This window comes from Pseudomonas sp. GL-R-19 (genome assembly GCF_019956375.1).
GTDB lineage: Bacteria > Pseudomonadota > Gammaproteobacteria > Pseudomonadales > Pseudomonadaceae > Aquipseudomonas.
This window is the reverse complement of record NZ_JAHBDJ010000017.1, coordinates 1-55,572: the sequence shown is the minus strand read 5'-3', so window position 1 is coordinate 55,572 and position 55,572 is coordinate 1. Positions and strand designations below refer to the sequence as shown.

Below are 55,572 nucleotides of genomic sequence, written 5' to 3'. Positions count from 1 at the left end.
ACCGCGATCACGATTTGCTTGTATGGCACGGTGGTCACGTCGCCGGCGGCGAACACGCCCGGCACCGAGGTTTCACCGCGAGCATCGACGATGATCTCGCCACGGGGTGACAACTCAATGGTGCCTTTGAGCCAATCGGTGTTGGGCAGCAGACCGATCTGCACAAAGATCCCTTCCAGTTCCACACTGCGCAATTCGTCGCTCTGACGATCCTTGTAACGCAGACCATTGACCTTCTGACCGTCGCCGGTGACTTCAGTGGTTTGAGCACTGGTGATCACGGTGACGTTCGGCAGGCTGTGCAACTTGCGCTGCAATACCGCATCGGCACGCAACTGCACATCGAATTCCAGCAACGTGACATGGGACACGATACCGGCCAGGTCGATGGCCGCTTCGACGCCGGAGTTACCGCCGCCAATCACCGCAACACGCTTGCCCTTGAACAGCGGACCGTCGCAGTGCGGGCAGTACGCCACGCCTTTGTTGCGGTATTGCTGCTCGCCCGGCACGTTCATTTCACGCCACCGTGCACCGGTGGCCAGAATCACGGTTTTGGCTTTTAACGATGCGCCACTGGCGAAGTGGACTTCATGCAGTTCGCCGTTTTTGCCAGGAATCAGCTGGTCGGCGCGCTGCAGGTTCATGATGTCGACGTCGTACTGCTTGACGTGTTCTTCCAGGGCCACGGCCAGTTTCGGCCCTTCGGTTTCCTGCACCGAAATGAAATTTTCGATGGCCATGGTGTCCAGCACCTGCCCACCAAAACGTTCCGCCGCGACACCGGTGCGAATGCCTTTACGGGCCGCGTAGATTGCCGCCGAGGCACCGGCCGGGCCACCACCGACCACCAGCACATCAAAGGCTTGCCTGGCGCTGATTTTCTCGGCTTGGCGTTCGATGCCGCTGGTGTCGATTTTGGCGAGGATTTCTTCCAGGCCCATACGGCCCTGACCGAAATTCTCGCCATTGAGGTAGATGCTTGGCACCGCCATGATCTGGCGCTCATCGACTTCGGCCTGGAACAGCGCGCCGTCGATCGCGACGTGGCGAATGTTCGGGTTCAGTACTGCCATCAGGTTCAGCGCCTGGACCACGTCCGGGCAGTTCTGGCAGGACAGCGAGAAGTAGGTCTCGAAGCTGAATTCGCCTTTGAGCGAGCGGATCTGTTCGATCACTTCGGCACTGGCTTTTGACGGGTGACCGCCGACTTGCAGCAAGGCCAGTACCAAGGAGGTGAATTCATGGCCCATCGGGATGCCGGCGAAACGCAGACTGATATCGGCCCCAGGGCGATTGATCGAGAACGATGGTTTGCGTGCATCATCACCGTTGTCGAGCAAAGTAATATGGGTGGAAAGACCGGCAACGTCTTTCAACAGTTCGAGCATTTCCTGGGATTTCGCACCGTCGTCGAGGGATGCAACGATCTCGATCGGCTGGGTGACCCGTTCCAGGTACGATTTCAACTGGGCTTTAAGATTGGCGTCCAACATACGGGCGATTTCCTTGAATTCTTGAGACAAAAAAACGCCCGAGCGAATCTCGCCCGGGCGTTTTTATTGGGCGGTGCAGCTTACTGGGTAGGTGCGGAGTTCCGCCCTGATGAAGCGATCACAGACTTAGATCTTGCCGACCAGGTCCAGGGACGGCGCCAGAGTGGCCTCGCCTTCTTTCCACTTGGCTGGGCAAACCTGGCCAGGGTGGGCAGCGACGTACTGGGCCGCCTTGATTTTGCGCAGCAGTTCGGAAGCGTCACGGCCTACACCGCCGTCGTTCAGTTCAACGATCTTGATCTGGCCTTCCGGGTTGATCACGAAGGTACCGCGGTCAGCCAGGCCTGCTTCTTCGATCAGCACGTCGAAGTTACGGGAGATAGCGTGGGTCGGGTCGCCGATCATGGTGTACTGGATCTTGCCGATGGCTGGCGAAGTGTTGTGCCAGGCAGCGTGGGCAAAGTGGGTATCGGTGGAAACGCTGTAGATCTCGACGCCCAGCTTCTGGAATGCGTCGTAGTTGTCAGCCAGGTCTTCCAGCTCGGTCGGGCAAACGAAGGTGAAGTCGGCCGGGTAGAAGAACACCACAGACCACTTGCCTTTGAGGTCAGCGTCCGAGACTTTTACGAAGTCGCCATTTTTGAATGCGTCAGCTTTGAACGGTTTAACTTGGCTGTTGATGATAGGCATCGTTGACTCTCCGTCAGGGGTTAAGAAGTTGATGGAGAGAACTTTACCCACTCGACGAACGCAAGGCTCATTGGCAAACCTGATGCTGCTGATTGGCTTTCGCTATTAGCCAGCTGTATTAATAGAAGAAAACGGTATCTAGGGCGACACGGGCTTTTCCGTGAGGCGCGCCATGCCGAGGAACGGACTGGCTTCGATGTAACGCATGGCCGACTTCATGTCCTTCCAGCCCACATAGCTCATCAGCGACTTCAGATCCCAGCCACTTTGATGCGCCCAGGTGGCAAACCCGCGACGCAAGGAGTGGCTGGTGTAAAGCTCGCCGGCGATACCTGCCCGCGCCAGCGCCTGACGCAATAACGGAATCACACTGTTGGCGTGCAATCCCTCCTCACCCAAATGCCCCCAACGGTCGATGCCGCGGAACACCGGTCCACGCACCAGTGCCGCCTCGGTAATCCAGTCGATATAAGCCTGCACCGGACACAAGCGTTGCAAGGCCGGCGTCTGATAGGTCTTGCCGAGGTTGTCGCGATCACTCTTGCTGCGCGGCAAATAGAGGCTGATGCCGGAACCGGCGCTGGCCTGAACGTGTTCAACCTGAAGCCGGCACAACTCGTCACTGCGAAAGCCGCGCCAGAAGCCCAGCAGAATCAACGCCATGTCGCGCCTGGCCCGCAGCAAACCCGGTCGATCGCCTTCGGCCCTGGCGGTTTGCACTTCTAGCTCCAGACAACTGACCACCTGCTCCAGATGCCGAAGCTGCAAGGGTTCGGCTTGTTTTTCCTGGGCCGGGTGCAGCGCGCGAATGCCCTTGAACACCTTACGCACCACCGGCGCCTTGGTGGGATCGGCAAAACCCTGGCTGTTGTGCCACTGCGCCAATGCCGACAAACGCAGTTTCAGCGTGTTGATCGACAACACACCGGCATGGGCCACCAGATAGCGCGCCACGCTGTCGCCGGTGGCCGGCAGAAAACCACCCCATGTCACCTCAAAGTGTTCGATGGCCGCGCGATAGCTGCGACGGGTGTTGTCGCGTGTCGCAGCCTGCAGATAGCGATCCAGATCGCTCATAGGAAATGAACCTGTTTTGACCGACTGTAGGAGCGAGCTCGCTCGCGATGATCGTTAACGATGACGCTGGATGCCTGTATGCACGCAGCGCTCTAAGGTTTTTCGCGAGCAAGCTCGCTCCTACAGGGTTTGTGTACGGAATTAGCGCGAGGAATACTTCGAAACTTCGCTCACATGGGGTAATACCAGTATATCCCGTGTTAATAGCATTCAGTATTTAACTTTATCGATTGAATGGTACAATGTGTATTTACGTGGTATGTACCACATCATCAAAACCCGGGAGATCTCATGGCACGCGGCGGTGTAAATAAAGCGGTGGTTCAAGCCGCTCGGTTGGCGATCCTCGCCCGCGGCGAAAACCCCAGCATCGATGCCGTACGCATCGAGATGGGCAATACCGGCTCGAAAACCACGATCCATCGCTATCTCAAGGAGCTCGATGACAGGTTTGAACCTGTCGAAGCGCCGACGGAGCCGATCGACGACGAACTGATGGCGCTGGTGGCGCGGCTCGCACAACGGCTCAAGGAGCAGGCGCAAGAACCTATCGATCAGGCGCGCACGCAGTACGAAGAACAACGCAAGACGCTGGAACACCAGCTCGGCGAAGCGCAAAAGGCCAACAGCGAACTGCACCAGCAATACGAATTTCAAAGCCTGGCGCTGACTCAGGAATCCGAAGCCCTGCACGAAACCCGCGCCACGCTGCAAACGGAGCAAACCCGCAACGCCGGGCTGAACCAGGCGCTGGCCGATTTCGAATTGCGCTTGAAGGACAAGGACGAGCAGATCCGCTCCCTTGAAGAAAAACACCTGCACACTCGCGACGCGCTGGAGCACTACCGCAATGCGGTCAAGGAACAGCGCGAACAGGAAATGAGTCGCCACGAAGGCCAGGTGCAACAACTACAGATGGAACTGCGTCAGGCCCAACAAAGCGCGCTGGTACGCCAGGATGAAATCACCCAGTTGCACCGCGACAATGAACGCTTGCTGACTGAAAACCGCGGCACATTGCGAGAGCTGAGCCTGCTGCAAGAACAGCTCAAGCAAAGCAATAGCCGTCAGGATCAGTTGCTGGAACAGACCACTCGCGTCGACGGCGAACGCACCCTCCTCCAGGAACGCCTGCGCGTCGCCCTGCTGGAAAGTCAGGCACTCAAACAGAACGTCGATGAGCAGTCGCAGCTCAACAGGTCACTGGAAATGGATTTGGCCAAGACCCGCACGGATCTGGAAGAACGCGTGCGTCTGGCCGCGACCCTTGCGGCAGCGGCAGACGCAGCGAAGGACGATTAACCGGCGAGCGGCGTACGCATGGTGACGAACTCTTCGGCGGCCGTCGGGTGCACGCCGATGGTTTCGTCGAAGTGGCGCTTGGTGGCGCCGGCCTTCAAGGCAATCGCCAGGCCCTGGACGATTTCACCGGCGTCCGGGCCGACCATGTGGCAACCCAACACCTTGTCGGTCCGGGCGTCCACCACCAGTTTCATCAGCGTGCGCTCCTGGCATTCGGTCAGGGTCAGCTTCATCGGCCGGAAGCGGCTTTCGAAGACCTCCACCTCGTGGCCGGCTTCGCGGGCCTCTTCTTCGGTCAAACCGACGGTGCCGATGTTAGGCAGACTGAACACCGCCGTCGGGATCATCTTGTAATCCACCGGACGATACTGCTCGGGCTTGAACAGGCGTCGCGCCACCGCCATGCCCTCAGCCAGCGCAACCGGTGTCAGCTGAACACGACCGATCACATCGCCCAGCGCCAGGATCGACGGTTCGGCTGTCTGATACAGCTCATCGACCTCGACGAAGCCTTTCCTGTCGAGTTTGACCTCCGTGTTTTCCAGCCCGAGATTGTCCAGCATCGGACGACGACCCGTGGCATAGAACACGCAATCGGCTTCCAGTTGGCGACCATCCTTGAGCGTGACTTTCAGGCTGCCGTCGACCTGCTTGTCGATGCGCTCGATGTCCGCGTTGAATTGCAGGTCCATGCCGCGCTTGGTCAACTCTTCCTGCAAATGCTTGCGCACGGAACCGTCGAAGCCGCGCAGGAACAATTCGCCGCGATACAACAGCGTGGTTAGCGCACCCAAGCCGTGGAAGATTCCGGCAAACTCGACCGCAATATAGCCACCGCCCACCACCAACACTCGCTTGGGCAGCTCCTTGAGGAAGAACGCCTGGTTGGAACTGATGGCATGCTCGTGCCCCGGGATCTCCGGAATCTGCGGCCAGCCGCCGGTAGCGATCAGGATATTTTTGGCGGTAAAGCGCTCGCCATTGATCTCGACCTGATGCGGGTCGACGATCTTCGCGTGACCTTCATGCAAGGTCACGCCGCTGTTGACCAACAGGTTGCGATAAATGCCATTGAGGCGATTGATCTCGCGGTCCTTGTTGGCGATCAATGTCGGCCAGTCGAACTGCGCTTCATCCAGGCCCCAGCCAAAACCGGATGCCTGCTCGAAGTCTTCGGCAAAGTGCGCACCATAGACCAGCAATTTTTTCGGCACGCAGCCGACGTTTACACAGGTGCCGCCCAGGTAGCGACTCTCGGCCACAGCCACTTTTGCGCCGAACCCGGCAGCAAACCGCGCCGCCCGCACACCGCCAGAACCGGCACCAATCACATAAAGGTCAAAATCGTAGGCCATTTTCAATCTCCTCGGCAGGTGACCAGCATACCCGCAGACATTTGTGGGGCAAGCACTGCACACGATATGAAGCCGGAAAATGAAAAAGCCACCCGAAGGTGGCTTTTCAATACAAACAGGTTGCCGGCTATCAGTAAGCCTTGCCCGTCTTGTAGAAGTTCTCGAAGCAGAAGTTGGTTGCGTCGATGTAGCCTTCGGCGCCACCGCAGTCGAAACGCTTGCCCTTGAACTTGTAGGCAATCACGCAACCGTCCTGCGCCTGTTTCATCAGGGCGTCAGTGATCTGGATCTCGCCACCTTTGCCAGGGTCGGTTTGTTCGATCAGGCTGAAGATGTCCGGCGTCATGATGTAACGACCGATGATCGCCAGGTTCGACGGGGCATCTTCCGGTTTTGGCTTCTCGACCATGTTGCGCACGCGGTACAGGTCGTCACCAATCAGGTCGCCGGCAATCACACCGTATTTGCTGGTTTCTTGCGGGTCGACTTCCATGATCGCGACGATGGTGCAGCGATACTGCTTGTACAGCTTGACCATCTGCTTCAGTACGCCGTCACCTTCCAGGTTGACGCACAGGTCGTCCGCCAGTACCACGGCGAACGGCTCGTCGCCGATCAGCGGACGACCGGTCAGGATCGCATGGCCCAAACCTTTCATTTCAGTCTGGCGAGTGTAGGAGAACGAGCACTCATCCAACAGGCGGCGGATGCCAACCAGGTATTTTTCCTTGTCGGTGCCCTTGATCTGGTTTTCCAGCTCGTAGCTGATGTCGAAGTGGTCTTCCAGGGCGCGTTTGCCGCGACCGGTGACGATGGAGATTTCGTTCAAGCCAGCGTCCAGTGCTTCTTCAACGCCGTACTGGATCAGTGGCTTGTTCACCACCGGCAGCATTTCTTTGGGCATGGCTTTAGTCGCTGGCAGGAAGCGAGTGCCGTAGCCGGCTGCTGGGAACAAGCATTTCTTGATCATATAAGTCCTTGTAAGGGCTGTGCGTGTACGAGTTTCGGCGCAGTCTAATCAGGCGGCGTGCACCTTACAATGCCTCCGCGCTGGCCAACCGATGCCAACATAGAGAAATAATCTTGCCGATAGTTCCCTGCGCAAGCCCTTATGCATAGCACAGACTTGCACAATTGCACGGCATTCAACCGCCCGCAACGAAGCACCATACGCCCATCGGCACCCGTTGAGTGCGTTTGGCGGTATCATGGCGCGATTGGACCAGACAACGAGGCAAATAGATGTCGGAAGCAAAAAGCGTCAACGGATTCCTGATCAATCAGGTGAAAGACGGTCAATGGTGGGTTGCCAGTGTCACCGGTGAAAATATCGCCGGACCTTTCCCTTCCGAAGCCCTGGCAATCGAAGTGGCCTCGGTGCTGGAGCTTGAGCACCCGGAGCCCAAGCGACGCGTCAAGGACAAGAACTGATCGACGTCCAAGGTGAAAGCCCTGCCATTGCGCAGGGCTTTTTTGTGAGCGCATGCGAAAGTCGTGGCCCTTGGCTATAACCTTTTGCGCATGACGCTGTCTCAGCGTTAGCCCACCCCCCTGACGACGACCACTCCATGAAGAAATTTTTGCCCCTGATTGCAATACTGGTCCTGAGCGGCTGCGCAACGTCGAAAGAAACCTACCTGGGCAACGGAGAAAAAGGCCTGTCGATTGATTGCTCCGGGGAAGTCAATTCCTGGGCTGCGTGCTACGAAAAGGCCGATGCGTCCTGTGCCGGCACCGGCTACAAGATTGTCGGAACCGATGGCACGCCCTCGCTCGATGAGAGCGACAAGACCCTCGGCGCCGACATCGGCAACTACAAGAGCCGCAATGTCGTAGTGATCTGCCAGTAAGGCGCCGCGCCCTACAGATGAATTTCAGCGAATTTGATGCCAAGCCCGCGCAGGGTATCGATCAGATCATCAAGGCGACTGAAAGACTCGACTTCATCATTGTCATCCACCAGGAAATAGCTGCGCCCGGCGCTTTTCTTGAAAAACACGATCCATTCCCCCAGCTCCGCCGGATTCTGAATCACATGAGTGGCAGAGATTAAACCCTCTGCATGACGCTCCCGGACCTGCTCTCGCTTCATGTTCGACTCCAGAAATGACGATGCCGCCAAAGCATGGCTTTGGCGGCATCGGTGCTGATGGTCGACAGTCTATCAGCCGGAAATGCACGCGTTGGCAGCATTCTGTACGTCCATTGGACGCACCGGGACATTGGACATGCTCTCGTGCAGCTTGATGCTGCTGCCACCCGAGCGCTCTTCAATGTCGAATACGGCAGACGGGCCCGAGGAATACTTGAGTGGCACGATGACACGCACCCCATCCTTGTGCGGCTCGATTTGCAAGGCGCCACGACTGTCGGCCAGTTTTTCGCTCAGGCATTGCGCATATTCATGGGGCTTCTTGCCAGAAATCACGTTCATGGTCGGCAGCGACTCGTTGATTTCCGAGACGTTCGCACAACCACTCACCAATACCGCCAGCGAAAGAACCAAAAAACCCCACTTCATACAAAACCTCCGATAAAGAGGGTCGGACAGCGCAGATGCGTTTTTTCTCCGAGACAAACTGCTTTATCGCTCATCAAGCGTGAAATTAGCGTTTTTAATTGTCAAAGTGGCCGGATAATAAGGCCTTCGGGCTGATAAACTGCGCCAATCGCCCATGCTATCGTTTTGATTTTGTAGAAAAAGCCCTTCTGGAGGCGCCTCATGAAATATATCCATCAGCGCGAGCACCTCAATGAAGACGACATCGTCGTCATTCAATGCTCCCAAATGTGCAACATCCGCTTGATGAACGACGCCAACTTCCGCAGCTTCAAGAATGGCGGCCGTCACACCTATCACGGCGGCGCATTCGACACGTTCCCGGCCCGCATCACGGCCCCTAGCACCGGTTTCTGGAACATCACGATCGACACCGTCAACCGCCGCGCTATCAGCGTGACGCGCAAACCCACCCTGACCCACTCGATCAAAATCATTCGCCGTTCCAGCACGAAACTGAGCTGATCAGCGAACCCGAAACACCAGACAGGCAGAGACAACCGTGGCCCAAACGACCAAGTACGTCATCAAATACAAACTCAACGGTGAGCGCCGCTTCGAGTTTGCCCAGCTTGAAAACGGCACCCTGGAAGAAGCCAAAGCGGCGCTGGATGCCATTCATGGACAAGACGACGTCATCAGCGAAATCAGCGTCAGCAAAGCGCTGTAACGCGATCCGGAGCGACAATGGACGTCAGCTCCCACTCGCAATTCGACCGCAAGCAGCGGAGTGCCTGCGTCATCCTTGCCTTGCAGACTGGCGACCTCAACAAAAAGAGGCCCGGCAATGAGCGAGCAATATCTGGACAGGCTGGACTGGCCCCGGCTGGAACAGCAACTTGATCAGGACGGTTGCGCCGTCATCCCGTCACTGTTGAGCCACAAGGCTTGTGATCAGGTCAGCGCCTTGTACCCTCGAACCGAGCCCTTCCGCTCGCACGTGGTGATGGCTCGCCATGGTTTCGGCCGAGGCGAATACAAGTATTTCAGCTACCCGTTACCGGAACTTGTGGCCCGTTTGCGCAGCGCGCTCTACCCGCGCCTGGTACTCATCGCCAATCGCTGGCAGGAACAATTGGGTTTGCCCGACCGTTTTCCCCAAACCCATCAAGCCTTCCTCGAACGCTGTCATGCCGCTGGTCAGAACCGTCCGACACCGTTATTGCTGCAATATGGTCCTCAGGACTACAACTGTTTGCATCAGGATTTATACGGTGAGCATGTTTTCCCACTGCAAGTAGCGATTCTGCTGTCGGAACCCGATGAAGACTTCACCGGTGGCGAGTTTGTCCTGACCGAACAGCGCCCGCGAATGCAGTCACGCCCGATGGTCATCAGCCTGAAGAAAGGCGACGGCTTGATCTTTGCCGTCAACCAGCGGCCGGTCAAAGGCGTTCGCGGTTACTATCGCGTGACCCTGCGTCACGGCGTGAGTCGCCTGCACAGCGGCAATCGGCATACCCTTGGAATCATCTTTCACGATGCGTCATGAGCCCATGAACCCGCTGACTTTCGATCTGTTTGCCAATGCAGAGCCCGAGCAACAGCCCAGGCGCGAGCAGATCGGTGAACAGTCCTACGTACTTAGAGGCTTCGCCCTGCCCTGGCTGGAACGCTTGCTGCCCGCCCTGGAGTCGGTGCTGGTAGCCGCGCCGTTTCGGCAGATGGTCACGCCCGGCGGCTTTACCATGTCGGTCGCCCTGAGCAGTTGTGGCCAATTCGGCTGGACCACTGACCGCAATGGTTATCGGTACACACGAGATGATCCACAGACCGGCCGGCCCTGGCCAATGATGCCCGAGGTGTTTCTGCAACTGGCACAAGCGGCGGCACTGGCAGCGGGTTTCGCCGATTTTGCACCGGATTCCTGCCTGATCAACCGCTACGTCCCCGGAGCAAAAATGTCATTGCATCAGGATAAAGACGAACACTGCTACGCCGCCCCCATCGTTTCGGTATCCCTGGGCTTACCGGCGATGTTCCTGTTCGGTGGTTTTGCACGCGGCGACAAAAGCCAGCGCATCCCCCTGCTGCATGGCGACATCGTGGTCTGGGGTGGCGTGGATCGCCTGCGTTATCACGGCGTATTGCCGATCAAGGACGGCCATCATCCGAAACTGGGCGAGCAACGCATCAACTTCACCTTCCGTACCGCCGGATAAAGACTTCGAATTTGACCGCAAGCGTCGGAGTGTGTGGGAATTGCCCCATGGTTAATGTGCAGGCAACCCCTCAATGGACGTGACGCCATGACTATCCAATCGACCAAGATCTCCATCGAAAACGATCCGCGCTGGGCCGCCGTGGTCGCGCGCGATCCCAAGGCTGACGGTCAGTTTGTCTATGCCGTGAAGACCACAGGCATCTATTGCAACCCCAGCAGCCTCGCGCGCTTGCCCAAGCCGCAGAACGTCGAATTCTTCGATAGCGCCGAACAGGCCCGGGCCGCGGGTTATCGTCCGAGCAAACGCGCGACAAAGGATCAGAGCGAACTCGCCGCGCAACATGCCGCCACCGTAGCCGCCGCTTGCCGCCGGATCGAAGCGGCCGAAACGCTACCTGCGCTGGGCGAATTGGCCGATGCGGCAGGGTTGAGCAGTTTCCATTTCCATCGTGTGTTCAAAGCCGTCACCGGCCTGACGCCCAAGGGTTACGCCGACGCTCATCGTTCACGCAAGGTTCGCGAGCGACTGGCAGACGGCGGCTCGGTGACCGATGCCCTGTATGACGCTGGCTTCAACTCCAACAGCCGTTTCTATGAAGCGGCAGACCAACTGCTCGGGATGAAACCCGGGGATTACCGCGCCGCCGGTCAAAACAACGACATTCGTTTTGCCGTTGGCCAGTGTTCGTTGGGCGCGATTCTGGTGGCGCAGAGTGAGCGCGGGGTCTGCGCAATCCTGCTCGGCGATGATCCGCATCAACTGGTGTGTGATCTGCAAGACAAGTTCCGGCGCGCCAACCTGATTGGTGCCGATCATGAGTTCGAGCAATTGATTGCCAGGGTCGTCGGCTTTATCGAGGCGCCGGCCATTGGCCTTGATTTGCCTCTGGACGTACGCGGCACGGTGTTTCAGGAGCGTGTCTGGCAAGCGCTGCGAGAGATTCCCGTTGGCAGCACTGCCAGCTACGCCGATGTCGCTCAACGCATCGGCTCGCCGAAAGCCGTTCGCGCCGTGGCTCAAGCCTGCGGGGCGAACAGCCTGGCCGTGGCGATCCCGTGCCATCGCGTGGTGCGCAGCGATGGCAACTTGTCGGGCTATCGCTGGGGTGTCGAGCGCAAACGCCAGTTGCTGGAGCGGGAGTCGCAGTGATCAGCGATTCACATCCACCACCACGCGCCCGCGCAACTGCCCGGCCAGCAAGCGCGGCGCGGCGTCGATGGCTTCGCTCAAGCCGATTTCGTGACTGATCAGCGGCAACAGGTTGAAATCCAGATCCCTGGCCAGGCGACTCCAGGCTTCCACCCGTTTGGCTTTGGGCTGGGTCACGCTGTTGATACCGGCCAGGGTCACACCGCGCAAAATGAACGGTGCAACGGATGCCGGAAAGTCCATGCCTTGCGCAAGACCGCATGCCGCGACCGTGCCATTGGCCTTGGTGCTGGCGCAAGCGTTGGCCAGGGTGTGGCTGCCGACCGAGTCGATGACTGCCGCCCAACGCTCCTTGGCCAACGGCTTGCCTGGTTCGGACAGCGTGACCCGGTCGATGATTTCGCCAGCGCCCAGTTGCTTCAGGTAATCATGCTCCGACGTCCGTCCGGTAGACGCGACCACCCGGTAGCCGAGCCTGTTCAGCAACGCGATGGCGAAACTGCCGACGCCACCGTTGGCACCAGTGACCAGGACTTCACCCTGTTCAGGCGTCACGCCATTGTGCTCAAGGGCCAGGATGCACAGCATGGCCGTGTAGCCCGCCGTACCGATGGCCATCGCCTGGGCGGCGGTGAATGCCTTGGGCAGCGGGATCAGCCAGTCACCGTTCAGGCGAGCCTTCTGCGCCAGTCCACCCCAATGCCCTTCACCCACGCCCCAGCCATTAAGCAGGACCTGGTCGCCGACCTTGTAGTCCGGATGCCCGCTGACTTCAACGACACCGGCCAGGTCGATGCCCGGCACCATCGGGAATTTACGCACCACCGGGCTGCTGCCGGTGATCGCCAGGCCATCCTTGAAGTTCAGCGTGCTGTAGGCAACACGCACCGTGACATCGCCTTCGGGTAACTGATCGTCCTGGATCTCTTGCAGCGTGGCCCGGTAACCGCTGTCGTCTTTGTCGATCAAAATACCTTTGAACATTACGGCCTCTCAATGGATTCAGTCTGGTGGTGGTGCAACTGAAATAACACATGGCAGCAGATTGGCGTACTCGACTTTAAGCCAATCTGCCAATTCCATAACGCTTCCCGAGTGATGAATCACTCCTTCGGTGGTGGGGGCTGGAGGCTTGCACCGACGCTGAAAAAAGCCTCACCCGCAGAAATGGCGACTGGCCTTGCGCCAGTCGTTGCGTTACAAATCCTGTTCTACCGTCCCTGCCCTGCTTCAACGTCGGAGAACACAGCACATGAACCAATGGCCAGATACCCGCATTCTTGACCTGCTCGGGATCGAACTGCCGATCATTCAGGGGCCAATGGCCGGTGCCACGAACTCGTCCATGGTGATTGCAGCCTGCAACGCCGGCGGCCTGGGTTCGATGCCGGCGGCGATGCTCAGCACGGATCAACTGCGCGAAGAACTGAAAACCATCCGCCAACACACCCAGCGCCCGATCAACGTCAATTTCTTCTGTCATCAGCCTCCAGCCCCTGATGAACAACGCGCGCAGGACTGGAAAAACCTGCTGCAACCCTACTACCAGGAACTCGGCGCCGATTTCGATGCGCCAACCCCGGTGTCCAACCGGGCACCGTTCGATAACGCGGCCTGCGAAGTGGTCGAAGCGTTTCGCCCTGAAGTGGTGAGCTTTCACTTTGGCCTGCCGGAAAAATCCCTGCTCGACCGGGTGAAAGCCACCGGTGCGAAAGTGCTCTCCTCGGCCACCACCGTCGCAGAAGCCGTGTGGCTGGAGCAGCATGGTTGCGATGCAATCATTGCCATGGGCTACGAGGCCGGAGGCCATCGCGGGATGTTTCTCAGCGATGACCTGAGCAGTCAGGTGGGGACTTTCGCCCTGGTGCCACAAGTCGTCGATGCGGTGAAGGTGCCGGTGATTGCCGCCGGCGGCATCGCTGACGCCCGAGGCGTCGCCGCTGCCTTCATGCTCGGTGCTTCGGCGGTACAGGTGGGTACGGCGTACCTGTTCACGCCTGAAGCCAAGGTCAGCCCGTCCCATCACAAAGCGTTGCGCACCGCCAAAGAAAGCGAGACGGCCGTCACCAACGTGTTCACCGGTCGCCCGGCCCGGGGCATCCTCAATCGGGTGATGCGTGAGCTGGGGCCCATGAGCGCCAAGGCTCCAGCCTTCCCTCTTGCCGGTGGCGCGCTGATGCCATTGCGGGCCAAAGGTGAAGCGGACTTCAGCAACCTCTGGGCCGGTCAGGCCTTTACCCTCGGGGTCGAATTGACCAGCGAGGCACTGACTCGAAAACTGGCTGAGGAAGGATTAGCGAGACTGCTAGGTCGCCCCTGAGCAGCACTCGCACTAAAATTGTATACAGTTTTGTGACAACACATTCCGCTTAAAGGCAATTCGCTATATATTTTTGTACATAACGATTAACCTGCTGCAATTGCCTTTAACGGAGCCGTTTCATGACCATTCGTGCCTCACGTTTTGCCCCTGCCTGCCTGGCGAGCCTTCTCGCCGTATTCGCCTTCGGCTCAGCCCAGGCGGATGAAGTCCAGGTCGCTGTCGCCGCCAACTTCACTGCGCCCATCCAGGCCATCGCCGCTGATTTCGAAAAAGACACCGGGCACAAGCTGGTCACCTCCTTTGGTGCCACCGGCCAGTTCTACACCCAGATCAAAAACGGCGCGCCGTTCGAAGTGTTCCTCTCGGCAGACGACAGCACCCCGCAAAAACTTGAAGCCGAAGGCGATTCCGTCAAGGGCTCGCGCTTCACCTATGCGGTCGGTACCCTGGCACTGTGGTCGGCCAAGGAAGGCTACGTCGATGCCAAGGGCGATGTGCTGAAAAAGAACGAATACCAGCACCTGTCCATCGCCAACCCGAAAGCTGCACCGTATGGCCTGGCGGCGACCCAGGTGTTGGCCAAGGAAGGTCTGACCGACAAGGTCAAAGACAAGATCGTTGAAGGCCAGAACATCACCCAGGCCTACCAGTTCGTCTCCACCGGCAACGCCGAGCTGGGTTTTGTCGCCCTGTCGCAGATCTACAAGGACGGCAAAATCACCAGCGGTTCGGCCTGGATCGTTCCAGCCACCCTGCACGACCCGATCAAACAAGACGCTGTGATTCTCAATAAGGGCAAGGACAACCCGGCCGCCAAGGCATTGGTTGACTACCTCAAGGGGCCGAAAGCGGCCGCTGTCATCAAGTCCTACGGTTACGAAATCTAAATGTCGCTATCGAGTGCCGATTATTCCGCCATTTGGCTGACCCTGAAACTCGCGTCCCTGACGACTGTCATCTTGCTGATTGTCGGCACTCCGATTGCGTTATGGCTCTCGCGCACCCGCTCCTGGTTGCGCGGCCCGGTCGGGGCGATTGTTGCCCTGCCCCTGGTGCTGCCGCCGACAGTGATTGGTTTTTATCTGTTGCTGGCGCTCGGCCCTCACGGGTACATCGGCCAGCTCAGCCAATCACTCGGCCTTGGCACCCTCACCTTCAGTTTTGCGGGGCTGGTCATCGGTTCTGTCCTGTATTCGATGCCGTTCGTGGTCCAGCCGCTGCAAAACGCTTTTTCCGCAATCGGCACGCGTCCGCTCGAAGTGGCCGCGACGCTGCGAGCCAATCCCTGGGACACCTTTTTCAGCGTGACGCTGCCCCTGGCCCGCCCCGGTTTCATTACCGCGGCCATTCTCGGCTTCGCCCACACCGTCGGCGAGTTCGGCGTGGTGCTGATGATCGGCGGCAACATTCCCGAGAAGACCCGCGTGGTCTCGGTGCAGATCTACGATCACGTCGAAGCCATGGAATATGCCCAGGCCCATTGGCTGGCCGGGGTGATGCTGGTGTTCTCGTTTGTCGTCTTGCTGGCGCTGTATTCCAGCCGAAAAACCAAAGCGGGCTGGAGCTGATCGATGATTCAAATGCGCCTGAAACTGGGTTACCCGGGCTTTGCCCTGGACGTCGACCTGCAACTGCCCGGGCGTGGCGTCACTGCGCTTTACGGTCACTCAGGCTCCGGCAAGACCACTTGCCTGCGCTGCATTGCCGGCCTGGAACGGGCCGATCAGGGTTTTATCCAGGTTAACGATGAAGTCTGGCAAGACAGCGAAAACAAGCTCTTCGTCGCGCCGCACAAACGCGCGATCGGCTATGTGTTCCAGGAAGCCAGCCTGTTTCCTCATCTGTCAGTGCTGGCCAACCTGCAGTTCGGCCTCAAGCGCATTCCCAAGTCGCAACGTCGGGTCGATATGGCCCACGCCACCGAGTTGCTGGGCATCAGCCATCTGCTGGACCGGCGCCCACAACACCTTTCGGGTGGTGAGCGACAGCGCGTCGGCATGGCCCGTGCGCTGCTCACCAGCCCGAGATTGCTGTTGATGGACGAGCCTCTGGCCGCGCTGGATGCCCAGCGCAAAAGTGAAATCCTGCCCTACTTGCAACGTCTGCACGACGAACTCGACATCCCGGTGCTGTACGTCAGCCACTCCCAGGATGAAGTCGCGCGGCTGGCCGACCATATCGTGTTGCTTAACAACGGCAAGGCACTGGCCAGCGGCCCGATCGGCCAGACCCTGGCGCGCCTCGACTTGCCGCTGGCGATGGGGGACGACGCTGGTGTGGTAATCGTAGGTCGCGTGAGCGCCTACGACGCCGACTATCAACTGCTCAGCCTGCAATTGCCCGACACCACTCTCAACATTCGTGTGCCTCACACACCGATGGATACGGGTCAGACACTGCGCTGCAAGGTCCAGGCGCGAGATGTGAGCCTGAGCCTGCACAGCGCCGAGCAAAGCAGCATTCTCAATCGCCTGCCGGTCACGGTGGTCAGTGAAATGAATGCCGACAACGCCGCCCATGTGCTGATTCGCCTGGACGCCGCAGGCTCGCCGCTGCTTGCACGGATCACGCGTTATTCCCGCGACCAATTGAACGTCCATTCTGGTCAGCAACTCTGGGCACAAATCAAAGCGGTCGCGGTGCTCGCGTAAATCCGGCGGCACCTGAGCCGACGAATTAACCTGCCTATTTTTTGCACGATCACCAATGGCTTCTATAGTTGATCTGTACACGAATCAGCGGCGGAGACGCCATGGAAGACATTTTCGTCGTGAAGCGCTGCAACAGGATCATCATCCATGGCCGCCGTGCGGGTGAATATGACCACCTGCCACCGGTTGCCGCGGTCTGGTACCGCATCGCCGATACCCGAACCCAAGGCTTCATCGGAGACGGCTACGATGTTGAAGAAGACGCCCAGCGCATTTGCCGGCAGTTGAACGCCAAATCACAAGTGACAGCCCGACAAAGTTGACGGCCTGTTACCATTTTTTAACGGGTCTATACTGAATGGGTTGAAGGATCAGCGACCCCAACGGCAGAAAGCTCGCTCCAGGCGGGCTTTTTGCTAACACACCCAGGTTTCTTGAACGGAGGTGTCACCCATGTCCGAAAAAGAGTCCATCACCACCCTGCTCACCTTGCTGGACTCCCGTCAGGCCCGCTTGGCCGCGGCCTGCAAGGAAATTGCCGACTGGGTCGATCATCAAGGCGGACACCCCACCGCCCTCAGAATCCGTGATCGCCTGAACGACATCGAGAAGGACACGCCGCTGATTCGGCACACGCTGTCGTCGCTCAAACCTGTCGACCCGCCTCTGCCTCGGTTCAGATGATCCGTTACGGATTTGCGGTGCGAGGACAGGCCTGACTGGCCGCACGAACGGTGACGTTGACGTCGCCGCGTGTCTGGCTGCCTGATTGACTTTCATCCGCTTCCACGACCCGGCCTGGTACCGGGATTTTTTGTTGCCCAAAACCAATCGACTCGCGCGAGGGCTCAATCGGGCACGGGCTCCATAATCTCGCGCAGGGACATACGCTTGAACGCCTCGACCAATGCTCGCCCTTCCTCGGGTGCACAAGTGACCGCCAGGCGAATGGTCGCCTCACCCAGGTGCCAGATCAAAAACGCCGATTCCTGAACCTGTTGTTCATCGATATCGGGATATACGCGAAGCATGGCCTGGGCCAGCAGTGCTCCGGCCACCCGACTCTCCTCCAGCTCCAGTCGCAACAACTGCTTGTCGGCCTGCATGCCGGACCAGATGTCACGCATCACCGGTGTCGCCATCACGATCTCGTAATACAGATCGAGCAACTGCGAATAGGCTGCCTGCAAGCCTCGGGCATCCTCGACAGCCTCCATCGCCTGCGTAATGCAACGACGACTTTCAGCGTTGTAGCGTTCGGCCAGCGTGCGGATGACGGAACACTTGTCGGGGAAATACTGATAAAGGGAACCGATCGAGATCCCGGAACGCTCGGCAATTTCACTCATCTTGAGTTGGTCGCAGCCCTTGTCCGCAATCAATTGAGTCGCCACGGTCAAAATCAGCTCTTGACGCTCGCGGCTGCGTTGTTGCGTGGGATTGCGTCGAACCGCTTGCGCAGCAGGCTGTTCGAGGGCTTCAGAGGGCTTTTTGCGCACGAGCGAATTCCCGATCAATAACGTGACGTGTACTCACCTTAGCATCGCCGCTCGCCGCGCCCAATAACGGATGCCACACGTCGGGGACTTCGAGCCGCTGGTTGACGACAAAACATGAGCATCTATCATCTTTTAAACGTGAGTATCACTCACATTAACCGATGGAGATGAACGCGATGAAAACCGATCAACCAATCACACTGGTCCTTGGCGCCACGGGCAAAACCGGGCGGCGAATCACACAACGACTCGAGGCTGCCGGCCTGCCCGTTCGCCGAGGCTCCCGTGACGCGAATCCCCCTTTCGACTGGGAAGATCGGTCAACCTGGGACGCGGTGATAGATGGCGCTCATGCGGTCTACATTTCCTTCCAGCCTGATCTCGCCGTTCCAGGCGCCCTTGAAACCATTCAGGCGTTCACCGACCTGGCAGTGAAAAGCGGAGTCCGCAAACTGGTTTTGTTATCCGGGCGCGGTGAGATCGAAGCGGAACAGGCCGAACGTGTCGTACAAAACAGCGGGATTGACTGGACGATTCTGCGGGCCAGCTGGTTCTGCCAGAATTTCAGCGAGGCGCACTTTCTTGAACCCATTCTGCAAGGCGAACTCGCACTCCCCGTCAGCAATATCGCCGAACCCTTTATCGATGCAGAAGACATCGCCGAATGTGCCGTCGCCGCACTGACCCAACCCGGACACACCAACCAGCTCTATGAATTGACCGGCCCTCGGGCGCTGACCTTTGCCGAAGCCGTAACCGAGATCGCCCGCTCCACCCGTCGCAACATCGAATTCGTGGCTGTACCAGCGGATGCCTATCGACAAGCGTTGGAACAGGAACAACTTCCCCCGGAGTTGATCGATCTGGTGCTGTATCTGTTCACGACTGTGCTCGATGGCCGCAACACGCTCGTGACCGATGGCGTACAACGGGCACTGGATCGGCCGGCGCGCGACTTTAGCGACTACGTACAGCGCACTGGCGCTACGGGCATCTGGGGAAATGGAAGTCCGACGTAAAGCAGTGGCAAGAACCCGCTTCGTCGACTAGGGTATTTTGCGTATCGAACTGCGGCGCCTTTATTGGCAGGAGCCTGATCAAGGAGGTACCCATGTCAACCAATCGTAGTGCTGAGCAAACCTATCGCCAATGGTCCAGCCCGATCCTGTTGGAACTCAAGGAGCGAGAACATCAAATGAACCCGTCAGACCGCCAGGCTTTGGAAAACGTACTGCTGGAAAGAAGGCTGATCGATACCGGCAACCCGACCGGCAGCGATCGCCGCAAGACAGACCCGGCGTCCTGAAAAGCATCAGACAATCACGACCAAGACCGATGTAATGAAGCAGAAACAAACAAGGGTTTGCGCAGCATTCGCTCGCAAACCCTTGGTTTCAGATAATACCGGGCAACGGAATCGATGGCTTTGCCGCTTTAAAACCACCCACTACGCTCGTCTTCCAACTCCTGGCGGCACTGCTTGAGTTGGGCGCTGTAAATCTCCGACTGTTTTTGTACTTTCTGGGCAACCTGCATCAGCCAGGGTTTACTGCGATAAGTATTGCGGCTATAGCCCCCACGCCCCTCATGGTAAGCCAGGTACTGATTGTAGGTGTCCCATTTGGAGATCCCCAGCTGACGCTGGGTGCCAGTGGTGTACCAACCGATAAACATGATCGCGTCGTCGAAGCTGTCACGCGAACCACCGTTGCCAGTATCGCCCCTGTACTCGCCCCACACCGGATCTTGAGCCTGCGCATAACCGTAAGCCGAGCTGACTCGCCCCCAAGGGATCACCCAAAGCAAATAGTCACGAGGCGGCAATGCATCTGCCACATAGCTGCTTTCCTGCTTCATGATCGCCATGGCCACATGCAGAGGCGTCCCATATTCACTCTGCATTTGCAGCGAATCCTCGTACCAATCGGGATACTCACGGTAAATACTGCAGAGATTGCTCTGATCTTTGGGTGGCATAGTCGTGCAACCGGTCAAAAACATAAACAACAAAGCCAACAGCAAAACTTGTCTTTGCTTCATCCAGCACCCTCAAAAAAAATAAGGTTCTTCACGCAATCCCGGGAAACTGTAGGAGCCAGCCATCATCCAAGGTGTGGGCTGGAGCTGATTTAGGTTAGGTCATCGTCCTTAAAAAGATGAAATCTCTTGGAGAAATCACCGATCACTTACGAAGAACTGCTTCGGCATGACGAGGTGATCGCTCAACTGCTCGATCTGGGTTGTAGCAAGTTGAGTGAGCTTCGCCAGTTCAAGCCGGATGCTGCGGGCTTGGTTGTAGCCAGCGACATCGAACATGCTCAACAAATTGCCCAGGCCCTGGACGCCCAAGGGGAAGGTTGCCGCATCGTGACAAACAAAACCCCGGACGCTCAACAGATGATCAATGCGTTCAGACAGAGTTCTAGTGTGCCGTCTCAGAAAAAACGTTTTCTTTAGACTGTGATGTCATCGCCTCTCGTGCATGCTGGATCTTGCGCAAGATGTCTTCACCTTTTGCACTCCAGACGTATCGGCTTGGCTGAGCATTGTGTAACGCTAAAAACGTGGTAATGGAGCTGGCCAACTCACGTGTCGAGCTGAAGCTGCCGTCACGCAAGAAAACGGTGATATCTCGGAAGAAGCGTTCAACCAGGTTCATCCATGAACTGGAGGTCGGGGTGAAGTGCATGTGAAATCGCGGATGTCGCTTGAGCCATTCCTTGACCACCGGATGCTTGTACGTGGCGTAATTGTCCACGATCAAGTGCAGTTACAGGCCCTTGGGTGTTTCCCGGTTGATCTTTTTCAGGAAGGCCAACCACCCCTGATGTCGGTGTTGAGTTTCAATGCTGCTGATCAGTCGGCCTTGTAGATAATCCATCGCCGCAAACAGTGTGAGCGTGCCGTGACGAACATAGTCATGGGTTTGTGTACGGATATGACCGATACCCACCGGCAATCCGGGTTGCGTGCGCTGCAAGGCTTGAACCTGGCTCTTCTCATCGCAACAGAGCACCAGAGCACCAGGGCTTTATCGGGAGGCGCCAGATACAGCCCGATGACGTCCCAGAATTTCTCTTCGAAGTTCGGGTCGTCGGACAGCTTGAAGGTGCGTGTCAGGTGCGGTTTTATGTCGTTGGCGGCCCATATCCGCTGGACGCTGGCCGGTGAAATGCCGGCGACTCGAGCCATGCTTCGACAGCTCCAGCGAGGCTGACCGATACGCGGCTGAGTGACTTGCTCAAGGGTTCGTTTCAACGCTTCAGCCGGCAAGGATGGCTTGCGACCTCGTCCGGGCAGATCCACCAGGCCTTGCAGACGCAGCTCTTGAAAACGCGTGCACCAGCGCGTGACTGACACAACGGAGAGACCGGTCAACTGGGCAATCTCGTTGCGCGAACGGCCTTGAGCCGCCAGTAAAATCACCCGCGCCCGACGACCGTCGCGCTGACTGATCGTGGCCGACCTTATGCGTCGACTCAGTTCAATTTGTTCGTCCTAACTGAGCACGATGTCCTGAGAGTTCATGTGATCACTCCAAGCACTGACTGACCACAGAAACATGGCTAAGGCTAGAAATTCATTTCTGAGACAGGACACTAGGCAAGGGAATCCCACACTTGCACCAGGCCGAACAGATGCACCAGCCCATAGACCAGGCAGACCGCCGAGCTGATCACGATGAAGCGAATACTACGCCCAGTGCCTGCCAGCGTGAACGGTCCCAACAGGCCGCGCAGCAGGTAGACCAGGGTGATCGCGCACAATGCCGGGCGCAGCAGGGGCAAGGGATCGATCACCCCGGCACCGGACAGTGCATACGCCGCCCATGCGGCGAGCACCAGGGCAATCCCCGTCGTGACCACCGCGGGAAACCAGCGACCGGCCTGGGCTGCACGCACAAAGCGGTCGCCAGCGCCAAACAAGCGATACCAGGAAGGCCCTCCCATGATCACCCCGACATGCATCAGGGCCGCCAGCAGGCTGAGCCCGGCGCCGATCACCAGCGCCATGTTGTATTCGTTTGCCATTCCATCGCTCCTTGATGCAAAAAGCGCCACGGTGAGCCCCATAGACGTCGTGGCGCGTCGGCAGGGCCCGCCTTGACCACGTACTCAGCTGGTTGCCGCTTCGGCGCGGGTGCCGACGTCCATCACCTGGTAGCGCACTTGACGACCGCAGACCGCAGCGGCCGCTTCCACCCCGCCAGTCATGGCGCCAAAAATACCATGCCCGGTACGGGTCGATGCGCCGCACAGGTACAGGTTGCGGATTTCAGTCTTGGCCCCTGGCCTGTTGTGCAGGAAGTACTCCGGGGTAAAGGCCAGACCGTAGGACGTGCCCCCTTCGGAGCCGATAAAGCGCGTCACTGAAAAAGGGGTCGAGACTTCCTGATACACGATGTGGTCCGACATTCCCGGAATCACCCGTTCAGCCAGGGCAATCAGCTGGCGGGCGTACCACTCTTTCTTCTCCAGGTACACAGGGTTGGTCCGGTAGCTACCATCCGTCAGTTCGGCCTGGGTCACGCCCCAGCTTTGCGGGGTGGAAGGCACCGCCGACATAAGCTGCAGGTTATAGATGCCTGGCGGGGCGATGGCCGGGTTATCCGGGTCTTTCATCGTTGCGTTACCGATGAACAGATGGGGCTCCTCGGGAAACTCTCCGGCGAACACCTCGCGGTAGGCCTTCTCATAATCGCAGCCAGGGTAGATGCGGTAGTTGGTGTTCTTCAGGCCCATGGCCTTGAGGTCCATGTCGATGCCGAGATAGACCACGCCCATGGCCGGTGACATCTCGAACTGTTCGGCACGACGCACGGTCTGTGGCTTGAGGTGTTCACGGCCAATCAGGCCAAGCAGGGCCTGCTTGATATCGGCGTTGCAGATCACCGCGTCCGCCTTGACCACCCGCTTGCCCAAGTGCTTGTTGCTGAACTCGACGCCCACGGCACGACCGTTCTCGATCAGGATACGTTCGACCTTGGATCGCAGGAGGATCTTGCCGCCCTTTCGCTCGACCACCTCGCCCAACTTGTCGGAGAACATCTGGCCGCCACCCGAGGGGTAATAGGAACCCTGCAGGAAGTGGTTGACCACCGCGGCATGGCCAGCCATGGTCGCGCGGCTCGGCGGCTGGTGATAGACCCCCAGCTGCCCGGTCAGGATGGCCCGAAGGCGTTGATTCTGCGTACAGGTGTCGAGGAACTGCGCCACCGTCGATTTGGCATGCCGCATCAGCATCCAAGAGCGTGGCAGCACCCACAGCGCGGTCAGCGGCCGCGAGTGGATGCCCATGAAATCCCAGACCTGCTGCAGCATCTTGAAGTAGCGGTTGATTCCCGCTCGTTCCTTGGGAAATGCCTCCAGCAGCTTCTCGCGAAAGCGTTCATAGCCACGGGGAACCGCGAACTGGAAGTCGGGAAAACACAGGGTTTCGAACCCCTCCGGGTCCTGTTCGATAAATTTGATTTCACCATCATTGATACCTGCACCCCGCAAAATCCGCGGAATCAGACCGTGCTTGCCACAGTCACCGATGTAGTGCAGGCCGACGTCGAACTCATAGTCCTTGCCCTTGCGGTGGAACACCGTGGCACAGCCGCCCATTTCATAGTGCATGTCGAGCACCAGTACCTGCTTGCCGCGATTGGCCAGGGTCGCGGCAGCCGTCAGGCCACCGATGCCGGCGCCAACTACGATCACGTCAAAGGTGTCGCTTTCGAGGGTCTTGAATCGATCAAAACTTTGCATGGATAAGGTTCCAGTCGCGCATCAGGCATGGGCCAGGTGGTGGTCGCGGGTCGGATCGACCGCCTCGGCCTCACGTATCAGGTGGGGCAGCTTGTTCGGCTTGCGGCTCCAGTGTTCATGGTTCGCCAATGGCGGAATCTGCTGCAGGATCACCGGCCAGTGCTTGACCAGCTCGGCGTTGAGTTCGATGAAATGCCGGTTGCTGTCATCGAGCTGGTTCTCCGGCTGAATCGCTTCCTCCGGACACTCGGGCAGACACAGGCCACAGTCGACGCACTCCTGAGGGTTGATGGCGATAAAGTTGGGCCCCAGGTGGAAAGCATCCGCGGGGCAGATATCGACGCAGCTGGTGTGGCGGCATTGAATGCAGTTGTCAGTCACTACGTAGGTCATGGTGCGTCTCGTAAAAATCTGGTTTGACGGGGAAGTCGCCACTCAGAAGTAGCGGTCGACCAACAAACGCGCCGACAACATCGTCCCGATGAAACCTGCGCCCGGGAATGTCCAGGCCCCGACCTGGTACAGCCCCTTGACCGGGTATTTCTGCGGGAAACGGTTGAACAGGCCGGATTGTCGGGTGTTCTGCTCGAAGCCGTAGATCGCGCCCTCCGGGTTATGGGTGAACTTGGTCATGGTGCGTGGCGAGCCGCTCTCGCAGACCTCTATGTGCCGACTCAGGCCTGGAATGACTCGTTCGGCGTTGGCGATCAGCAGCTCGGTGAGTTCAAGCTTCTTGCGCCTGTAGTCGAGCTTGCCCAGCGAGTGCCACTCGCTGGCGCCCGTCAGCGTGAACAGGCCCAGGCTGGACTTTCCGGCCGGTACCATCGAAGCATCGACGTTGGAGAAGTAGTTGATCGACCAACTGGTGTTGTCGCCATGCAGCTCCCCGCCCTGGATATGCTCGAACTGTTCGCGCTGGGTTTTCTGCGGGGCGAAGAAGTGGATGTACTCCTCGGGGCCCACTCCCAACTCGCTCAGCGGGCAATCGAGCCCCAGGTAGACTTGAAACCCGGACACCGACAACTTGAGCCGGCGCAGTCGCGAGCGGTACCTGGCGTCGAAGTGCTGCTCGCCAGCCAGTGCCACGACCGCATGGGGCGAAATATTGGCCACAACATTGCGCGCCTTGACCCTGCCCGACTTGCGCGTTACCACGCCGCCGATTCGCCCGCGTTCAATCACGATCTGGTTGACCGCTGACTCCAGCTCGACCCGGCCGCCATGTTGCTCGATCACTTCGACCAGGGCATTGGACAATGCCTGGGAGCCGCCCTTGATCGAATAGCCGCCGTTCTCCAGATAGTCGATAAAGGGATAGGAAAAGTACCCGAACGCCAGGTCCTTGGCCGGTAGACCGTAGTAGCTCCATTGCGCCGACAGCACTTCCTTCAAGCGTTCGTTGGAGGTGAAACGCGAGAAGTAGTGATCCACCGTTTCATGGCCATACTTGAGCACCCGCGGATAGATCATGGGCGTCGCCACCAACCTCATCCAGAAAGGTTTGCGCGAATACAGAAAGCCGCACAAGTCCTTGTAGTTGCGCTGAGACTCGGCAAACAGGCGATTGATGTTGTCGACTTCCTCGGGAAAGAAACGGAACAACTCGCGTTTGTAACCTTCCAGGTCTCGGTGTCCAACCGTTATGTCGATGTCCTGAGAGCGATAGCGATACAGGGTCGGGTGATGAAGAAACTCGACTTTGTCCGCCACGCCACAGGCCTCGATGACATTGAACGACTCGGCGCCACGTACCACGCCGTCGAACGAATGCAGCGAAACATCGAAGTTGAAATCCTTGCGCCGAAAATTGCTGGCATAACCGCCGGGTACATTGTGCTTTTCCACCACCAGTACCTTCTGGCCTCGCTGCGCCATAAGGCTGGCACTCGCCAGCGCGCCAAGGCCCGCGCCGACGAAAACGGTATCGTATTCTTGACTCATTACATCTCCAGGCTCTGCGGCCTGATCCAGACAGCTAAATCAGACCGTCAGGCCGCCGTCGATTACGAATGTCTGACCGGTGATGTAGTCGGCCTGGGTCGACAGCAGAAAGCTGGCCAAGGCCGCCACTTCACGCACTTCACCGAAGCGCCTGAGGGGGATGGTGTCGGTGATCGACTTGCGCACCGGGTCGGCGATCTGCTCGACCATCTCCGTGGCAATGAAACCTGGGGCGATGGCGTTGACGTTGATCTTGAACCGCGCCAATTCCAGGGCCATGGTCTTGGTAATGCCGATCATCGCCGCCTTGGTCGCTGAATAACTCAACTGCCCCTTGTTACCCTTGAACCCACTGACGGAGGACATGTGCAAGATCTTGCCGCGACGCTCGGCGGCCATCGCCGGCGCCAGGCATTTACTGAAATACACCGCCGAATCGAGGTTGGTCGCGACCACATCGCGGTAACGCTCGATATCGAACTTCAGCAACAGCTGATCGCCGGTCACCCCCATGTTGTTGATCAAGCCATAGGGCTCGCCGAGGGTCTCCACCAACTGTGCACACACTGCCTCGACCGAACCGTGGTCCCGCCCGTCACAGGCATGCCCATGGGCCCAGCCACCGCTGGCCGCCACTTCCCGCTCCAGTTGCAAAGCCGCGTCGGCCGAGGACTGGTAGGTGAAAGCGACCTGATACCCTTCCCGTGCCAGGGCCGAGACCAGTGCGCGTCCAATGCCACGACTGCCGCCACTGACCAGCACCCATTTGCCGTTTGAAGACTGCTGAACATCCATGATCTACATCCTTTAGCCTGATGGTCCTTGCCGTTGTTACGCGGGCACGACAGGTGTTTGAGCTTCTGCACGATTGAAGAAATCGAAGATTTCCTCGAAGTAGCGGTCCCGATGCTTCTTGTGGTTTTCCAAGTGACGACAGCCCTCGAAACCGACCATATGTAGCGCCTCGCAATCCAGGCTGAGCCCCGCCACGCTGGCAGCCGGGATAAAGCGGTCGTTGAGCCCGTAGAAATAGGCGATCGGTAGATCGCGCACGCCCTGCAACGAGTGATCAATGGCACAGGTCCCCGTGGGGACCGCCAGACGGCTGCCGCTGATCCAGCGCATAGCGAGTCGCAGCGGTCCGCGGGTGAAGTAGCTGCGCACCGAAACCGGCACACTGTCCAGCACCGCCGAGGTAAAGGGCGTGGTATCGCGCGCCAGGGCATGGGACAGGTGATAGCCGCCAAACGAACAGCCCACCAGGTGGATGGGCAGGCCGGGGTTGTCCCGGATCACTCGCCGGGCAATCGCCAGCACATCGTCGGCAAACGCGTGGCCGCCGATGGTGCTGCGGCCGAAGCCTTTGAAGTTGAAGGCGACCACGTGATAACCCTGGTCGAGAAACGCCTGATCCAGTTTGTTCTCGAAAAAGTAATGCATGCCGTACTTGAGGAACGGATGGCACAAGAGCACCACGCCCCGAGGGTGCATGGCGGTGGTGCGCAGGGACGCCCCCTCGAGCCGGCTGCCGTCGCGTGCGACTTCGACAAAGCCTGCCGCACGACTTGGCACGTCGCGCTTCCAGCCTTGTACCTGGCGGAACATTGTCCGGATGAACAGCTTGGAAATGGCGACACCCAGCCAACCGGTCGATTGCTCGTTTTTGCTCATGCTCGCTTCCATTGTCTGGCCTTCATCTCGGCATAACCGAATGCCGCTTCGTAACTGGGACCCGCCACCCAGGCGCTGAGGAACTGCACGCCCTGCACCGGGAAGCCGTGATGGAATACATGGCCGCTGAGATCGGTACCCACCATCGCCCCATAACCCGAACCGTCGGTGTTGTTGGTGAAGCGCACATAGGTGTGGGGCGTGGCAACCTCGGTATGCAGCACATGTCCGCGCAGCCCCGGCACCTGGCTCAACAGACGCTCCACCAGGGTGTCGCTGGCCCGTTGTTTCTTGGCGCGGTATTGCGCTGTGCGGCGCTGCGGCCAATGGGCGATCGAGTCGAGCACGTTGATACACACCACCAGGCCCCCAGCCGGGTCCAGGGCGTGATAGTTGGTGACCTCGATCGGCGACATCTCCCAGAATGCCCGCTCACTGAGCGCCGCCTCATAACCGCTGCGTTCGGCGGCCATGCGCAGCTCGGCGCCTGCCGCCGGATCACCGGCGAACAGCATCGATTCGCTATGCAGCAGGCCAAGTTGCGCCGGTGGCAGGTCGGTCACCAGGTACACCGTGGTGGTCGAGCGTGCCGGTTTCAGCGCGGTGAGTTTCTCCCGAGTGGCCGCCAGCTCCACATCCGCCGCGAACAGTGACTGCACCGCGTAGTGCGGTGAAGCGTTGATGTACACCCGCGAAGAATGGAATACGCCACGATTGGTGCTGACGCCCGTGGCATTGCCTTGCCCATCGGTGAGCACCCCATCGACACCTGTGCTGAGCAGGATCTGCCCACCGGCCTGTTCAATCCGCTGCGCCAGTAGATTGGACAGGTGCTGGGAGGAGCCCATGACATAGGCGTTGCCACGGTTGAGCGTGGCGTACACCACATGCAGGTAGTACAGGTAGCCCAGGTCTTCCGAGTAGCCACCGACGTAGATTCCCGGTGCCGCCAGGATCTCGATCAGGTACGGATCGTCGAACAGCTCGTGCAGCGCCTGACGCACGGTCTTGTGCTTCAGGTTGCGATGCGCGAAACGCAACTGGGCCATGTCCGGCTCAAAGGTGCCGTCCAGCATCTGGAACTGGTAGTAGCCGTTGCGCCCGTAAGTTCGAACGTGCTCGAAGAAGGTCGCGATGGCCTCGGCCTGATGGGGAAAACGCTCGACCAACAGCTGTTGCACACCGTCCGCGTCATTGGCCAGCGGCAGCGCCATGCCGTCCTGGTAGGCGCAGAAGTAGTCCTGGGGATAGACCAGGTCCAGTGTCTCTTCCAGCTCCAGATTACGCAGGATACGGATCAGGTTGCCGCCCTCGGCCATGCCACTGAGCTTATGCAGACTGCAGTCGAACACCGCGTCCTGTTTCGGCCGACTGAACGTGGAGGCATACCCGCCGACAACAATATGCTTGTCGACTACCAGCAAGCGCACCCCGGGGTCACGTTTGACCAGCATGGCCGCACAGGCCAGGCTGGTGATCCCGGCACCGACGAAGATCGCGTCCCAGGACGGCTGGCTCATTGGCGCAGCCCCAACTTGTCGACCCAGGCGTAGATCTCGGCAAAGCGCATGGCATTGAGCCGGGCGTTGTGGGCCGAGCGCCAGACCTCCTCGATCTTCGCCTTGTCATCCACCGCGATCGGAAACTCGAACGAGGTGTGCCGGGCGATTTCCGGGTTATAGGTGAACATGTCGATCAACGCCGGAATGATTCTGCGACTCATGGCCTTCACCTGGGCGATAGACTCCAGGCTGGCCGTTTCAAAGAACGACTCGCTGATCCAGCGACCGAAGGCGATGTGCCGGGCCTCGTCATGATGATGCTCACGGAACATGGTACGGGTCATAGGTTCGATGCCTGGGCCCTGGGACGTGTGCATCGCACCCATTTCCGCGACCCACTCGATCAGCAGAGTGAACAGCACGCCTACCGCGGGCTCCATTTTCGGCAGTGTCTGGGTCAGCAATTCGTAGAGACCCACCGGCGGGTTCCACAATTGCAGGCCGGCCTTGCCCATGAAGCGCTTGAAGGTCAGGGTGTGAACGATCTCCTCCTTGGAGAAGATCATCAGGTACTCCTGCAGGTCCTGGGAGATGCGATCGTGGAATTGGGTGACATAACCCATGTACAGCGGCGGAATAGTCTGCTCCAGCCAGATGAACATGGAGATGTCACGGCCGGTTTCCAGCCAGGCCAGTTCCAGCTTCTGTGCCTCGCTCAGGCCTTCACAGAAACGAGTGCCGTTGATCCACAGATGATCGGGGTCCTTCGGGTACAGGCTGCGATCGACCTCCTGGTCCCAGGGCAATACGGTCGCGTGGTCCATGGTCTTGTGGTGCGAGACCTCGCTCAGCTTGCGGACCTTCGATTCCCTTGCTTCTGAAATGGTGAGCACACTATTGGTCTGCGTGGACATTCCCTTGCTCCTATCCGTAACGGTAGACCTGCCAGTCAGGCAGGGACGGCGGCCGATTCCTTGAACTCGACCACGAACTCGCACAGCTGGCGCAGCGTGGAAATCTTGCGGCTGGCGAACGAATCGGGATCCAGCGCCACGCCGATCTTCTTCTGCACCACTAGCTGCATCTCGACGAAGTCCAGGCTATCGAACGCCATCGATTCGATGTTGGTATCGAGGGTCACATCGTTTTCGTCGACATCCTTGAGTTCCAGAATGAGGTCGCGAACAACAGCAAATACTTTCTCTACAGTGGTCATTGCACAGCTCCTTGGTGGGTTGAAAGTGTCTTTGCCATCAGCCCGAGAGTGATGGTCATCACGTGGCGATCGCTGACATGCACCCCAAGATCGAGGGTGCCCACGGCCTTGCCAGGGCTTTCAATCAGGTGGATGTTGTCGATCTCACAGCGAATATCGGTCTGCAACTTGCCCAGCGAGCGCAGCGACGTGCAGAAGGTGATCTGGTGGCTGGTCTGCACCACCAGGTGATCTGACAGATCCTCAAGCCGGTCCGGCCGCTGTCGTTGACGGAACTGCGGGGACAGGCAATCGAAGATCACTCCCAGATGGTTACGAATGAAGTGGGAAAAGATCAGTGCATCGAGCGCGACCCAATCATCGACCCCCCGGCCCAGGTCATCACGAAACTGTGCGAGCCAGGCCGCGACCTCCTCGCGTGCCAGCAGGAAGCCCGGGGTTGTGGATAACCAGACCGGCGCTTCGACGATACGTACATGGCCGATCATGTGTTCACTGTCGCCGCCGCTCGAGTGCAACTTGAACCCCGTGCTGTCGCTGCGCTCGCGGGTCGACAGGGCTACCGGGCTGTCGCGCAGCACCGGAGCCTTGAGCAGCGCCTTGAACTGCATCCAGTCCTGGGGCAGCACCTGATTGACGCGCCCCATGCGATGCTTGACCGGCAGTAGCGCGAGCATGCCATGCACCACCACATCGGCTGCGTCCATGCGGCGCGCCGCCTCACGGTCGAAGTGGATCGGGTTGCGATCACCGGAGAGGCCGGCCCAGGCCTCGATCTGCTCGGCTCCGAATTGCAACTGCATGATCAGACCACCTTGCGCAGCATGATGCCGGCGTTGGCACCACCGAAGCCGAAGCTCAGGTTCAGCACGTTATTCAGGGTCTGCCCATGCAGATGCTCGTTGGGCACGTAGTTGAGGTCGCAGTCAGGATCGGCCTCATCCATGTGGATAGTCGCCGGGATGGTGCCACGGGCCATGGCCTTGAGGCAGAAGACCGCCTCCATGGAACCGGCGGCACCGATCAGGTGGCCGGTGTAGGACTTGGTGCTGGACATCGGAATGCCGTATGCGGCGTCCCCCAGGGCCAGCTTGATCGAGCGGGTTTCGTTGACATCGTTGAGCGGTGTCGAGGTGCCGTGCAGGTTGACGTAGTCGATCTGCGAAGCCTGCACGCCTGCCTGCTTGCAGACGTCATTGATCACCCGTACCCGGGCCTGCATGTCTTCGGCCGGGGCTGTCATGTCGTAGGCGTCCGAATAGTTAGCGTAGCCGGTGATCTCGCCGAGAATCTTCACGCCCCGTGCCCGGGCCGACTCATAGTCCTCCAGGCATAGCACAGCCGCGCCCTCGGAGAGCACGAAGCCGCTGCGTCCCTTGCTGAACGGGCAGCAGGCCAGACGCGTGTTTTCCTGCTCTTTGCTCAGGGCCTGGATGACATCCACCGACCAGACGTTGAACTGCTCTTTCAAGGACTCACTGCCACCAGCGATCATCACCTTGGCGCGGCCGCTGCGAATCGCCTCGTAAGCCTCACCAATGGCGATGGTGCCCGTGGCGCAGGCTGCAACCGGGCTGTTCTGGATACCACGCATGTTCCAGTTCATGGTGATACCGGCGGTCGCGGCATTGCACATCGACATGACGGTGGCGAAGGAAGTGGAGATGCCGTGCTTACGGTATTCGTTGTTATTGCAGTTGGCGGTGTCGAGCCCACCCCAACCGGTGCCCAGGATCACGCCGCGATCAAAGGGCGAGACGATCTCATCCAGGGGCGTATCACCGAACGCCATGCGGATCGCCTCGTGGGTGGCCACCAGGCTGTATTTGGCGAACAACGGCAACATCTTGGAGATTTTCTTCGAAAACGGACGCATCGCTTCACGACCGAAGTCATCGATAAAGCCAAAGTAACGCGCATGGATGCTCGGATCGTCGAACCTGTGCTGACGGTAACCGACCTGGTAATCCATCATTGCGTCCCAGATGGCGTCGACATTCTCGCCGAGCGAGCAGATGGCGCCATAACCGGTTACAACGACCCGGCGCGGTTCTGAAGAAGCGGACTTTTCCATGATCTTCCCTGTTTCGATGTCTTGACTGGAATGCCGCACAGCGTGAATAAGCCTGATCCAGACGCTCAGACTGTCATTGGCATGTTCGGCGATATAGGCAAGTGGAGCACTCGCAAGTACAAACCATGACGCCTTGGTTGGAACATTCGTCCAGCATTGAAAAGTTCAGCGCTGCGGCGTCATAGGGGGCTTAACCACTGCCCGGCATAAGTTGCCGTAGTTACCCAGAGAGAACAACTGTATCTAGGTGCAGATAGCGCGATGAAAATCAAACTATGCAACCTGCAACTGCACCTAAGTACAGGTTGCCGCTGGGCGGACATTGTTAAACTAACAATGGTCGCGCGATTGATTTTTCGTACCCGGAAGTTCATTCCCCGCGACCTGTACGAGCCGCACCACTTAGTACTTAAGTACCAGTTCCCATGGAAGAACGTTAATAACATGAAAGCTATCGAGTTCCACGCGCTTGACTATAGTGCGACACCCCACGCCTGGGTCGCCGACTTGTATCGCCTGCGCAAGGAAGTATTCGCTGATCGTTTAAGTTGGAAGGTCAATATAAACAACGGCATCGAGTTCGATGAATACGACAGCGAGCGGACGACCTACCTGATCGGTACCTGGGAGGGTGTCCCCTTGGCCGGCCTGCGCCTGATCAGCACTCTGGATCCCTATATGGTCGAAGGGCCGTTCCGTGACTTTTTCCGCTGCGAGCCGCCCAAGCACGCGCTGATGGCCGAGTCCAGTCGCTTCTTCGTCGACAAGATCCGATCACGCCAATACGGCCTGGCCCAGGCACCGCTGACCGAAATGCTGCTCTTTTGCATGCACAACTATGCCGCAGGCAGTGGCCTGGAATCGATCATCACCGTGGTTAGCAATGCCATGGGACGGGTCGTACGCAACGCCGGCTGGCACTACGAAGTGCTGGATACCGGCGAAGCCTCTCCGGGGGAAAAGGTGCTGCTGCTGAACATGCCGGTAACCGAGTTCAATCGTCAGCGGCTGATGTCCAGTATTGCGCGCAAGCAACCCTTGTCATCCACGCAGGCAAGCCAGTGGCCGCATCGTCTGTACATCCGCGACACACCGCTCGGTTAGCCCAAGCGGATCAGCGCCTGAATCAGAGGATGCCTAGGCGTCGAGCCTCATAAACCGCCTGCTTGGCATTGCAGACCTGCAGTTTTCCGGAAATGTTGGACATGTGAAATTTGACCGTACGCTCGGAAATCGCGCAGATCAGCGCGATTTCCCGGTAGGACTTGCCCATCATCACCCACTTGAGCACCCCCATCTCCTTGCCCGAAAGTGGCCCACTCTGAAGTTTGGAAAACAGTTCATCCACCGTCCGCAGGCTCAACAGTCGGCTATGAAAGCGGATCAGTGCCATCTGTATCTGCCCCTGCTGGTCGGCCATGCGGCGATCGAAGTCGGCTTGCTGCCCGCCGTTGCAAAGACTCAACGAACTGAACACTCCACAGGGGTCATGCAGGATAAAGGTGGCGCCGGAGCAGATCCGGTATTGGCTGGAACGTCGAAACAACTCCCGACTCTTGTCACAGGAAACAGCCTGGAGCGCATCACTCCAAGAAAATGGCGCGCAACTTTTAAGACCGTGATGAATGATCGGATCGATCAAATGATAGTTGGCTCCCTTATAGGCTTTCAGCCAGGGCGATGGATAATCTGAGATAATAAGAGGAGCCGTTTCACGATTTCGAGGAACAGCAAAGTAGGCATAGCTTAATCCCTGAAGGTCCCCCAACAGGTTTTCAAGTTCGGATTGTAAACAGACGCTTGAATGACTCTCGTCGGCCGGGACGAAATCAGAGTATTTGAATTGACTATCCATGTCATGAGCTCATTATCCTTCAGGATTACCTCAACTCTGCGGAAACGGCGAAGACAATGCAAGTTTTTTCATTATACCTGGCGCGTGAGTGCGTAGCACTGACATACAAGGCGGTTAATTCCGGTACGCTGGCGGGCTATATTCGACTATGACCTAAGGCAAACTCAGCGTTGAAGAACGCGTCGCCATCCAGCTCGGCCAAGCCCAAGGCTTTAGTCAGCGAAGGATCACCTGCTTGATCAACCGAGCGCCCTCGACGGTAAGCCGGGCGCTGCGCCGCAACCAAGAGGCCTGTAGCCGCTATTCGGTACGTACTTGGAGCTGTCGAAGCATGGCTCGAGTCGCCGGCATTTCACCGGCCAGCGTCCAGCGGATATGGGCCGCCAACGATATAAAACCGCACCTGACACGCACCTTCAAGCTGTCCGACGACCCGAACTTCGAAGAGAAATTCTGGGACGTCATCGGGCTGTATCTGGCGCCTCCCGATAAAGCCCTGGTAGAGAGAGCTTCTGGATCTCAATGCCGTCATAGTTGACCGCCTACCTAATGGATATGTGATCTGTCCCGTACAGCCATTTGTTTTCCTTTTCGCCCGTAGCCTCGGCAATCTCGCAGACGCGCCACCCCATCCAGTACAGAAACTTGGATTGGCGGCGGGGATCGATGGGCAGCAATTCGGTCATAGTCATGGCCGCGATGCTGCCGCCCGCGCTCGCGACTCAATAGCGCAGCCCTTTGTACCGCCCTTCCCTACAGTCCCACCTCGTTGCCGCCACTCGCGCGCGTCACGACCATGCCCTCATCGCAACGCACTGCTCACCCACCAGCAGGCGCCCCACGCAATGAGGATTCCCGGCATGAAGAAGTTTCGCAGCAACTGGTTCCGCGTCGCTGTCGAGGGCGCAACCTCGGACAGGCGCACCATCAAGCGCAACTGGCTGGAACAGGCCACGACGAACTTCAACCCGTCCACCTACGGCGCCCGCATCTGGCTGGAGCACTACCGCAGCGTGCTACCCGATGGCCCGGTCAAGGCCTATGGCGACGTGCTGGCGGTGAAGACCGAAGAAGTGGGCATCGGTGGCCAGAAGAAACTGGCCCTGTTCGCCCAGGTCGAGCCGGCCGCCGAACTGATCGCCCTGAACAAGGCCAAGCAGAAGGTCTACACCTCGATTGAAATTGACGACAGCTTCGCCGACACCGGCGAGGCCTACATCGTCGGCCTTGGCATCACCGATTCCCCGGCCAGCCTCGGCACCGACGTGCTGTCGTTCTCAGCCCAGAAACCTGACGCCAGCCCGTTCAAGGATCGCCACTACTCCGCGACCTCGATGTTCACTGAGGCACTGGAGACCGTGCTGACATTCGAGGCAATCGAAGACAAGCCCAGCCTCGGCGCCCAACTGTTCAGCAAGGTGCAAACCCTGCTCAAGGGCAAACAAGCCAAGGACGACAACGAATTCACCCAGATCAGCCAAGCCGTCGAAACCGTCGCCGAGCACGTCAAAGACCTGCCCGAACAACTGGCTGCCGGGAAGAAGTTTTCCGCTGGGCTAAAGACGCAAATCGAACAGGTCAGCACCGACCTGAAAGAGCTGAAAAACAGGCTCTCCACCACCCAGGACCACAACCAAACGAAGCGCCCTCCGGTCACCGGTGGCGACAACCAGGTCATGACCGACTGCTGACAGCCGGCCCACCCACAGCCCCGAATACCGAAGGACGACACCATGCGCAACGATACCCGCACCCACTTCAACGCCTACCTCGGTCAGTTGGCCAAGCTGCACGGCGTGCCGAACGTGGCCACCAAATTCGCAACCGCGCCAAGCGTCACCCAGACCCTGGAAACCCGCATGCAGGAACCCAGTCAATTCCTCAGCGCGATCAACATCTACGGCGTGACCGAACAGATGGGCGAAAAGATCGGCATGGGCATCGGCGGCCCGAACGCCGGCACCACTGACACCACCCTGAAAGACCGCGAAACCACCGACATCACCACCCTCGACCGGATGCGTAAGGGGATGAAAGTTACGCCTACGAAGTGATCAGCGGCAACGAGTTGCGGAGCAGAGGCTGGTTTTTGCGGAGCAAAGAAATAAGGGCCTGCATGAGGTATCTCACGCAAGCCCTTGATATATATGGTCGGAGTCGGAATCGAACCTTTCTCTTTGTTATTGAAAATAAAGGGAATTTTTGAGTTAAAAAATTTTCTACCTCTATGTGTACCCTCAGTCTGCGAGTAGCCTAGGTATTGAGCGTTGCTACCGGTTTCCACCGACAAGTAAAAACAACGAAGGTGCAAACGCTGACCGTCCAAGATCTGGCCAAGGCGTGGCTGTTGGATGGCGTGGCGCGCAAAGACGGTAATGCTGAATTGCAGCGCCGTTTTACCAAGGATCTCTTTCCGGCACTCGGCAAGACAGCGGTGAGCAATGTGTCCGAACACGATGTTCGGGCGCTGATCCGGGCCGTGGTCAACCGCGGCGCTCACCGGCAAGCCATCAGCTTCTTCGCCGACCTCACTCAGATGTTCAGCTGGGCCAGAAAGCGCCAACCTTGGCGGGCGTTACTGGTTGAGGGTGATCCGACTGAACTGGTTGACATCTCCCCCCTAACCCCTGGCGACTACGAGGCCCTCCCTGCCGGGCAAAAGTACGAGGGCATTCGACCACTGAAGAAGGAGACCCAACTCGCGCTCTGGATCAGCCTCGGCACCTTGTGCCGGATTGGCAAGTTACTGCAGGCCGAATGGAAGAACGTCGATCTGGACCAGCAGACCTGGTTACTTCCCTGTGAAAATGTCAAAGGCACTCGCGGCAAAAAACAGGACCACCATGTCTTCCTCTCCCCTTTCGCCCTGCATTTTTTCAGGAACTCAAGACCCTGACGGGACATTCCCAGTGGTGTTTCCCCAACAAGCAGGATGATGGGCATGTGGATGTGAAAGTGGTGAGTAAACAGGTCGGCGATCGTCAGGCCCGGTTCAAAAACCGCAAGGTCCTCTCACGACGGCGCCACGACGACACCCTGGTCCTGGCCGACGGCCAAAACGGCGACTGGACGCCGCATGACCTGCGCCGCACGACAGCGACCATGATGCAGGCGTCGGGGGTCGGCCTGGACGTTATCGACCGCTGTCAGAACCATGTGCTGGCCGGCTCCCAGGTGAGACGCCACTACCTGCATCACGATTATGCCGAAGAGAAGAAGAGTGCCTGGAACCTGCTAGGCGATCGGCTCGGTACGGTGTTGTCCTCAACTTGTGAGCATTCACCGGCCGAGTCGATGATGTTTTTTCCAGCGTACGCCGCGACAGGATCCCTACCGCTGTTGGCGCCGACGCCGAATTAACCCCATTGCCGAGATGTCACTTACACAGTCTAATCCTCGCGAACCGTTGCCTGTGCTGGATTTTTTCCGTTTTGGAGGTAGGTCAGTCTTGCGTCGGCACGTGGGTCAATTCGGCATCGGCGTCAACAAGCCTGGACGTCATCGATCGCTGTCAGAACCATGTGCTGGCTGGCTCCCAGGTGAGACGTCACTACCTGCATTACGACTATGCCGAAGAGAAGAAGAGTCCCTGGAACCTGCTAGGCCGATCGGCTCGGTGCGGTGTTGTCCTCAACTTATGAGCATTCACCGGCCGAGTCGATGATGTTTTTTCCAGCGTACGCCGCGACAGGATCCCTACCGCCTTCATAAGTCGGCGTCTTTAGTGCTGCGTCCTCATAGTTTCGCGGACATCGTCGAGCGCTTTCTTCAGATCGATTCCGGCCTGTTGACGCCGATGCCAAATTGACCCACGTGCCGACGCAAGACTAACCCATCTCAAAATCGGAACTAATCTAGAACAGGCATTGGTGCGAGGAATCAGGCTGGGTCTATATCGGCGTTGATTGAAAACCAACTCCCTTCTCACGAACCGCTCCCATACCGCCCCGCCAGCCTTCCGACAGAAACAGCAAAGATACTAACTTCAGAATAACCCACACGAGCAGTTAGCTTGCTATAACGAGCAAAACGCTCTATGCAACAAGCTATTTGCCAACTGGCACCTGTGTATTGGCAGTGTAGCATTGAGTGAACAACACGACACCAACTACCGCTACAAAAAATAACTCAAAGGATGAAATAATGAAAATAATATCCTCTCACTTTGTTGCTGTTGGCTTATTGACACTCGGCACTCAGGCTGTCGCTGCACCGCTGTTACAGGAATACAACTTCAAGCAGGATGTAAATGCAACAATAGCCCAAACAAACGCCTGGTTAGAGATCAGTAAATCTGCTTTCAAGCAAAATATAGAATTCGTAAAAAGCGGATTATCGAAAGGCAGTAGCTTGTGCGCCGTGATGAAAGCAGATGCTTATGGCCACGGTATCGCATTATTGATTCCGACGATCATGGAATCGGGCATTAATTGCATCGGCATTGCGAGTAATGAAGAAGCGCGAATTGCCAGAAAAGAGGGCTACACAGGAAAAATTATTCGCGTTCGGCAAGCCACGGAGGGAGAAATCGTCAGCGCATTGCCTTATGACATTGAAGAGCTTATCGGCAATGCACAGGTAGCCCGAGCCATCAGCATGCTGGCAGAACACCATGGCAAGCCGATCAAAATTCATCTCGTTACCAATGCGGGCGCCATGAGTAGGAATGGCTTGGAGCTTGCCACCGAGCAGGGCAAAAAAGACGTACTGGAAATCACCTCAATGAAGGGACTGAAGGTCACCGGGATCATGACGCACTTCGCCGTCGAGGATAAGGCCTTCGTCATGGAGGCCTATGACAAGTTCATGTCGGAGCAGGACTGGATCATCAAGACGGCCCACTTGAACCGTGACGAAATCACCGTTCATTGTGCCAACTCGTTCGCAACGCTTGACGTCCCGGCAACCCACTTGGACATGGTGCGCGTAGGCGGAGCACTTTACGGCGATTTGATCGGCCGCGCCGAGCTGAAACGCGTCATGTCACTCAAAAGCAAGGTTGCTGCAGTCAACACTTATCCTGCCGGAAACACGGTGGGATATGACCGCACCCTCACTCTGACTCGAGACTCCAGGCTCGCCAACATCCCAGTAGGTTACTCAGATGGCTACCGCCGAGTGTTTACCAACAAGTCTTTTGTCGTCATCAATGGCGTGAAAGTGCCCACAGTCGGAAAAATTTCGATGAACACAGTTATGGTAGATGTGACCGACGTAAAAAACGTCAAGCCCGGCGATACCGTAACGCTCTATGGCAAACAAGGCGATGCCGAGATTACACAGACTGAATTGGAAGACATCAATAACGGTGCACTGCTCGCCGATGTTTACACCATGTGGGGCACCTCAAACATTCGAATACTGGTCGACTAAAGCAAGAGGCCCGTAGCATGTGATGAAAAGCCACCTCATCCAGGGTGGCTTTTCATTGCGCAGTTGCACTGATCCGCCAGTTGGCTAAAAACCGCACCAGAGTTCAGTTGGCAACGGAGCTTCGGCCTGGGCAGCGGTCATGGTTTTTTCAGGACGTATGTTCCGTCTTTCTGCTGGCGGCATTTTTATCCGATGCACGCTGCCGCGTTACGGCATAAGCACCATCGCCACACAGCGCGATAGCAATCAGCACCGCCGTCCAGAATGCCGGGTACTCCCAGCCCCCGCCGGTACTGCTGAACAGCCACCCATTACCCGAGTGCGCCCAAGTGGCACCCAACAAAACAGGAATGGCCGCCAAGGCCGCATACCGAGTTTTAAAGCCCAGCACCAGCATTGCACCCGTGGTGACCTCAACTCCGAGAACCAGCCACGCCAACATACCCGGCAAGCCAATCGACTCAAAAAAACTTGAAGTACCTGACATTGTAAAAACGAAAACCTTTAAATACAGAGAGTGCGCCAGCAACGCAATACCAGCTGTCAGGCGAAGGAATAAAACACCATAGGAGACACCTTTATAATCGTCCATACAACTTCCAAAATAACACTGACAGCGCACAGTGCGCTGCCTTCCGAATATATTGTTGCGAGTAATCAGCAACCCTACAATCTGCAATTTAGCTATTACGGACTGCATATATGCACACTTGGGACTGGGACGATCTGCGCCTGATACTTGCCGTTGCCGAACACAAGTCTTTTGCCGCTGCCGGACGCGCACTTCATCTTAATCACACCACCGTGCTGCGGCGTATCAATGCGTTCGAAAAACTTCATGCATTTCGACTATTTGATCGCCTCTCGACCGGCTACACAATGACTGACGCAGGAGAAGAATTACTGCAGACAGCACAAACCATGAATATCGCCGTCAGCGAACTGTCCCGCAAACTCGAAGGCAAGGATCTGCGATTGGAGGGCATACTCCGCATTACCACCTGCGATACCTTAATGGCATCCATTTTACCGGGGGCACTTGGAGGATTCAGTGAACTCCATCCCGAGATATCACTTGAAGTCACCACCGGGAATTTCATCAGCGATCTGGCCCAACGTCATGCAGATGTAGCAATACGAACCAGTGACAGTCCTCCCGACGCATTGATCGGTAGGCGAATCGCCGATGTCGGGTTTGCCGTTTACGCTGCCAGGGGATTTTCTGAGCGTCATGGGAGCGTTGATCCAGCGCATTTCAATCGATGGCTGGCCCCGGATCTCGCGCTTGGTCAAATGGATATTGCAAAATGGCTGCGTGCCAGCGTTCCTGCAACGTCCATTGTTTTCAAGGCCGACTCTTTGGTCACCCTTAGGCAAGCAGCGCTGGGGGGCTTGGGAATAGCCGCACTTCCCTGCTATTTGGGAGATTCAACCCCCGGGCTAGAGCGGGTCCCGTTCGTAGGACTCGACGCCCTCAAAACGGGACTTTGGGTCCTCACTCATCAGGACCTGAGACATACCGCTCGGGTGCAGGCCTTCACCCGCTTTTTGAATGAAGCACTTCAACGTTCCTGGCCTGGACCGACAACCACATGACCTGAGCAGAGTGACGTACTTCAGATGGAACGTAACCTTGCGTACCATTCAATTGAGATTTTTTCCGGACAGTTACTTTCTTTTTTCATGGGGGTCTTGCCGGGGAGGCAATCCCTGGTTTTCACCAGTGCCGCAATCATTGCGCTGGTGACTGTGCTGCTCCTGTCTCTCACTCACAAATGGTACTGGATCGGGTAAGTACTGCACCTGATCTCAACCAGCTCAAACCAGAAACTGTTCAACTAACCGAACCCAGTAACTAGCCCCCGTCCCCAGGCAGTCATCGTTGAAGTCGTACCCAGGGTTATGCACCATGCACCCCCCCTCCCCATCACCATTACCGATAAAGAGATAGCTGCCAGGACAATGCTCAAGCATCACTGCAAAATCTTCACTGGCAGCAATAGGTGCCATGTCTTGAATCACCCCCTCTTCACCCAACCAATCAACAGCGACCTGTCGGGCAAACGCAGTAAGCTGAGGATCATTGATCAAGGGTGGCAATGATTCTTCCCTATCAACCTCCACACTGACACTGGCGCCGAAGCTAAGCGCCTGAGCTTGGGCGACCTGGACAATCCGCTTGAGAAGGTCGGCACGAACGTTAGGCTTCAAGGCGCGAACACATAGTTGGAGTACTGCATGCCCCGGAATGACATTGGGCGCCTCACCAGAATGAAAGGAGCCCACAGTGATCACCGCCGTCTCCAGAGGATCCGTATTACGCGACACAATACTCTGCAGCGCCATGACAATTGCCCCTCCAGTAAGTATGGGGTCAATGGCTTTATGTGGCATTCCGCCATGCCCGCCCGTACCATCAATTCGAATTTCAACAGTATCGGTGGAGGCCATGAACGGCCCGGCCCGAAAACCCAACTTCCCTACTGGCAACCCAGGCATGTTGTGCATACCGAACAACGCATTACAGGGAAATCGCTCCAGGAGACCATCATCCAGCATTTTCTGCGCCCCCCCATCGCTTTCTTCGGCAGGCTGAAAGATGACCACCAGCGTACCGTCGAACTGCCGGCTGTTGGCTAGGTGCTGCGCGGCAGCCAGCAGCATTGCAGTATGGCCGTCATGACCACAGGCATGCATGGCGCCTGGATGCTGGCTCGCATACGGCAATCCGGTCTGCTCCTGAATCGGCAGCGCATCCATATCTGCCCGAATACCAATGACCTTACTTCCACAACCCTGCTGCAAACGCCCTACAACACCAGTCCCCCCAAAGCCACGATGCACCTCAAATCCCCACGACTCGAGCTTGGCAGCAACCAGATCTGAGGTTTTGAACTCCTTAAGGCTGAGCTCCGGGTAAGCATGAAGCTGGCGGCGCAACTCAATCATTTCAGCTTCAATGGCACGGATACCCGGCAGCATGGGTCGAACGGTCATGGACTTCACCTGTTTCATGTAAGGGAGGCTCGCCTGCAAAGTGCGAGGATATAAAGCTCATCAACGCTAAGTGCTGCAAGCTCTGCTCAATCACAGGCAGGCAGCTGTATTGTCTAGGGAGTCGTGAACGCATCATGACGCGCCCACCTCGAGCGAGTTTGTAGCGCGCAATGGCAAATACCCACGCCGTCGCTGGTTGATCTGGGAGGTACGTTTCGCGCCTGCTATACACGGCCAACAATATTTCTTGCAGCAAGTCCTCGATTTCACTTGGTTGACGCCGAAGTCTATTACGCAGAAATCCACGCGCATGAACACTTAGCTCCGACAATAACGTGAGATAGGCTTTTACGTTTCCGCCCAGGCCTGCCAACGACAGGCGTTCAGGCCTTCACCGGCTCATCTCAGGCATAGCCTGCATCTTTTGATACTCTGCACCGCTAGTCGCAGTGTGTGGATGAATGCTTAACTACCGCCAGCTCAGGATAGGCAACCAGTTTGTCGATATACAGCTCCTCATTCTCCAACCAAACTTCCGTAAGTGCACGATAGTGCTTCATGTCTTTGCAGCGCATGCGTAGGCTATAGTCGAACGGGTCACCAATAAGCCGGCACTCCAGGACCTGAGGACAGTTTTCTACACATGCTTCGAAGGCTTTCTGCGCAGTGCGCCGGTTCTGGTTGGATATAGCGACCAATACCTGTAGGGACAATCCCGGTGAGACCTTTTGCACATCAATGAACGCACCATAACCGCGAATCACCCCCAGTCTCTCCAACTTTCGTACGCGTTGCTGGCAAGGGCTTGCGGTCAGGTGCACAAGCGTTGCTAGTTTTTGGTACGTGATGCGCCCGTTATGGCGCAATACGTCAATGATTGCCTCATCAATACGCCCCAATGTTCGTGAAGAATCGGGTGTTTTTTCCTTCCTGTTCATTGTGAGTTCTATTCACTTCAGCCCATTAGACAGAAACTGTTGAAGGCGCTCGCTGCGCGGATTATCCAGAATCTCTGCCCCACCCTGCTCCTCGACTCGGCCTTGATGCAGAAACAGTAACTGGCTCGACACCTTGCGGGCAAAGCTCATTTCGTGGGTCACCATGATCATGGTCCGGCCTTCTTCGGCCAGGCCCTGAATCACCTTTAGTACTTCGCCCACCAGTTCCGGATCCAGCGCCGACGTCGGTTCGTCGAACAGCAGAACCTCCGGCTCCATCGCTAATGCTCGTGCAATCGCCACTCGCTGTTGCTGACCGCCAGAGAGAAATGCTGGAAACTGCTCCGCAACACGCGCTGGCAGCCCCACCTTGTCCAGATAACGTCGGGCACGATCTTCAGCATCTTTTTTGCTGACACCCAGCACCCGGCGCGGGGCCATCGTGATGTTTTCCAGAACGGTCATGTGACCCCACAGATTGAAGTGCTGGAAGACCATGGCTAGACGGGTGCGCAGCCTTTGCAACTCAGCGGCATCGGCCACCTGCATGCCATGATGGTTTTTGACCATGCGAATCTGCTTGCCGTCCAGGCTCATGGCTCCGTCATTGGGTGTTTCGAGAAAGTTGATGCAGCGCAGGAAGGTACTTTTGCCTGACCCACTGGCGCCGATCAAACTGATCACATCACCAGTTTTGGCTTTCAGAGATACGCCCTTGAGTACTTCGTGGTTACCATAACTCTTGTGCAGCTCTTCAACAGTCAATTTGTACATGTGCGCAATCATCCTCTAAGGGAAAATGTGGCGTCGCTTTGCAGCTGTGACAGCCGGCGACAAAGCCCGAGGCCTAATGAGCGGCCATATGGAGTACCAAGCCCTAATGAGCCGGACCAAGGAAAGCCAACCAACGGCGCTCGGCGATGCGGAATAGTCCGACAAGCGCGAAGGTAACCATCAGGTAAATCAGCGCAGTAATACCGAACGATTGAAAGGTCAGAAAGGTCGCCGAGTTGGCATCGCGAGCAACTTTCAGAATGTCCGGGACGGTTGCAGTGAAGGCCACGGTGGTCGAATGCAGCATCAGAATTACTTCGTTGCTGTAGTACGGCAACGAGCGGCGTAGCGCCGATGGCATGATCACGTAGGCATAGAGCTTCCAACCCGTCAGGCCATAGGCCTTCGCAGCTTCGACTTCGCCATGGGCCATGTTGCGAATTGCTCCGGCGAAAATCTCCGTGGTGTAAGCGCAGGTGTTCAGCGCAAACGCAAGGATGGTGCAGTTCATCGCGTCGCGAAAGAATGCATCGAGCACCGGTTGTGCACGAACTGCAGCCAGGCTGTAGATCCCGGTGTAGCAGATCAGCAACTGGATATAGAGCGGCGTTCCCCGAAACAGGTAGGTGTAGAACTGTACGGGCCAGCGTAGGTAACACTTGGATGAAACCCGGGCAATGGACAACGGGATCGACACCAAAAAGCCGATGAAGATTGAGGCACTGAGCAACCACAAGGTCATGGCCAGCCCCGTGATCTGGTGGCCGTCACTATAGAGAAAAGGCTTCCAGTAATCTTGCAAGAGTTCGATCATCGTACAGCCTCCCGGGAACCTGCCGCATAACGCCGTTCCAACCAACGCAGGACATAGTTTGAAGTACTGGTAATCACCAAATAAATAAGCGCTGCCAAGACCAGAAAATAGAACAATTGATAGGTGCTTTTACCAGCGTCCTGGGCTGCCTTTACCAAGTCAGCAAGGCCTATGATCGACACCAGGGCAGTGGCTTTGAGGATGACCATCCAGTTATTGCCAATACCCGGTAAAGCAAAACGCATCATTTGCGGGAAGACCACAAAGCGAAAGCGCTGAGTGCGACTTAAGCCATAGGCGGTGGCCGCTTCCACCTGTCCACGGGGCACAGCTAGCATCGCCCCGCGAAAGGTCTCAGTGAAATAGGCCCCGTAGATAAACCCCAGCGTGATGATCCCGGCAACAAACGGATTGAGCTCTATGTATTCCCAATCCAGTGCCTGCGTGATCCCGGTCAACCAGGTTTGCAGGCTGTAAAAGATCAGTAGCATCAGCACTAGGTCCGGCACCCCGCGAATCAGGGTAGTGTAGAGCTGTGCTGGGATTCGCAGGAGTTTGACACTGGAAAGTTTGGCACTGGCCCCGATAAGACCAAGCAGTACGCTCAACAGCAGCGAGAGAATTGACAACTTGACGGTCATCCAGGCGCCCTCCAGCAACAGAGGACCGAACCCTTTCATGCTGTATGTGGAGAGCCCGAGGGCCTGCAACAGTATTTCGAACATAATTCAGGAACCTATCGCGATAATAAAGCGCCCGCCCCGGGGACGGGCACCGGGGCCTTACTTGCCGCTATAGAGATTCAGATCACCGAAGTGTTTTTTCTGGATTAAGTCATAGGTACCGTCATCGTGTAACGCTTGGATGCCCTTATCCAAAAAAGCCTTGAGGTCTTTGTTACCTTTAGAGATACCAATAGCTGTTTTGGCTGGCAGTAACTCGCTGTCAACGGGTTTGCTGACTTCATAACCAGTGCCTTGAGGGGAATTCAAAAAACCCAGCTGTGCTTGCAGCATGTCCTGGATCGCCGCATCGAGGCGACCGGAAACCAGGTCGTAATAAACCTGATCCTGGTTCTGATAGGCCTGAGTTTTGACACCAGCCTTATCCAGAACCGCTTTCGCATATGCTTCCTGGATACTTCCTTGCAAATAACCTACGGTCTTGCCCTTAAGGGAAGTAACCTCTTCGCTCAGACCAGAATTGTTCTTGAACACGTAAGAGGTTGCGCCGGAGAACAGCTCATTTGAGAAGTCGATGACTTTCTCGCGGGCTGGGGTCACCGTCATGGAAGAGAGAATGCCATCGAACTTGTTGGCCTTTAGGCCTGGAATCGTGCCGTCGAAATCGCTCTCGACCCATGTACACTTGACCTTCAATTTGGCACAGATTGCATTACCCAGATCGATATCAAACCCCGTAAGACTACCATCTGCGGCTTTAGACTCGAATGGTGCGTAAGAAGCATCCACGCCAAAACGCAGTTCTTTGTATTCCTTGGCCAGCGCGACATTCGCGCAAAGTGGGAAAAGTGCTAACACGAAAAGCTTACGAAGCGAAATCATATGAGAATCCCTAGATGTTGTAGTTTGATTAAGGGCAGTTAACGATTTGACGACTTTAACAATTTTTCTTTTGGCAACTACATTTCGGATATAAGCCCCGTAATAGTTGCATTGCTGCACGCCCATTTAAGAGCTGTGACAAGCGTTACTCAAACAACGGCAATAGAAATTTAGCTATACACCTCCATTTCTTAAAAAATCAAGCGAAGCAATTTTATACTCAGTCATAATCAAGACCTCATGTCCTTGTACTGGACACTGATAGTACGCCGATGGCTCGTTCATCCAAATATGGCAAACAGATCAATATTATGAGCAAACCGCTCGCAACAGAGAGCAATCTGCTTGACTGACAACCTGTTTTGCAAAGGTAAACAAAAAAGCAGCGCATGAAATTCCTCAGGAAATGCTGAGGCGTCACTCAAACTCTTATAATTTATTTTCTAACCGAAACAGAAAAAATCAAGCTGAAGCCAGCTTCATCATTACAAGACCGCTGACAATTAAGACAGCTGCGACAACTCGCATAAGGCTCGCAGGTTCGCCTAGAAGGATGATACCCACTGCAAACGCGCCAACAGCACCAATGCCAGTCCAAATTGTATAGGCAGTACCAAGTGGTAGACTTTTCATGGAAAATGATAGGAGAGCAAAACTTGCCATTACCATTACCAAGGTAACAACAGTCGGCCCAAGCTTGGTCATACCTTCAGATTGTTTCATGGAGAAAGCCCAAACAACTTCAAGTATCCCTGCAAAAATTAAACATATCCAAGCCATGATTCGCCTCCATTGAAAGATCCGTCACAACTCCGACGGACAAAACCTAATATGATTGGGAGATTTGGCCCTTGTAAAACTGGAACCATTGATAGGACCCAGTAAAAAAGCCCCCGCTGGTACGAGGGCAAAGGAGGGTTACCAACCAAACCATATATTTAGCAATATCGTACATCCAAAGCTAAAGTTGGCACGAGCCTTTAAGTTCTCAAATCACTTGAATGTCTCGTCCAACGCAGAGGAAATATCTTTGATCAAATCGTCGGGATCTTCGAGTCCAACCGAAAGACGGAGATGACCGTATGTACGGAACTCTTCAGGATACTTGTCAAAACCACCCCGGCCTTCTGCACCCACGTGAACAATAAGGGTCTCATCGTGACCTAGGGAAACTGCAGAAGTGATGATGCGCAGATTCGAAACAAACCGATTTTGAGTGTCCGGATTCCCTTTTACTGCAAAAGCCATCATCGCCCCATAGCCGCGCCCTGCGAACTGCCGACGAGCGAGTTCATGTTGTGGGTGGGATGGAAGCCCTGGGTAGTAGATGAAAGCTACACGATCATCTGCTTCGAGAAATGCAGCCAATTTTTCAGCAGATCTAAGATGCTGTTGCAGACGCAGAGGCAACGTTACAGAACCACGCATTATCAGCCAGGCATTGAACGGAGAGATGGTCGCGCCGAGATCAACAAGAGCATCGTGCTTGATTGTAGTGATCATCTGAGTGGAACCCAGAACCACCCCACCCATCGAATCGCCATGGCCATTGATGTACTTGGTCAGGGAGTGGACAACAAGGTCCACCCCATGTTGGCTGGCATGGAAGAACGGAGGTGGGGTGAAGGTTGCATCAACAGAAATCAGTGCCCCGTGCGCATGAGCAATCTCGGCCAACGCTGCAATATCCGCAACTTTGGTAGTTGGGTTGGCAATTGTCTCAGTATGAAAAAGTTTGGTATTAGGGCGGATTGCGCTCCGAACAGCCTCCAAATCGCCCATATCCACAAACGAGGCTTCAATGCCATAGCGCTCCGGCAGAAGCTCCGCGAACAGTCGCCATACGGCCTCGTAGGTGACGTCACTGACAATGACATGGTCGCCACTTTTCAAGAAGGCGAAAAATATCGAATGCAAAGCGGCTACACCGGTAGCAAATACAGCTGCTGCCTCACAACCTTCAAGCGCAGCAAGTTTCTTCTCCAGGCATACCTGGTTATGACCCTGGTTTCGTGTGTACACGAGGCCATCAGGGCTGGACCAGTCCATCGTCGACGGATCATCTGGCAGCAGATAAGAGTTGGCCATCACCAGCGGCGTGCGAATAGCACCAGTAGTGGTGTCGATGACATTCCCACCATGAACTGCCAGCGTAGCCGCCGAAAGTGTGGACAGATTCTTTTTGTCAGGACGCATGTCTATTTCCTCCAAAGTTTCTTTTTTCGTTTGGTGTCATTGATTCTGAAGGTGAATGAAAGAAGGATGATTGGTCTGATCTGCTCGGACCAATTCTTGATTTTCGTCAAAGACTAATTCACCAGTCTCAATTGCACGAACACGGCCACGAACCATGTACCAACCAACAACAAGAGCGGCGGCATAAAACGGCAGCGAAGCAATCGAGTACGTACCTACGGGATAATCGAATGCGATAAGAACCAGAACCAAACCGAAGAACACCAAAGTCGCGTAACCACTGTAAGGCGCAAACGGCATTCGAAACCCCGGGCGCTCCAGATCACCTTGCTGGGAGTATTTGAAGAGTTTGATCTGACACAGAACGATTGTTGACCACGAACCGATTAACATAACGGCAGTGAGTGTCAGCGCGATTTCAAAGGCTTCACCCGGAACAATTGCGTTAAGTACGACACCAATTAGTGAAGCAACGGTCGTCAGCATGATGCCAGCGAACGGGACACCTTGACGGTTCATCTTGGCCAGGAAGCTAGGGGCTGATCCGTTGATTGCCAGCGAGCGAAGCACCCGGCCAGTGGAGTAAATGCCAGCGTTCAGAGAAGACACGGCCGCGGTAATCAAGACCATGTTCATAATCGCGTCTGCACCCTTGATCCCCAGCGAGCCGAAGAAAGTCACAAACGGGCTTACCCCCGCCGAGTACGCGGTGTGGGGGAGCAGCATTGCCAACAGCAATACAGAACCAACGTAAAAAACAATAATGCGGAAAACAACTGCCCGAATTGCTTTCGGCATGACTGTAGCGACGTCTTGGGCTTCGCCAGCTGCAGTACCAACCAACTCCACACTGCCATACGCAAATATCACCCCCTGGATCATGATTACGGCGGGCAAAAGGCCTGATGGGAACCAACCGCCATTGTCAGAAATCAGTTTGAATCCGATCTCATGGCCTGGCAGCGGAGTGCCGAACAACACCATGTAAATGCCGATCCCAAGGAAAGTAGTTAATGCAGCCACCTTGATCAGGGCAAACCAGAATTCAAGCTCACCAAAAATCTTTACCGAGACAAGGTTAATCGCAGTAACAAAACCCAATGCTCCCAGTGCCAACGACCATTGAGGGATGTCACCCATGAACGGGACATAGGCTTTGAAGAAATTCAGGTAGAGCGCTGTAGCTGTGAGATCTGCAATGGCAACCATTACCCAATCAGTCCAGTACATCCATCCCACGGCAAAAGCCCATTTCTCACCGTAGAACTCTCGAGCATAGGAGACGAACGAGCCCGAGGATGGGCGATACATCACCAGTTCGCCCATAGCCCGAATGATGAACCACGCAAAAAAGCCACAGATTGCATAGACAAACACAAGCGAGGGTCCGGCTTCAGCGAGTCGTGCCCCTGCGCCCATGAATAGACCACTTCCGATTGCCCCCCCTATAGCAATCATCTGAACCTGGCGAGGCTTGAGCACCTTTTGATAGCCTGCATCTTCTGCGCTGAAGTCTCTTTTTCGAGTTGCACCAGACGATGGCACGCGTGTGGGATTAAGATCATTCACACTCATTTTGTTACCTTTTATTGTTGTATTGGGCAAGGCTCTACCGACCAGAAGAGCCTTGCCGAGGACCCGATTTAATCCTAGGGATTCACATCGACCCTTTAATCAACTTCCGCCAACATCGTTTAAGCAAATCACTTTTGGTTGCGTCATATCTTCATACGCAAAACGCACACCTTCACGCCCCATGCTGCCGTATTTGGAACCACCAAATGGCATTGCATCAAAACGATAGTCAGATGAGTCATTAATCATGACGCCGCCGGCTTCGAGTCGTTTAGCTGCTTTCATGGCGACATTCAAATTGCTAGTAAAAATACCCGCATGCAAACTGTACTCTGGCTCATTAGCCAGCGTCAGCGCCTCATCAAGCGAGGCCACGCTTTGAAGAATGACAACCGGACTGAATACTTCCTCACACCAAACTTTACAGCTTTGGCTAACATTCTCCAGGACCGTCGGTGAGTAAAGCGAACCTTGGCGTACATTACCAAATAACAGGTTAGCCCCTTTATCGACTGCCTCGACGACTACTTCTTCAGTGCGTTTTGCAGCAGCTTCGGTAATCATTGGCCCAACATCCGTGCTTTCGTCAGCAGGATTTCCCACGACTAAAGCACTTGTCTTCACAACGAATTTCTTTTTGAACTCTTCATATATTGTCGCTTCAACAAGAATTCGTTGGGTACCGATACAATTTTGCCCGGCAGCCCAAAAAGCGCCTGATACACAGGACTCAACGGCTTCATTCAGATCACAATCGCCCATGACGATAACCGGGGCATTGCCCCCCAAATCCATCGCCAGTTTTTTAAGGCCTGCATTGCGAGAGATCTGCTCACCGGTAACAAAACCACCCGTGAAGGAAACCATACGTACCGCTCGATGAGCGACCAGTGCCTTGCCCAGCGCGGCCCCTCCAGTTGCAATGGACACGACCGCAGGAGGGAGACCCGCAGCGTTCAGGCAGGCCACCAGCTTAATGGCAGATAACGGAGAGAGCTCAGAAGGTTTGAGTACAACAGCATTACCGCCAGCGATCGCAGGCCCCAACTTGTGAGCGACCAAGTTGAGTGGATCGTTGTATGGGGTAATTGCAACAATTACACCCAAAGGCTCCCGAGTAAACCATCCCTGACGAGACTCGGATCCGACATAGGAGTCAAACGGGATGACTTCACCTGCATTACGCTTGGCCTCCTCGGCGGACAGCTTCAACGTATTGACGCAGCGTAAAACCTCCTTCCTCGCCTGCTTGATCGTTTTTCCCGACTCGGCAACAATCAGACTGGCAAACGCCTCCTTGTCGCTCTCGACCAAAGCAGCGGTTTTTTCCAGTATGCGAGCACGCTCGTGTCGTGGGAGCTCTTTGGCGATCTGCGCACCAAGCTTCGCCGTATCAATGATTGCAGTAGCAAATGAAGCAGGTACGTCCGCCACCTCTCCAACTGAAGCGCCATCATACGGGCTCAAAACTGTTATGGTTTTATAATCAACAGCGAGCGAAAGACTCAAGCTATTCATGATCATTTACCTATCTTAGTTTTGTTCTTGTGAATGCTGACGATATCCGAGAGCAAGGCGAATGCTGTTTCAAACCGACCTGCACCCGCTCCGACAACCGTTACCGGACCAAGAATTTTTGTATTAAAGGTAATTGCATTTGTTGCGCCACTGACACCAGCCAGTGCGTCACCCAGAGGCAACAATTGAGGACTAACAGAGGCGGCGATGGAGCCATTGCTCAATTTTTCCGCGCTTCCAATCAGTTTCCACCGAGCATTGGCCTTCGTTGCTTTGGTGATGTCTTTTGACGTGATCTCCGAGATGCCTTTGCAAAGGACATCGCTCGGAGTCAACTTCGCCCCCAGAAGCTCATTCGCCAAAATGACTACTTTAAGACGAACATCATGCCCTTCCACATCCGCGGTGGGGTCAGCTTCTGCGTAACCGAGTTCCTGAGCCTTGGCGACTGCATCAGAGAAGTCGAGACCTTCTTCCATACTAGAAAGTACGAAATTGGACGTACCATTCAAGATGCCCTTAAACCCGCTGATTTCCGAGCCGGCCAGCGACTCTTTAGCCAGACGAATGACGGGGGTGCCGCTCATTACCGAGCCTTCAAACTCGAATTGGGCACCGGTGCTTCTGGCCAATGCTTTCAGGCTTTCAGCGTGCAACGCCACCGGCCCTTTGTTGGTGGTGACCACACTGATACCTTTTTCCAGAGCCCAGCGACAGAAAGTCGTAGCTGGCTCTCCATCTACAGGGTTGGTGAACGTCGCCTCGGCGATAAGATCGGCCCCCGAGAAACGGATAACCGTCTCATTGGCAGGCTCAGCACTGCCCGCTGGCAATGTTCTAAACCCCCCTTTTACAGCAGGAACTGCGGCCAATTCCTGGGCATCCAACCCGTTCTTGTTGATAATGGAGCCAAAGTAAAGATCACTGACACCAACAATTTTTAGCTTAAAACCAAATTCATTAGCCCAGTGCTCGTTCTTATCTGCAATGAGCTGCGTCAACGCACGGTTTACACCACCAAAACCAAGCAAAGCAATTTTATATTCAGTCACGACATGGGCCTCATTGTTATGTTTTCGGTACTGAAATATTAAACTGCAGCAGTGCTCATACGAATATGGCAAACCGATCATTGTTGCGAGCAAAATGCTCGCAGGAGAGAGCATTTTGATTTCCTAGCAACCTACTTCGTGCAAGACAATACAAATGACGTAACTGTATTCAGAACTCCTGGCAACGTGGATATCTCGCTCCAGACCCTATGAATACAATCCGAACTTGTCGCTTCAACTGTCACTACAATATCCAGGTCACCACTCATCACATTGCAGGACACGACCTCAGGCATTGAGACAATTGAACGCACCACATCAGCACCGCGCATTCGGTCTTTTCGATACACAAAAATAAGGGCATTAATTGGCGCAACCTCGGAAGGCGGCCCACCTTTGATGATGGTATAACCCCTGATATATCCGTCCCGCTCCAACCGTTCAATCCTGAGCCTGACAGCATTCCTAGATAAATTAACTTTCATGGCAATGTCGTTATGCGCAAGTCGAGCATTACGAGTAAGCTCTTCCAGTATTTTTTCATCCGTCTTATCTAAAACGCGTTTCATCTCTAACTCCAGGATTATAGCGAGCGAGACTTCGTGTCTTGGGATATCGCCTTGATGAGTTCCGTAAGGATGCCAACATCATTGGAAATTGAAATGCATTCGTCATTAGAGAAGGGGTGAGCACTCACCACACTCATTGGAGATTGAACATCGGCTTCAGCCAGAACTGAGGCAGAGCTTGAAGGATGCGTCGTGGCCAAGCAGATCATTGGTGTCAGTAAGCTACGCCTGTTAATTCGCGCAGCTCGTAATCCAATCGCGGTATTAGGACTGATCAAGTAACCACTTTTAACAAAGACTTCATGAATACAGGAAAATGCCTCTGCATCCTCTACCGCCAAAGAATCAAATAGCTTTCGCGCCTCTAACCACTCATCCTGTTCCAGTTGAATTTGGCCATCCGTCTCTAGTAGCTCCATATTTCTAGCCACTTTATCACTGCACCTATTGAGAATACTCCATTGCAGCCGCTCGAAATTAGAGGCTAACGACACATTCATGCAAGGCGTGTTGGTAGTACGAATCTCATTACGCCTATAGAGGTTAGACTGAAGAAAGTTATGCAACCCCGCGTTGGTATTCGTTGCTACAATTAGCTGCCTGATGGGCAACCCCATTTCCCTTGCAATATAGCCTGCATAGAGAGCACCAAAATTTCCGGTAGGCACACTGAACGCCACATCTCTTTTAGGCGCACCTAATTGAAGCGACGAGTAGAAGTAGAAGGACAGATGCGCCAGCACCCTCACCCAATTCACCGAATTGAAAGATATTAATTGTTGACCTGTTTCGTTAATGCCTCTGTGAAAGTTTTCGCACAGCTGATGACAATCGGCGTAATCACCCTCAACCAAAATATTTACAACATTTTCTTCGGCAGCGCCTAATAAGCGACGCCGATGCTCATCTGTTATTCCTCTGGAAGGATGCAGAACAATCACCGTCACACCTTCCATGCCATTGAAGGCTTTGATAGCCGCGACACCGGTGTCTCCACCAGTGCAGCCAACGACAAGCGCTTTCTTTCCGGACTTTAGTAAGGAGCACTCAACCAAACGAGACATCAATTGGAGACCGAAGTCTTGATAGACCCCTGCCGGACCATGGAATAGTTCTAATACCCACTCATTGGTAGCCGTCTGGTAGAGCGGCGCAACAGCGTTACTTTTAAAACGGTCAAATGTCTCCTCAAGAATTCGAGACAGTTCATCTTGAGGGATATAGCCACCTAGGAACGGCTCGATTACATGACGTGCCAGTTCGTGAAATGGTAGCCATTCAAGCTTCAGGAGATCTTCGCTTTTGAAGCGAGGAACGTTGCGAGGAACGAAAAGCCCACCATCCGGTGCGTACGCCCCCATGAGGACCTCGCTGAACTCGAATTCTTTACCAGGCGTCCGTGTGCTGACGTACTTCATGATTTGAGACACCCTCTCGCCATCTCTGAGCCTGCCACCCGTAAGGCGGCGCCCTGCTGAAATTCAGTGCTGCAGTGACCCTTTCCTGTGCAATGCAGGCCTTCTTCTGAGGCGTTGAGCGAGATCATCGTCATCTGCAAACGCAGATGGTGAGGGATCGCAAATCGCCCGCACCAGGCCAATCACCCTTCACTCGGCTACCACATGGCCACTTTCGTCGCTTGCCATTCAAACTATCAGCTATTGACTAAAAAAGTCAATATACTGACCATTCCACCTATCCGACCATGCATGGCTATCCCCCTGCGGGAAGGAGCCCTATCCGCACTCCCATCAGAAGGTCCAGGGCAGCCAGAAAATTAGAAAACCAGGAGAACTGCGGATTCCACGACACTTGGACACTCAATCCACGATCATCTGGACAGTCATTCCACGCTCACTTGGACACCTGATCCACATCCACTTGGACAGGCAGTCGGAGCGCAGCGACGCAGGTTTGCATAG

At 56.1% G+C, this 55,572-nt stretch carries 58 protein-coding genes and 7 pseudogenes (1 of these 65 only partly in view); 26 read left to right on the top strand and 39 right to left on the bottom strand.

Annotation, left to right across the window (positions count from 1 at the left end; translation table 11 throughout):
* The 3 genes from ahpF to KGA83_RS10590 all read right to left on the bottom strand — a co-directional run.
* Positions 1-1,496: the 5' portion of an alkyl hydroperoxide reductase subunit F gene (ahpF, locus tag KGA83_RS10600; protein ID WP_223529670.1), read on the bottom strand. The gene continues 67 nt to the left of window position 1, outside the view; 1,496 of the gene's 1,563 nt are visible here — the first part of the coding sequence; the start codon lies at positions 1,494-1,496; its stop codon lies beyond the left edge, outside the window.
* Positions 1,497-1,622: 126 nt separating this feature from the next.
* Positions 1,623-2,186, bottom strand: coding sequence for an alkyl hydroperoxide reductase subunit C (gene ahpC / locus KGA83_RS10595; RefSeq protein ID WP_007975937.1), 564 nt, complete (start codon positions 2,184-2,186; stop codon positions 1,623-1,625).
* Between the two features lie 138 nt (positions 2,187-2,324).
* A complete protein-coding gene (locus tag KGA83_RS10590) occupies positions 2,325-3,263 on the bottom strand; it encodes a site-specific integrase (protein ID WP_115947957.1) in 939 nt (312 codons plus the stop codon).
* Positions 3,264-3,310: 47 nt separating this feature from the next.
* On the opposite strand from KGA83_RS10590, the pseudogene KGA83_RS10585 reads away from it, so the two are divergent.
* Both KGA83_RS10585 and KGA83_RS10580 read left to right on the top strand, forming a co-directional pair.
* Positions 3,311-3,394: pseudogene (locus KGA83_RS10585) on the top strand (outer membrane lipoprotein carrier protein LolA); the annotation flags it as partial.
* A 160-nt stretch (positions 3,395-3,554) separates the two neighbouring features.
* Positions 3,555-4,565, top strand: coding sequence for a DNA-binding protein (locus KGA83_RS10580; protein ID WP_115947956.1), 1,011 nt, complete (start codon positions 3,555-3,557; stop codon positions 4,563-4,565).
* On the opposite strand, the gene gorA is transcribed toward KGA83_RS10580, so the two are convergent.
* Both gorA and galU read right to left on the bottom strand, forming a co-directional pair.
* Positions 4,562-5,920, bottom strand: coding sequence for a glutathione-disulfide reductase (gorA, locus tag KGA83_RS10575; protein ID WP_223529668.1), 1,359 nt, complete (start codon positions 5,918-5,920; stop codon positions 4,562-4,564). The two genes, KGA83_RS10580 and gorA, sit on opposite strands and share 4 nt — an antisense overlap.
* A gap of 130 nt (positions 5,921-6,050) precedes the next feature.
* Positions 6,051-6,890: a UTP--glucose-1-phosphate uridylyltransferase GalU gene (gene galU, locus KGA83_RS10570; RefSeq protein WP_093220174.1), complete on the bottom strand. Its 840-nt coding sequence runs from the start codon at positions 6,888-6,890 to the stop codon at positions 6,051-6,053.
* A gap of 272 nt (positions 6,891-7,162) precedes the next feature.
* On the opposite strand from galU, the gene KGA83_RS10565 reads away from it, so the two are divergent.
* Both KGA83_RS10565 and KGA83_RS10560 read left to right on the top strand, forming a co-directional pair.
* Complete coding sequence (locus tag KGA83_RS10565) at positions 7,163-7,351, top strand: hypothetical protein (protein ID WP_108217431.1); 189 nt, start codon at positions 7,163-7,165, stop codon at positions 7,349-7,351.
* Between the two features lie 137 nt (positions 7,352-7,488).
* Positions 7,489-7,770, top strand: coding sequence for a hypothetical protein (locus tag KGA83_RS10560; RefSeq protein WP_223529666.1), 282 nt, complete (start codon positions 7,489-7,491; stop codon positions 7,768-7,770).
* Positions 7,771-7,781: 11 nt separating this feature from the next.
* Here the strand turns inward: KGA83_RS10560 and KGA83_RS10555 are convergent, their stop codons facing one another.
* Both KGA83_RS10555 and KGA83_RS10550 read right to left on the bottom strand, forming a co-directional pair.
* On the bottom strand, positions 7,782-8,012 hold the full coding sequence (locus tag KGA83_RS10555; RefSeq protein WP_108217429.1) for a hypothetical protein: 231 nt from the start codon (positions 8,010-8,012) through the stop codon (positions 7,782-7,784).
* 72 nt (positions 8,013-8,084) lie between these two features.
* A complete protein-coding gene (locus KGA83_RS10550; protein WP_108217428.1) occupies positions 8,085-8,441 on the bottom strand; it encodes a hypothetical protein in 357 nt (118 codons plus the stop codon).
* 201 nt (positions 8,442-8,642) lie between these two features.
* On the opposite strand from KGA83_RS10550, the gene KGA83_RS10545 reads away from it, so the two are divergent.
* The 5 genes from KGA83_RS10545 (at position 8,643) to ada (ending at position 11,794) form a co-directional block, all read left to right on the top strand.
* Positions 8,643-8,945 carry a DUF1883 domain-containing protein gene (locus tag KGA83_RS10545; protein WP_108217427.1) on the top strand — a complete coding sequence of 101 codons (303 nt, stop codon included), beginning with the start codon at positions 8,643-8,645 and terminating at the stop codon, positions 8,943-8,945.
* A gap of 37 nt (positions 8,946-8,982) precedes the next feature.
* Entirely contained in the window at positions 8,983-9,150 is a 168-nt protein-coding gene (locus KGA83_RS10540) for a hypothetical protein (protein WP_177413278.1), read from the top strand.
* Between the two features lie 117 nt (positions 9,151-9,267).
* A complete protein-coding gene (locus KGA83_RS10535; protein ID WP_115947952.1) occupies positions 9,268-9,972 on the top strand; it encodes a 2OG-Fe(II) oxygenase in 705 nt (234 codons plus the stop codon).
* A complete protein-coding gene (alkB, locus tag KGA83_RS10530; protein WP_115947951.1) occupies positions 9,962-10,642 on the top strand; it encodes a DNA oxidative demethylase AlkB in 681 nt (226 codons plus the stop codon). Before KGA83_RS10535 ends, alkB begins: the two co-directional genes overlap by 11 nt.
* 87 nt (positions 10,643-10,729) lie before the next feature.
* Positions 10,730-11,794 (top strand): bifunctional DNA-binding transcriptional regulator/O6-methylguanine-DNA methyltransferase Ada, encoded by a 1,065-nt coding sequence (gene ada / locus KGA83_RS10525; RefSeq protein WP_223529664.1) that lies wholly within the window; start codon positions 10,730-10,732, stop codon positions 11,792-11,794.
* Here ada and KGA83_RS10520 read toward each other — a convergent pair whose 3' ends face one another.
* Complete coding sequence (locus KGA83_RS10520) at positions 11,795-12,778, bottom strand: MDR family oxidoreductase (RefSeq protein WP_223529662.1); 984 nt, start codon at positions 12,776-12,778, stop codon at positions 11,795-11,797.
* Positions 12,779-13,046: 268 nt separating this feature from the next.
* Between KGA83_RS10520 and KGA83_RS10515 the strand changes: the two genes are divergently transcribed.
* The 6 genes from KGA83_RS10515 to KGA83_RS10490 all read left to right on the top strand — a co-directional run bounded on the left by KGA83_RS10515 (position 13,047) and on the right by KGA83_RS10490 (position 17,452).
* Entirely contained in the window at positions 13,047-14,114 is a 1,068-nt protein-coding gene (locus KGA83_RS10515; RefSeq protein WP_223529660.1) for an NAD(P)H-dependent flavin oxidoreductase, read from the top strand.
* A gap of 122 nt (positions 14,115-14,236) precedes the next feature.
* Positions 14,237-15,004: a molybdate ABC transporter substrate-binding protein gene (gene modA, locus KGA83_RS10510; protein WP_223529659.1), complete on the top strand. Its 768-nt coding sequence runs from the start codon at positions 14,237-14,239 to the stop codon at positions 15,002-15,004.
* Positions 15,005-15,685, top strand: a complete 681-nt coding sequence (modB, locus tag KGA83_RS10505) for a molybdate ABC transporter permease subunit (protein ID WP_108217419.1) — start codon at positions 15,005-15,007, stop codon at positions 15,683-15,685.
* A gap of 3 nt (positions 15,686-15,688) precedes the next feature.
* Positions 15,689-16,768 (top strand): molybdenum ABC transporter ATP-binding protein, encoded by a 1,080-nt coding sequence (modC, locus tag KGA83_RS10500; RefSeq protein WP_223529658.1) that lies wholly within the window; start codon positions 15,689-15,691, stop codon positions 16,766-16,768.
* Between the two features lie 101 nt (positions 16,769-16,869).
* A complete protein-coding gene (locus KGA83_RS10495; RefSeq protein ID WP_108217417.1) occupies positions 16,870-17,091 on the top strand; it encodes a hypothetical protein in 222 nt (73 codons plus the stop codon).
* Between the two features lie 130 nt (positions 17,092-17,221).
* Positions 17,222-17,452: a hypothetical protein gene (locus KGA83_RS10490; RefSeq protein WP_056724476.1), complete on the top strand. Its 231-nt coding sequence runs from the start codon at positions 17,222-17,224 to the stop codon at positions 17,450-17,452.
* A 164-nt stretch (positions 17,453-17,616) separates the two neighbouring features.
* Here KGA83_RS10490 and KGA83_RS10485 read toward each other — a convergent pair whose 3' ends face one another.
* Positions 17,617-18,267 (bottom strand): TetR/AcrR family transcriptional regulator, encoded by a 651-nt coding sequence (locus KGA83_RS10485; protein ID WP_108217416.1) that lies wholly within the window; start codon positions 18,265-18,267, stop codon positions 17,617-17,619.
* 176 nt (positions 18,268-18,443) lie between these two features.
* Between KGA83_RS10485 and KGA83_RS10480 the strand changes: the two genes are divergently transcribed.
* Together KGA83_RS10480 and KGA83_RS10475 are read left to right on the top strand one after the other, a co-directional pair.
* Positions 18,444-19,286, top strand: coding sequence for an NAD(P)H-binding protein (locus KGA83_RS10480; protein ID WP_223529657.1), 843 nt, complete (start codon positions 18,444-18,446; stop codon positions 19,284-19,286).
* Between the two features lie 92 nt (positions 19,287-19,378).
* Complete coding sequence (locus KGA83_RS10475; protein WP_108217414.1) at positions 19,379-19,573, top strand: hypothetical protein; 195 nt, start codon at positions 19,379-19,381, stop codon at positions 19,571-19,573.
* A gap of 128 nt (positions 19,574-19,701) precedes the next feature.
* Here KGA83_RS10475 and KGA83_RS10470 read toward each other — a convergent pair whose 3' ends face one another.
* Entirely contained in the window at positions 19,702-20,307 is a 606-nt protein-coding gene (locus KGA83_RS10470) for a hypothetical protein (protein WP_108217413.1), read from the bottom strand.
* A gap of 123 nt (positions 20,308-20,430) precedes the next feature.
* Here KGA83_RS10470 and KGA83_RS10465 point away from each other — a divergent pair.
* Positions 20,431-20,691: pseudogene (locus KGA83_RS10465) on the top strand (diguanylate cyclase); the annotation flags it as partial.
* Here the strand turns inward: KGA83_RS10465 and KGA83_RS10460 are convergent.
* The 12 genes and pseudogenes from KGA83_RS10460 to KGA83_RS10405 form a co-directional block, all read right to left on the bottom strand.
* Positions 20,690-21,756: pseudogene (locus KGA83_RS10460) on the bottom strand (IS630 family transposase). The pseudogenes KGA83_RS10465 and KGA83_RS10460 overlap by 2 nt on opposite strands.
* A 110-nt stretch (positions 21,757-21,866) precedes the next feature.
* Positions 21,867-22,298 carry a hypothetical protein gene (locus KGA83_RS10455; RefSeq protein WP_108217412.1) on the bottom strand — a complete coding sequence of 144 codons (432 nt, stop codon included), beginning with the start codon at positions 22,296-22,298 and terminating at the stop codon, positions 21,867-21,869.
* Between the two features lie 84 nt (positions 22,299-22,382).
* Positions 22,383-24,020, bottom strand: a complete 1,638-nt coding sequence (locus KGA83_RS10450) for a phytoene desaturase family protein (protein ID WP_223529655.1) — start codon at positions 24,018-24,020, stop codon at positions 22,383-22,385.
* 21 nt (positions 24,021-24,041) lie between these two features.
* Positions 24,042-24,413, bottom strand: coding sequence for a ferredoxin FdxA (fdxA, locus tag KGA83_RS10445; protein WP_223529653.1), 372 nt, complete (start codon positions 24,411-24,413; stop codon positions 24,042-24,044).
* Between the two features lie 42 nt (positions 24,414-24,455).
* Positions 24,456-25,961, bottom strand: a complete 1,506-nt coding sequence (locus KGA83_RS10440; RefSeq protein ID WP_223529651.1) for a phytoene desaturase family protein — start codon at positions 25,959-25,961, stop codon at positions 24,456-24,458.
* 39 nt (positions 25,962-26,000) lie between these two features.
* A complete protein-coding gene (locus tag KGA83_RS10435; protein WP_108217408.1) occupies positions 26,001-26,756 on the bottom strand; it encodes an SDR family NAD(P)-dependent oxidoreductase in 756 nt (251 codons plus the stop codon).
* Positions 26,757-26,792: 36 nt separating this feature from the next.
* The gene (locus tag KGA83_RS10430; RefSeq protein WP_108217407.1) at positions 26,793-27,632 is read right to left on the bottom strand and encodes an alpha/beta hydrolase; all 840 of its coding nucleotides are present in this window, start codon (positions 27,630-27,632) and stop codon (positions 26,793-26,795) included.
* The gene (locus KGA83_RS10425; protein WP_108217406.1) at positions 27,629-29,152 is read right to left on the bottom strand and encodes a phytoene desaturase family protein; all 1,524 of its coding nucleotides are present in this window, start codon (positions 29,150-29,152) and stop codon (positions 27,629-27,631) included. Before KGA83_RS10425 ends, KGA83_RS10430 begins: the two co-directional genes overlap by 4 nt.
* On the bottom strand, positions 29,149-30,048 hold the full coding sequence (locus KGA83_RS10420; protein ID WP_108217405.1) for a diiron oxygenase: 900 nt from the start codon (positions 30,046-30,048) through the stop codon (positions 29,149-29,151). The genes KGA83_RS10425 and KGA83_RS10420 overlap by 4 nt, the downstream gene beginning before the upstream one ends.
* A gap of 35 nt (positions 30,049-30,083) precedes the next feature.
* Positions 30,084-30,350, bottom strand: a complete 267-nt coding sequence (locus KGA83_RS10415) for an acyl carrier protein (RefSeq protein WP_108217404.1) — start codon at positions 30,348-30,350, stop codon at positions 30,084-30,086.
* Complete coding sequence (locus tag KGA83_RS10410) at positions 30,347-31,153, bottom strand: MaoC family dehydratase (RefSeq protein ID WP_108217403.1); 807 nt, start codon at positions 31,151-31,153, stop codon at positions 30,347-30,349. The genes KGA83_RS10415 and KGA83_RS10410 overlap by 4 nt, the downstream gene beginning before the upstream one ends.
* A gap of 2 nt (positions 31,154-31,155) precedes the next feature.
* The gene (locus KGA83_RS10405; RefSeq protein ID WP_108217402.1) at positions 31,156-32,424 is read right to left on the bottom strand and encodes a beta-ketoacyl-[acyl-carrier-protein] synthase family protein; all 1,269 of its coding nucleotides are present in this window, start codon (positions 32,422-32,424) and stop codon (positions 31,156-31,158) included.
* 444 nt (positions 32,425-32,868) lie between these two features.
* Between KGA83_RS10405 and KGA83_RS10400 the strand changes: the two genes are divergently transcribed.
* Positions 32,869-33,528: an acyl-homoserine-lactone synthase gene (locus tag KGA83_RS10400; protein ID WP_108217401.1), complete on the top strand. Its 660-nt coding sequence runs from the start codon at positions 32,869-32,871 to the stop codon at positions 33,526-33,528.
* A 22-nt stretch (positions 33,529-33,550) separates the two neighbouring features.
* Here the strand turns inward: KGA83_RS10400 and KGA83_RS10395 are convergent, their stop codons facing one another.
* Positions 33,551-34,279 carry a LuxR family transcriptional regulator gene (locus tag KGA83_RS10395; RefSeq protein ID WP_108217400.1) on the bottom strand — a complete coding sequence of 243 codons (729 nt, stop codon included), beginning with the start codon at positions 34,277-34,279 and terminating at the stop codon, positions 33,551-33,553.
* Between the two features lie 160 nt (positions 34,280-34,439).
* Here KGA83_RS10395 and KGA83_RS10390 point away from each other — a divergent pair.
* Positions 34,440-34,781, top strand: a pseudogene (locus KGA83_RS10390) (helix-turn-helix domain-containing protein); the annotation flags it as partial.
* Between the two features lie 82 nt (positions 34,782-34,863).
* Here KGA83_RS10390 and KGA83_RS10385 read toward each other — a convergent pair.
* Positions 34,864-34,971: pseudogene (locus KGA83_RS10385) on the bottom strand (terminase gpP N-terminus-related DNA-binding protein); the annotation flags it as partial.
* Positions 34,972-35,139: 168 nt separating this feature from the next.
* On the opposite strand from KGA83_RS10385, the gene KGA83_RS10380 reads away from it, so the two are divergent.
* The 5 genes and pseudogenes from KGA83_RS10380 (at position 35,140) to alr (ending at position 39,652) form a co-directional block, all read left to right on the top strand.
* On the top strand, positions 35,140-35,970 hold the full coding sequence (locus tag KGA83_RS10380) for a GPO family capsid scaffolding protein (RefSeq protein WP_223529649.1): 831 nt from the start codon (positions 35,140-35,142) through the stop codon (positions 35,968-35,970).
* A 42-nt stretch (positions 35,971-36,012) separates the two neighbouring features.
* Positions 36,013-36,333: a P2 family phage major capsid protein gene (locus KGA83_RS10375; protein ID WP_108217398.1), complete on the top strand. Its 321-nt coding sequence runs from the start codon at positions 36,013-36,015 to the stop codon at positions 36,331-36,333.
* 233 nt (positions 36,334-36,566) lie between these two features.
* Positions 36,567-37,639: pseudogene (locus KGA83_RS10370) on the top strand (tyrosine-type recombinase/integrase); the annotation flags it as partial.
* A 128-nt stretch (positions 37,640-37,767) separates the two neighbouring features.
* Positions 37,768-37,990 (top strand): annotated as a pseudogene (locus tag KGA83_RS10365) (site-specific integrase); the annotation flags it as partial.
* A 432-nt stretch (positions 37,991-38,422) separates the two neighbouring features.
* Positions 38,423-39,652 (top strand): alanine racemase, encoded by a 1,230-nt coding sequence (gene alr, locus KGA83_RS10360; protein ID WP_223529647.1) that lies wholly within the window; start codon positions 38,423-38,425, stop codon positions 39,650-39,652.
* A 148-nt stretch (positions 39,653-39,800) separates the two neighbouring features.
* Here the strand turns inward: alr and KGA83_RS10355 are convergent, their stop codons facing one another.
* Positions 39,801-40,244: a DoxX family protein gene (locus KGA83_RS10355; RefSeq protein ID WP_108217394.1), complete on the bottom strand. Its 444-nt coding sequence runs from the start codon at positions 40,242-40,244 to the stop codon at positions 39,801-39,803.
* A 110-nt stretch (positions 40,245-40,354) separates the two neighbouring features.
* On the opposite strand from KGA83_RS10355, the gene KGA83_RS10350 reads away from it, so the two are divergent.
* On the top strand, positions 40,355-41,248 hold the full coding sequence (locus tag KGA83_RS10350) for a LysR family transcriptional regulator (protein WP_108217393.1): 894 nt from the start codon (positions 40,355-40,357) through the stop codon (positions 41,246-41,248).
* A 222-nt stretch (positions 41,249-41,470) separates the two neighbouring features.
* Here KGA83_RS10350 and KGA83_RS10345 read toward each other — a convergent pair whose 3' ends face one another.
* The 14 genes from KGA83_RS10345 to thrC form a co-directional block, all read right to left on the bottom strand.
* Entirely contained in the window at positions 41,471-42,649 is a 1,179-nt protein-coding gene (locus KGA83_RS10345; RefSeq protein ID WP_024777153.1) for a M20 aminoacylase family protein, read from the bottom strand.
* Positions 42,609-42,905 carry a hypothetical protein gene (locus tag KGA83_RS10340; RefSeq protein ID WP_371920762.1) on the bottom strand — a complete coding sequence of 99 codons (297 nt, stop codon included), beginning with the start codon at positions 42,903-42,905 and terminating at the stop codon, positions 42,609-42,611. Before KGA83_RS10340 ends, KGA83_RS10345 begins: the two co-directional genes overlap by 41 nt.
* A gap of 184 nt (positions 42,906-43,089) precedes the next feature.
* Positions 43,090-43,587, bottom strand: coding sequence for an Lrp/AsnC family transcriptional regulator (locus KGA83_RS10335; protein WP_108217391.1), 498 nt, complete (start codon positions 43,585-43,587; stop codon positions 43,090-43,092).
* A gap of 12 nt (positions 43,588-43,599) precedes the next feature.
* Positions 43,600-44,361 (bottom strand): ABC transporter ATP-binding protein, encoded by a 762-nt coding sequence (locus tag KGA83_RS10330; protein ID WP_024777150.1) that lies wholly within the window; start codon positions 44,359-44,361, stop codon positions 43,600-43,602.
* 103 nt (positions 44,362-44,464) lie between these two features.
* Positions 44,465-45,175: an ABC transporter permease gene (locus KGA83_RS10325; protein WP_108217390.1), complete on the bottom strand. Its 711-nt coding sequence runs from the start codon at positions 45,173-45,175 to the stop codon at positions 44,465-44,467.
* Entirely contained in the window at positions 45,172-45,900 is a 729-nt protein-coding gene (locus KGA83_RS10320; protein ID WP_108217389.1) for an ABC transporter permease, read from the bottom strand. Before KGA83_RS10320 ends, KGA83_RS10325 begins: the two co-directional genes overlap by 4 nt.
* Before the next feature lie 57 nt (positions 45,901-45,957).
* Entirely contained in the window at positions 45,958-46,740 is a 783-nt protein-coding gene (locus tag KGA83_RS10315) for a transporter substrate-binding domain-containing protein (protein ID WP_108217388.1), read from the bottom strand.
* Positions 46,741-47,202: 462 nt separating this feature from the next.
* A complete protein-coding gene (locus tag KGA83_RS10310) occupies positions 47,203-47,520 on the bottom strand; it encodes a DMT family transporter (RefSeq protein ID WP_108217387.1) in 318 nt (105 codons plus the stop codon).
* A gap of 213 nt (positions 47,521-47,733) precedes the next feature.
* Complete coding sequence (locus KGA83_RS10305) at positions 47,734-48,936, bottom strand: trans-sulfuration enzyme family protein (RefSeq protein WP_178086787.1); 1,203 nt, start codon at positions 48,934-48,936, stop codon at positions 47,734-47,736.
* 36 nt (positions 48,937-48,972) lie between these two features.
* Complete coding sequence (locus tag KGA83_RS10300) at positions 48,973-50,511, bottom strand: amino acid permease (protein WP_108217386.1); 1,539 nt, start codon at positions 50,509-50,511, stop codon at positions 48,973-48,975.
* A 99-nt stretch (positions 50,512-50,610) separates the two neighbouring features.
* Positions 50,611-52,029, bottom strand: a complete 1,419-nt coding sequence (locus KGA83_RS10295) for an aldehyde dehydrogenase family protein (RefSeq protein ID WP_108217583.1) — start codon at positions 52,027-52,029, stop codon at positions 50,611-50,613.
* A 2-nt stretch (positions 52,030-52,031) separates the two neighbouring features.
* Positions 52,032-53,081 (bottom strand): homoserine dehydrogenase, encoded by a 1,050-nt coding sequence (locus KGA83_RS10290; RefSeq protein ID WP_223529645.1) that lies wholly within the window; start codon positions 53,079-53,081, stop codon positions 52,032-52,034.
* A 131-nt stretch (positions 53,082-53,212) separates the two neighbouring features.
* Positions 53,213-53,650 (bottom strand): Lrp/AsnC family transcriptional regulator, encoded by a 438-nt coding sequence (locus KGA83_RS10285; protein WP_108217385.1) that lies wholly within the window; start codon positions 53,648-53,650, stop codon positions 53,213-53,215.
* A 14-nt stretch (positions 53,651-53,664) separates the two neighbouring features.
* Positions 53,665-55,068 carry a threonine synthase gene (thrC, locus tag KGA83_RS10280; protein ID WP_108217384.1) on the bottom strand — a complete coding sequence of 468 codons (1,404 nt, stop codon included), beginning with the start codon at positions 55,066-55,068 and terminating at the stop codon, positions 53,665-53,667.
* Between the last annotated feature and the right edge of the window lie 504 nt (positions 55,069-55,572).

Bases quoted from the DNA above. Each gene is read 5' to 3' on its own strand.
- ahpC (WP_007975937.1), bottom strand. From the start codon at position 2,186: ATGCCTATCATCAACAGCCAAGTTAAACCGTTCAAAGCTGACGCATTC.
- KGA83_RS10590 (WP_115947957.1), bottom strand. From the start codon at position 3,263: ATGAGCGATCTGGATCGCTATCTGCAGGCTGCGACACGCGACAACACC.
- KGA83_RS10580 (WP_115947956.1), top strand. From the start codon at position 3,555: ATGGCACGCGGCGGTGTAAATAAAGCGGTGGTTCAAGCCGCTCGGTTG.
- gorA (WP_223529668.1), bottom strand. From the start codon at position 5,920: ATGGCCTACGATTTTGACCTTTATGTGATTGGTGCCGGTTCTGGCGGT.
- galU (WP_093220174.1), bottom strand. From the start codon at position 6,890: ATGATCAAGAAATGCTTGTTCCCAGCAGCCGGCTACGGCACTCGCTTC.
- KGA83_RS10565 (WP_108217431.1), top strand. From the start codon at position 7,163: ATGTCGGAAGCAAAAAGCGTCAACGGATTCCTGATCAATCAGGTGAAA.
- KGA83_RS10560 (WP_223529666.1), top strand. From the start codon at position 7,489: ATGAAGAAATTTTTGCCCCTGATTGCAATACTGGTCCTGAGCGGCTGC.
- KGA83_RS10555 (WP_108217429.1), bottom strand. From the start codon at position 8,012: ATGAAGCGAGAGCAGGTCCGGGAGCGTCATGCAGAGGGTTTAATCTCT.
- KGA83_RS10550 (WP_108217428.1), bottom strand. From the start codon at position 8,441: ATGAAGTGGGGTTTTTTGGTTCTTTCGCTGGCGGTATTGGTGAGTGGT.
- KGA83_RS10545 (WP_108217427.1), top strand. From the start codon at position 8,643: ATGAAATATATCCATCAGCGCGAGCACCTCAATGAAGACGACATCGTC.
- KGA83_RS10535 (WP_115947952.1), top strand. From the start codon at position 9,268: ATGAGCGAGCAATATCTGGACAGGCTGGACTGGCCCCGGCTGGAACAG.
- alkB (WP_115947951.1), top strand. From the start codon at position 9,962: ATGCGTCATGAGCCCATGAACCCGCTGACTTTCGATCTGTTTGCCAAT.
- ada (WP_223529664.1), top strand. From the start codon at position 10,730: ATGACTATCCAATCGACCAAGATCTCCATCGAAAACGATCCGCGCTGG.
- KGA83_RS10520 (WP_223529662.1), bottom strand. From the start codon at position 12,778: ATGTTCAAAGGTATTTTGATCGACAAAGACGACAGCGGTTACCGGGCC.
- KGA83_RS10515 (WP_223529660.1), top strand. From the start codon at position 13,047: ATGAACCAATGGCCAGATACCCGCATTCTTGACCTGCTCGGGATCGAA.
- modA (WP_223529659.1), top strand. From the start codon at position 14,237: ATGACCATTCGTGCCTCACGTTTTGCCCCTGCCTGCCTGGCGAGCCTT.
- modB (WP_108217419.1), top strand. From the start codon at position 15,005: ATGTCGCTATCGAGTGCCGATTATTCCGCCATTTGGCTGACCCTGAAA.
- modC (WP_223529658.1), top strand. From the start codon at position 15,689: ATGATTCAAATGCGCCTGAAACTGGGTTACCCGGGCTTTGCCCTGGAC.
- KGA83_RS10495 (WP_108217417.1), top strand. From the start codon at position 16,870: ATGGAAGACATTTTCGTCGTGAAGCGCTGCAACAGGATCATCATCCAT.
- KGA83_RS10490 (WP_056724476.1), top strand. From the start codon at position 17,222: ATGTCCGAAAAAGAGTCCATCACCACCCTGCTCACCTTGCTGGACTCC.
- KGA83_RS10480 (WP_223529657.1), top strand. From the start codon at position 18,444: ATGAAAACCGATCAACCAATCACACTGGTCCTTGGCGCCACGGGCAAA.
- KGA83_RS10475 (WP_108217414.1), top strand. From the start codon at position 19,379: ATGTCAACCAATCGTAGTGCTGAGCAAACCTATCGCCAATGGTCCAGC.
- KGA83_RS10470 (WP_108217413.1), bottom strand. From the start codon at position 20,307: ATGAAGCAAAGACAAGTTTTGCTGTTGGCTTTGTTGTTTATGTTTTTG.
- KGA83_RS10455 (WP_108217412.1), bottom strand. From the start codon at position 22,298: ATGGCAAACGAATACAACATGGCGCTGGTGATCGGCGCCGGGCTCAGC.
- KGA83_RS10450 (WP_223529655.1), bottom strand. From the start codon at position 24,020: ATGCAAAGTTTTGATCGATTCAAGACCCTCGAAAGCGACACCTTTGAC.
- fdxA (WP_223529653.1), bottom strand. From the start codon at position 24,413: ATGACCTACGTAGTGACTGACAACTGCATTCAATGCCGCCACACCAGC.
- KGA83_RS10440 (WP_223529651.1), bottom strand. From the start codon at position 25,961: ATGAGTCAAGAATACGATACCGTTTTCGTCGGCGCGGGCCTTGGCGCG.
- KGA83_RS10435 (WP_108217408.1), bottom strand. From the start codon at position 26,756: ATGGATGTTCAGCAGTCTTCAAACGGCAAATGGGTGCTGGTCAGTGGC.
- KGA83_RS10430 (WP_108217407.1), bottom strand. From the start codon at position 27,632: ATGAGCAAAAACGAGCAATCGACCGGTTGGCTGGGTGTCGCCATTTCC.
- KGA83_RS10425 (WP_108217406.1), bottom strand. From the start codon at position 29,152: ATGAGCCAGCCGTCCTGGGACGCGATCTTCGTCGGTGCCGGGATCACC.
- KGA83_RS10420 (WP_108217405.1), bottom strand. From the start codon at position 30,048: ATGTCCACGCAGACCAATAGTGTGCTCACCATTTCAGAAGCAAGGGAA.
- KGA83_RS10415 (WP_108217404.1), bottom strand. From the start codon at position 30,350: ATGACCACTGTAGAGAAAGTATTTGCTGTTGTTCGCGACCTCATTCTG.
- KGA83_RS10410 (WP_108217403.1), bottom strand. From the start codon at position 31,153: ATGCAGTTGCAATTCGGAGCCGAGCAGATCGAGGCCTGGGCCGGCCTC.
- KGA83_RS10405 (WP_108217402.1), bottom strand. From the start codon at position 32,424: ATGGAAAAGTCCGCTTCTTCAGAACCGCGCCGGGTCGTTGTAACCGGT.
- KGA83_RS10400 (WP_108217401.1), top strand. From the start codon at position 32,869: ATGAAAGCTATCGAGTTCCACGCGCTTGACTATAGTGCGACACCCCAC.
- KGA83_RS10395 (WP_108217400.1), bottom strand. From the start codon at position 34,279: ATGGATAGTCAATTCAAATACTCTGATTTCGTCCCGGCCGACGAGAGT.
- KGA83_RS10380 (WP_223529649.1), top strand. From the start codon at position 35,140: ATGAAGAAGTTTCGCAGCAACTGGTTCCGCGTCGCTGTCGAGGGCGCA.
- KGA83_RS10375 (WP_108217398.1), top strand. From the start codon at position 36,013: ATGCGCAACGATACCCGCACCCACTTCAACGCCTACCTCGGTCAGTTG.
- alr (WP_223529647.1), top strand. From the start codon at position 38,423: ATGAAAATAATATCCTCTCACTTTGTTGCTGTTGGCTTATTGACACTC.
- KGA83_RS10355 (WP_108217394.1), bottom strand. From the start codon at position 40,244: ATGGACGATTATAAAGGTGTCTCCTATGGTGTTTTATTCCTTCGCCTG.
- KGA83_RS10350 (WP_108217393.1), top strand. From the start codon at position 40,355: ATGCACACTTGGGACTGGGACGATCTGCGCCTGATACTTGCCGTTGCC.
- KGA83_RS10345 (WP_024777153.1), bottom strand. From the start codon at position 42,649: ATGACCGTTCGACCCATGCTGCCGGGTATCCGTGCCATTGAAGCTGAA.
- KGA83_RS10335 (WP_108217391.1), bottom strand. From the start codon at position 43,587: ATGAACAGGAAGGAAAAAACACCCGATTCTTCACGAACATTGGGGCGT.
- KGA83_RS10330 (WP_024777150.1), bottom strand. From the start codon at position 44,361: ATGTACAAATTGACTGTTGAAGAGCTGCACAAGAGTTATGGTAACCAC.
- KGA83_RS10325 (WP_108217390.1), bottom strand. From the start codon at position 45,175: ATGATCGAACTCTTGCAAGATTACTGGAAGCCTTTTCTCTATAGTGAC.
- KGA83_RS10320 (WP_108217389.1), bottom strand. From the start codon at position 45,900: ATGTTCGAAATACTGTTGCAGGCCCTCGGGCTCTCCACATACAGCATG.
- KGA83_RS10315 (WP_108217388.1), bottom strand. From the start codon at position 46,740: ATGATTTCGCTTCGTAAGCTTTTCGTGTTAGCACTTTTCCCACTTTGC.
- KGA83_RS10310 (WP_108217387.1), bottom strand. From the start codon at position 47,520: ATGGCTTGGATATGTTTAATTTTTGCAGGGATACTTGAAGTTGTTTGG.
- KGA83_RS10305 (WP_178086787.1), bottom strand. From the start codon at position 48,936: ATGCGTCCTGACAAAAAGAATCTGTCCACACTTTCGGCGGCTACGCTG.
- KGA83_RS10300 (WP_108217386.1), bottom strand. From the start codon at position 50,511: ATGAGTGTGAATGATCTTAATCCCACACGCGTGCCATCGTCTGGTGCA.
- KGA83_RS10295 (WP_108217583.1), bottom strand. From the start codon at position 52,029: ATGAATAGCTTGAGTCTTTCGCTCGCTGTTGATTATAAAACCATAACA.
- KGA83_RS10285 (WP_108217385.1), bottom strand. From the start codon at position 53,650: ATGAAACGCGTTTTAGATAAGACGGATGAAAAAATACTGGAAGAGCTT.
- thrC (WP_108217384.1), bottom strand. From the start codon at position 55,068: ATGAAGTACGTCAGCACACGGACGCCTGGTAAAGAATTCGAGTTCAGC.